The sequence below is a fragment of the Pseudomonas sp. CFSAN084952 genome (assembly GCF_009648855.1).
Classification (GTDB): domain Bacteria; phylum Pseudomonadota; class Gammaproteobacteria; order Pseudomonadales; family Pseudomonadaceae; genus Aquipseudomonas; species Aquipseudomonas paracarnis.
This window is the reverse complement of record NZ_CP045767.1, coordinates 5,560,001-5,617,671: the sequence shown is the minus strand read 5'-3', so window position 1 is coordinate 5,617,671 and position 57,671 is coordinate 5,560,001. Positions and strand designations below refer to the sequence as shown.

At 59.4% G+C, this 57,671-nt stretch carries 31 protein-coding genes, 3 rRNA genes and 1 pseudogene (2 of these 35 running past the window's edge); 10 read left to right on the top strand and 25 right to left on the bottom strand.

The genetic code is table 11. From position 1 onward, the window contains the following. From GH769_RS25570 to GH769_RS25535, 8 genes and pseudogenes are all read right to left on the bottom strand, one after another. Window positions 1–604, bottom strand: partial view of an efflux transporter outer membrane subunit gene (locus GH769_RS25570; protein WP_014716387.1) — the beginning only. Its footprint begins 839 nt before the window's first position; only the first 604 of its 1,443 coding nucleotides appear in the window; its start codon is at window positions 602–604; the stop codon falls past the left edge of the window. Then, entirely contained in the window at window positions 601–1,491 is an 891-nt protein-coding gene (locus GH769_RS25565; protein ID WP_032902118.1) for an HlyD family secretion protein, read from the bottom strand. The genes GH769_RS25570 and GH769_RS25565 overlap by 4 nt, the downstream gene beginning before the upstream one ends. Continuing rightward, complete coding sequence (locus tag GH769_RS25560; protein WP_003187469.1) at window positions 1,488–1,697, bottom strand: DUF1656 domain-containing protein; 210 nt, start codon at window positions 1,695–1,697, stop codon at window positions 1,488–1,490. The genes GH769_RS25565 and GH769_RS25560 overlap by 4 nt, the downstream gene beginning before the upstream one ends. Continuing rightward, window positions 1,694–3,772, bottom strand: coding sequence for an FUSC family protein (locus tag GH769_RS25555; protein WP_032902117.1), 2,079 nt, complete (start codon window positions 3,770–3,772; stop codon window positions 1,694–1,696). The genes GH769_RS25560 and GH769_RS25555 overlap by 4 nt, the downstream gene beginning before the upstream one ends. Further along, a complete protein-coding gene (locus GH769_RS25550) occupies window positions 3,769–4,188 on the bottom strand; it encodes a MarR family winged helix-turn-helix transcriptional regulator (RefSeq protein WP_003187465.1) in 420 nt (139 codons plus the stop codon). Before GH769_RS25550 ends, GH769_RS25555 begins: the two co-directional genes overlap by 4 nt. Before the next feature lie 438 nt (window positions 4,189–4,626). Next, window positions 4,627–5,562: pseudogene (locus tag GH769_RS25545) on the bottom strand (Fic family protein); the annotation flags it as partial. A gap of 157 nt (window positions 5,563–5,719) precedes the next feature. Continuing rightward, window positions 5,720–5,965 (bottom strand): DUF2789 domain-containing protein, encoded by a 246-nt coding sequence (locus tag GH769_RS25540; protein ID WP_014716383.1) that lies wholly within the window; start codon window positions 5,963–5,965, stop codon window positions 5,720–5,722. A gap of 32 nt (window positions 5,966–5,997) precedes the next feature. Further along, window positions 5,998–7,578, bottom strand: coding sequence for a glycosyltransferase family 39 protein (locus GH769_RS25535; RefSeq protein WP_032902128.1), 1,581 nt, complete (start codon window positions 7,576–7,578; stop codon window positions 5,998–6,000). 181 nt (window positions 7,579–7,759) lie between these two features. On the opposite strand from GH769_RS25535, the gene GH769_RS25530 reads away from it, so the two are divergent. From GH769_RS25530 to GH769_RS25515, 4 genes are all read left to right on the top strand, one after another. Next, window positions 7,760–9,922 (top strand): hypothetical protein, encoded by a 2,163-nt coding sequence (locus GH769_RS25530; RefSeq protein ID WP_032902116.1) that lies wholly within the window; start codon window positions 7,760–7,762, stop codon window positions 9,920–9,922. Further along, the gene (locus GH769_RS25525) at window positions 9,919–10,623 is read left to right on the top strand and encodes a DUF3142 domain-containing protein (protein WP_014716380.1); all 705 of its coding nucleotides are present in this window, start codon (window positions 9,919–9,921) and stop codon (window positions 10,621–10,623) included. The genes GH769_RS25530 and GH769_RS25525 overlap by 4 nt, the downstream gene beginning before the upstream one ends. A gap of 105 nt (window positions 10,624–10,728) precedes the next feature. Continuing rightward, window positions 10,729–11,088 (top strand): helix-turn-helix transcriptional regulator, encoded by a 360-nt coding sequence (locus tag GH769_RS25520; protein WP_014716379.1) that lies wholly within the window; start codon window positions 10,729–10,731, stop codon window positions 11,086–11,088. A gap of 68 nt (window positions 11,089–11,156) precedes the next feature. Beyond that, complete coding sequence (locus GH769_RS25515) at window positions 11,157–11,681, top strand: HipA domain-containing protein (RefSeq protein ID WP_239688365.1); 525 nt, start codon at window positions 11,157–11,159, stop codon at window positions 11,679–11,681. A gap of 62 nt (window positions 11,682–11,743) precedes the next feature. Here GH769_RS25515 and GH769_RS25510 read toward each other — a convergent pair whose 3' ends face one another. From GH769_RS25510 to GH769_RS25460, 11 genes are all read right to left on the bottom strand, one after another. Then, window positions 11,744–14,197, bottom strand: coding sequence for a TonB-dependent siderophore receptor (locus GH769_RS25510; RefSeq protein WP_032902115.1), 2,454 nt, complete (start codon window positions 14,195–14,197; stop codon window positions 11,744–11,746). Window positions 14,198–14,289: 92 nt separating this feature from the next. Beyond that, on the bottom strand, window positions 14,290–15,240 hold the full coding sequence (locus tag GH769_RS25505) for a FecR domain-containing protein (RefSeq protein WP_032902114.1): 951 nt from the start codon (window positions 15,238–15,240) through the stop codon (window positions 14,290–14,292). Then, entirely contained in the window at window positions 15,237–15,746 is a 510-nt protein-coding gene (locus tag GH769_RS25500) for a sigma-70 family RNA polymerase sigma factor (RefSeq protein WP_019819531.1), read from the bottom strand. The genes GH769_RS25505 and GH769_RS25500 overlap by 4 nt, the downstream gene beginning before the upstream one ends. A 74-nt stretch (window positions 15,747–15,820) precedes the next feature. Next, a complete protein-coding gene (locus GH769_RS25495; protein WP_032902113.1) occupies window positions 15,821–17,266 on the bottom strand; it encodes an efflux transporter outer membrane subunit in 1,446 nt (481 codons plus the stop codon). Further along, window positions 17,263–18,321 (bottom strand): HlyD family secretion protein, encoded by a 1,059-nt coding sequence (locus GH769_RS25490; RefSeq protein WP_014716373.1) that lies wholly within the window; start codon window positions 18,319–18,321, stop codon window positions 17,263–17,265. Before GH769_RS25490 ends, GH769_RS25495 begins: the two co-directional genes overlap by 4 nt. Window positions 18,322–18,336: 15 nt before the next feature. Further along, entirely contained in the window at window positions 18,337–19,872 is a 1,536-nt protein-coding gene (locus tag GH769_RS25485; protein ID WP_014716372.1) for an MFS transporter, read from the bottom strand. Between the two features lie 226 nt (window positions 19,873–20,098). Beyond that, window positions 20,099–21,019 carry a LysR family transcriptional regulator gene (locus GH769_RS25480; protein ID WP_003187445.1) on the bottom strand — a complete coding sequence of 307 codons (921 nt, stop codon included), beginning with the start codon at window positions 21,017–21,019 and terminating at the stop codon, window positions 20,099–20,101. A 60-nt stretch (window positions 21,020–21,079) separates the two neighbouring features. Continuing rightward, window positions 21,080–21,952: a TauD/TfdA family dioxygenase gene (locus GH769_RS25475; RefSeq protein ID WP_102666627.1), complete on the bottom strand. Its 873-nt coding sequence runs from the start codon at window positions 21,950–21,952 to the stop codon at window positions 21,080–21,082. A 215-nt stretch (window positions 21,953–22,167) separates the two neighbouring features. Further along, a complete protein-coding gene (locus GH769_RS25470) occupies window positions 22,168–23,532 on the bottom strand; it encodes an HlyD family type I secretion periplasmic adaptor subunit (protein ID WP_014716369.1) in 1,365 nt (454 codons plus the stop codon). Beyond that, a complete protein-coding gene (locus GH769_RS25465) occupies window positions 23,522–25,678 on the bottom strand; it encodes a type I secretion system permease/ATPase (RefSeq protein ID WP_019819525.1) in 2,157 nt (718 codons plus the stop codon). Before GH769_RS25465 ends, GH769_RS25470 begins: the two co-directional genes overlap by 11 nt. A 40-nt stretch (window positions 25,679–25,718) precedes the next feature. Further along, the gene (locus GH769_RS25460; RefSeq protein WP_032902111.1) at window positions 25,719–27,074 is read right to left on the bottom strand and encodes a TolC family outer membrane protein; all 1,356 of its coding nucleotides are present in this window, start codon (window positions 27,072–27,074) and stop codon (window positions 25,719–25,721) included. Between the two features lie 336 nt (window positions 27,075–27,410). Between GH769_RS25460 and GH769_RS25455 the strand changes: the two genes are divergently transcribed. Both GH769_RS25455 and GH769_RS25450 read left to right on the top strand, forming a co-directional pair. Continuing rightward, window positions 27,411–44,798 carry a retention module-containing protein gene (locus tag GH769_RS25455; protein ID WP_153649901.1) on the top strand — a complete coding sequence of 5,796 codons (17,388 nt, stop codon included), beginning with the start codon at window positions 27,411–27,413 and terminating at the stop codon, window positions 44,796–44,798. 151 nt (window positions 44,799–44,949) lie between these two features. Next, window positions 44,950–45,288: a hypothetical protein gene (locus tag GH769_RS25450; protein WP_014716366.1), complete on the top strand. Its 339-nt coding sequence runs from the start codon at window positions 44,950–44,952 to the stop codon at window positions 45,286–45,288. Window positions 45,289–45,412: 124 nt separating this feature from the next. On the opposite strand, the gene lapD is transcribed toward GH769_RS25450, so the two are convergent. Continuing rightward, window positions 45,413–47,359, bottom strand: a complete 1,947-nt coding sequence (gene lapD, locus GH769_RS25445; protein ID WP_020302193.1) for a cyclic di-GMP receptor LapD — start codon at window positions 47,357–47,359, stop codon at window positions 45,413–45,415. 14 nt (window positions 47,360–47,373) lie between these two features. After that, complete coding sequence (gene lapG / locus GH769_RS25440) at window positions 47,374–47,997, bottom strand: cysteine protease LapG (protein ID WP_019819857.1); 624 nt, start codon at window positions 47,995–47,997, stop codon at window positions 47,374–47,376. 319 nt (window positions 47,998–48,316) lie between these two features. On the opposite strand from lapG, the gene GH769_RS25435 reads away from it, so the two are divergent. The 4 genes from GH769_RS25435 to GH769_RS25420 all read left to right on the top strand — a co-directional run bounded on the left by GH769_RS25435 (window position 48,317) and on the right by GH769_RS25420 (window position 54,481). Then, window positions 48,317–49,027 (top strand): GntR family transcriptional regulator, encoded by a 711-nt coding sequence (locus GH769_RS25435; RefSeq protein WP_014716363.1) that lies wholly within the window; start codon window positions 48,317–48,319, stop codon window positions 49,025–49,027. Between the two features lie 377 nt (window positions 49,028–49,404). Then, window positions 49,405–50,163: a DUF3050 domain-containing protein gene (locus tag GH769_RS25430; protein WP_020302192.1), complete on the top strand. Its 759-nt coding sequence runs from the start codon at window positions 49,405–49,407 to the stop codon at window positions 50,161–50,163. Beyond that, window positions 50,160–51,107, top strand: coding sequence for a diiron oxygenase (locus tag GH769_RS25425; protein ID WP_032903077.1), 948 nt, complete (start codon window positions 50,160–50,162; stop codon window positions 51,105–51,107). The genes GH769_RS25430 and GH769_RS25425 overlap by 4 nt, the downstream gene beginning before the upstream one ends. After that, the gene (locus tag GH769_RS25420; protein WP_032903076.1) at window positions 51,104–54,481 is read left to right on the top strand and encodes an amino acid adenylation domain-containing protein; all 3,378 of its coding nucleotides are present in this window, start codon (window positions 51,104–51,106) and stop codon (window positions 54,479–54,481) included. The genes GH769_RS25425 and GH769_RS25420 overlap by 4 nt, the downstream gene beginning before the upstream one ends. A gap of 63 nt (window positions 54,482–54,544) precedes the next feature. Here the strand turns inward: GH769_RS25420 and GH769_RS25415 are convergent, their stop codons facing one another. From GH769_RS25415 to GH769_RS25400, 4 genes are all read right to left on the bottom strand, one after another. Further along, entirely contained in the window at window positions 54,545–56,425 is a 1,881-nt protein-coding gene (locus GH769_RS25415; protein WP_014716359.1) for a methyl-accepting chemotaxis protein, read from the bottom strand. Between the two features lie 273 nt (window positions 56,426–56,698). Then, window positions 56,699–56,814, bottom strand: a 5S ribosomal RNA gene (gene rrf, locus GH769_RS25410). 109 nt (window positions 56,815–56,923) lie between these two features. Next, window positions 56,924–57,039, bottom strand: a 5S ribosomal RNA gene (gene rrf / locus GH769_RS25405). Between the two features lie 156 nt (window positions 57,040–57,195). Beyond that, window positions 57,196–57,671, bottom strand: a 23S ribosomal RNA gene (locus tag GH769_RS25400); it runs 2,416 nt beyond the window's last position.

Genomic DNA, 57,671 nt, shown 5'->3' with positions numbered 1-57,671 from the left:
GCAGGTCGAGGGACTCGTTGGCAATCGCCAGCTCTTCGTTGGCCGCGCACACCTGGGTATAGGAGCGCACCACATCGGCCACCAGGGTGATGCGGGCGATATCCGCCGCAGCCTGGGTGGCGTCGGCGCTGGCCTGGGCGCTTTCGATGCCACGCTGCAAGGTGCCGAACAGGTCGAATTGATAGGACGTGGTAATCCCGACGCTACCGATATTGCCCACCGGGACTTTGTCCGGCAGCAAGAAGGCCTCTCCAGACTCCTGCAAACGCTGGGCCTCGGCCTTGACGCCGGCACTCCAGCCGCCAGCGGATTCGGCCTGCTGCACCTGATAACGCGAGCGCTGCAGATTGGCGGCGGCCACGCGCAGGTCGGTGTTGGAGGCCATGGCCTGGCGCACCAGTTCGTCCAGGCGCGGGTCTTTGTACAGCTTCCACCAATCCGCTGGCACTGGCGCCGAGACTACATTTTTGCCTTCGCCCATGATCGGCCCTTGAAGGTCGCCACGGTTGACCGCAGCCTGCTCCGGCAGTTTGTAATCCGGGCCTACTACTTGGCAGGCCGACAGCAACAACCCCAGGGAAGCGGTTGCCAGAAGCCGCTTCATGGTTTGCCCCCGTCTTCAACTTTGTCGTCAATGATCGACACCGTCGCCGTGCGCCCGGCGATCATGCGAAAGTCCGCCGGCACGTCATCGAAGGCAATGCGCACGGGGATCCGCTGGGCCAGGCGCACCCAACTGAACGCCGGGTTAACGTTGGGCAACAGATTGGAGCCGCTGCTGCGGTCGCGGTCTTCGATACCGGCGACGATACTCTGCACGTGGCCATGCAGGCGCGCGTTGTCGCCGATCACACGGATATCCACACCCATGCCTACGTGAATGCCGTCGAGCTTGGTCTCTTCGAAATAGCCGTCGATGTGGAAGGAATTGCTGTCCACCACCGATAGCACCGGGCGCCCGGCGGTGACGAACTCCTGGGTACGCGGTGCGCGGTCGTTGACGTAGCCGTCCACGGGGCTGCGAATCACCGAGCGGTCGAGGTTGAGTTGGGCGGAGTCGACTGTCACTTGGGCTTCGGCCAGGGCCGATTGGGCGCGGGCGACGCGGGACTGGCTCTCTTCCAGTTGCTCGCTGGGCACCAGGTTGCCAAGGCCCCGGTTACGCTTGTACTCGCGCTGGGCCTGGGCCAGGGTTTCCTGGCGGTCGGCCACGGCGGCCTGGGCTTGGCGCAGGGCCAGCTTGAAGCGGTCCTGGTCGACGGCGAAGAGCACCTGGCCCTTGGTCACCAACTGGTTGTCGCGCACGTCCACGCGCTGGATCAGCCCGGACACGTCCGGGGCGATCTGCACGATGTCGGCACGGATGTGGCCGTCACGGGTCCAGGGCGCAAACATGTAGTACATGACCATGCGCCACACAACGACGACCGCGAAACTCACGATCAACAACGTCAGGACGACACGGCCGATAGTCAAAAAAGGTTTTTTCATGTCATCAAATATCGACTGAGTGAGTCCACCGCGCCCAGCAACAGCGCGTAGAGCCCCACATTGAACAATGCCCGGTGCCAGACCAGGCGATAGAAGTGCATGCGCGTCAACAGCCCGTGCACCACCAGAAACAACACATAAGTAATGCCCATCAGCACCAGCAGCGTGGGCAGGAATACCCCGCTGATATCCAGGTCACCGATCATAAAGGCGCTCCATCAGGTAACGGCGCTTCCATTTCTGTACCGCCAATGAACTCCACCCCGGGCAACAGCGCCAGGCGCAGGCCGGCCAAGGCGTGCAGCAGGTGCAGGCGGGTGTCGTCTTCGTCTTGCAGGCCCTGGCCGTTGAGGGCGCGACGCGTGCGGTCCAGGGTCATCAGCAGACCGCTGGGCGCGGGCAAGCGTTCACCCGCCTTCAGGCAGGCCTTGAAGTAACCGCCCACGCCTTCCACCACCTGGTTGAGCAACACCCGTGGCACACCGAGGATGCGCGGCGAGTAGGCCAGCAGATCGAGCAGGTTCAAAGCCACGCGCAAGTCGCGCAGGGCGATGCCAGTGTCCTGGCCGGTGAGCGCCAGGCGCGGCAGGTGTTGCATCAGGCGGTCGAGCATTTGTACGGCCATGTGCCGGTGCTCGGCCAGGGTGGCGGGCTCGGTGAGGCTGACGATGTCGCGCCAGCTGAAACGGGTGAGGCGCTTGGCCGCCAGTTCGGCGCCGAAGGGTCGGGCGATCAAGGTCCAAACGAACGCGAACAGCAGACCCACGGGCCCGGCCAGGTTGACGTTGGCGAAGTTGAGAAAGTCCGCGTCATAAGCGCCCTGGATGCTGATGAACGATGAGGTGTTCACCAGCGTCAGCAACATGCCCAGGTAAAACCGTGGCTGCACCGTGAGGGTACCGATGCAAATAAACGGCACGGCGAAGGCCAGCACCAGCATGGGGAAATCATGCAGGTTGGGCAGCACCAGAAACAGATACAGGCTGGCGAACAGCACCGACATGGCGGTCCAGAAAAAGAACCGATAGATCTGCGGTGCAGGGTCGTCCATCGAGGCGAAAAAGCTGCACGCCACAGCGGCAAGGATCACGGCGCTGCCGCCGTCGGTCCAGCCCAACAGAATCCACAATACCGAGGCGACGATGATTGCGGTGACGGTGGAAAACGCCGAGTAGAACATCAGCCCACGGTCGAGGAACGGCGTGAGCCGGCCCAGGCGCCAGTGCCGGTAAACGGCGCGCCAGGTGTCCTGACTTTCACATTGGATGGCGGCTTGCAGGCTGCGGCAGTCTTGCCACAAATCGACCCATTCGCCCAGGCGGTACAGGGCGTTGGAGAACAGCAAGGTGTGACGGTCATCCAGCGCTTCGCCTTGGGGTTGGGCGGCGTCGATCTTGTCACGCAATACGCGCCAGCGTTCCAGGGGCGCTTGTTCGGTAGTGCTTTGCAGCCAGGCGTTGGCCGCTTCCAATAACGGCGTGAGCTGGTCGAGAAACTCCGGCGCACGGTGCTCGATGGCGTACACCGCATCATCCAGAGCGTCGATCACTGGCAGCAGGTGAATCATGCGCCCGCGCAGTTCCTTGGTGTTGCGTACTGTCTGCGGGCGCGCGCCTTCGTGGGGCAGTTGGCCGATCATCAATTCGAGGGTATTGAAAGTGGCGACCATGCCGCCGCGCAGGTTGCTGACTTCTTCGGGGTCGACCTTGCGGCTGAGAAAGCGCTGGCTGTAGACCTGGGCGTCGCTGAACCACTTGGCCACCGAGCCATCGAACACCGGCATTAGGCGCCGGGGCCAGAACATCGCGCCCACCACCGCCGCGACCGCAATGCCGAGGAAGATTTCTTCGGTACGCGCCTCCGCCACATCCCAGACCGCCAAAGGGTTATCCACCACCGGCAGGGCAATCAGCGGCAAGGTGTAGCCGGCCAGCATCAGGGCATAGTTATTCGCGGTGCGCAGGTGCATGGACAAGAACAGCAAGGTGCCCGTCCACAGCGCAATCACCACCACCAGAATGTAGGGTGACTGCACGAACATCGGCACAAACAGCACCGCCGCCGCCGCACCCATCAGGGTGCCGATGGCGCGGTACAGGGCTTTGGAACTGGTTGGGCCGACAAACGGGCTGGAGACGATATACACCGTGGCCATCGCCCAGTACGGACGCGGCATTTGCATGAGCATGGCGATGTACAGCGCGATCATCGACGCGGCGAAGGTACGCACCCCGTAGAACCAATCGCGGGCAGGCGGGAAGCCGGTAAAAAATCCGTTCAAGACGACACAGCCTCAGCCGCTTCGAAGGCGCGCAGTACGCGCAGTGCGGCTTGCAGATCGTCAGGGGCGATATCTGCCAACACGTCTTTGCGCAGGCGCACCAGTTGCGCTTCCACCGCCTGCACCAACTCACGGCCACGCTCGGTAAGGCTCAGGGCTTTGGCGCGGCGGTCGTGGATGTCTTCGGTGCGGCAGACGTAGCCGTCACCGCACAGCCGGTCGAGCAGGCGCACCAGTGATGGGCTTTCCATACCGGAAGCCTGGGCTACTTTGACCTGGTGTACCCCGTCGCCCAAGCGGCCGATCATCAACAACGGCACGGCGCAGGCTTCGGAGATGCCATAGCTCACCAGCGTGGTCTGGCAGATTTTGCGCCAATTACGGGCGCCCACCACCATGCTGCTGCTGAGGCTCATCTGGAGTTGTTCGAGGGATTGAGGCACTGGATAGTTCGCATACAGTTAGTTTGCTAACTATCAATATGGTGGAGGAAGGGTTTGCCGTCAAGTTTTGAAACAATTTCGCAGATGAGTGGTGGGATGCGCGTTCGCCATGCAACAAACAAAATGTGGGAGCTGGCTTGCCTGCGAAAGCGGTGGTTCAGTTGAATATTCAGTGACTGACACGCCGCCTTCGCGGGCAAGCCCGCTCCCACATTAGGTCAGCGTCGGCTTCATGCTTGCTGCTCAGCCTGCCCGCCCAGACGACGTAGTCTTCCACGCGGAATTAGTCGCACCCACTCATCAATAGGCGATATCCCTTTGATAAGAAAAAACGTCTGCTGCATCTATAGTCCGTTTCACCTAGAGAAATAGGACGTTTCCCATCTTTTCACGAAGTGTCTGGATCACCTCTTACTCGCCCATCAACCTCAAGCTCTCCTCCTCAATAAACCCAAACACCTCATCCGCCACGCTGTATTGAAACTGCTTACGCCGATGCTTGGAAAGCTTCCCACCGTTATCCAGGCACATCATCACCAGCTTCGACAAATCACTGCCACGCACGTCGTAGCGTTGGTTCACTGCTTTGATCACTTGGTCATAACGGTCGAGGAGTTCGGTTTCTTCGCGCAGTTCCACTTCCAGGGCTCGGCGGGCCATTTGCAGGGTGAATTCGACGCAGCGGGTCGCATCCCAGTAGCGATAGATCGAGGGGTGGCCGATGAAGTCGAACGCCATGTGGTCCGCATCCAGCCAGGTGACGTTCCAGAACTCACGGGTTGGCTGGGAAAAGGTTTTCAGCGCTTGCAGGTAGGCTTGTTCTTCATGCTTCATGGCGACAGAAACCGGTAGCAGCAAACCATTTTCCAGTGCGCCGTAGTGGCAAAGCGTCTGGTGAATCAGGAAGCGAGACAGGCGCCCATTACCGTCCATGAACGGGTGCAGGAAGACGAAACCGAAAGCGGTGACCGCGGCCGCAACCAAAGGATCGACGTCTCGCACGGGCTGGTTGGCGAAGGCCATCAGCTCTTCCATCAATTCCTGGCAAAGCGCGGGGGCTGGCGGTACGTAGCTCACACCGGCTGCGCCGCGCAGCCCGTTATGCAGATGGTTCTGTTCGTGGCGAAACGCGACGGCTTTGTCGAAGGGGTTGGAGACTGTGCTGTTTTGCAGCTCGACCAAGTAGTCTTCGGTGAGCAAACGGCCTTCGTGGGCCTGGCGCAGGAGTTGAACGAAGCGACGGGATTTTTCTTCGCTGGGTTGTTCTTTTTCGATGGCAAATGAATCGCGGGTTTCGTGCAGGTAAGCCCACTGGATGGCGCGGTCCATCATTTCGGGAGGGAGGGTGCGATAACCTTTAGATCGAGCGCCTCACACAGATGAGCGTATCCGACTATTGGCAGGGCGAGCTTTTCCAGAAAAAATTCACTTAAGCGATTAAAGCCCAGTTTTTTTTACCGCTCACCATTTTTTTTTACATACTCGCATTTCTTGGGATATTTTTTTACACCCCTCGCCCACCCCGCAACATCAAATTCAACTCATCCACCACCACCGCCCAATCCGCATCCTCCAGAATCTCTTCACGCAAAAATGTCTTCTGGGCGTCGCTCCAAAAAAACGCATCCGCCAGTTTCAACTCCGGCTTGAGCGGCGAATGAGAGGCGACAAATTGCTCAATGCTGACCGGGTCGTCCGGCAGGCCAAGCTGTTTGAACAAAGCCGGCAAGCTGTGCAGTGGCGATTCCATGAAAGGCTCCTCATAGGTAGGTTCAAGTGAGTCTAGCGGCAGCCTTCAGGTTGCGGCGCCGGTGCGTTGCATAGCACGAACAACCGCGCCCTGGCGCCACCGCCGTCCTGGCGACTGAGCTCGCGCCAGCCGTTGGGCAGTGGCGCGAATTCATCTGGGGCTTCGTTGCTGCTGATCAACCATACCCGCCGCGTTTGAGCAGGCAGTGCTGAGAGGCGGTCCAGATAGATGCGGCCACCGTCCTGGTCCACCAGTGTGCCGAAACCATAGGCGTTCGGGCGCGTCGCGGTGCCGTCGGGTTTGGGCGGTGTGAAGAGCTGCAGTTGCGCGTCGGTCTGGTCGTAATACACGTAGCTGAGGTACCACATCATGTCACTCAGGACGATGCGGTCGCCTTCCTGGTAGTTGCGATTGACGAACTCCACCGGCACGTTGAACTGGTCGTGCTCATCCACTTCGAAGTTGTTCTTTAGCCCCAACAGTTCTACGCCAACAAACAGTGCGAACAACGCCACGCCCAGCCAGCACAAACGGGAGGGCAAACGGTCGATGGCAAGCGCCAGGACTATCGGCAGGCCTAACGCATACACCGTGAGGTAGCGCTCGATAAACACGGGCGAGATAAAGGACACGCCATAGACCAGCAGCAGCGGCAGCAGGCAAAACAGTGCCGGCAGGCGCGCCGCGTGGTTGCGCCAGGCCGTCGATACAACCACCCCGGCGAGCAGCAGGGGGAACAGCCAGAACAGCGGCGGCCACAGGCCGAGACCGTCATCCTGCAACAGGAACTGCCAGATGATCGACGGCAGCGACAGTAGATTGACCGGCTCTTCCCAACCAATGTCGCCGCCGACTTTGAGCTGTTCGACGTGCTGCACCAAATCCAGCAGGTTGGGTAGCCAGGGCAGATACAACAACACTATCGCTACGTTGGCGACCCACCAGGCAGGTCGCGTGATCAGGCGTTGAGCTGGCGCCTGCAATCCCAGGTACGCCCAATGCACCAGCACGCACAGCGCGGTGAAGTAGTGGGTATAGAACCCGGCGCTCATTAACAGCACATACACAGCCAAATAACGCACGCGCTCGGGCTGCTTCACCCAGTACACCAGGGCCAGCGTGGCGCCCAGTAGCCACACGCCCAGCAGCGAATACATGCGCACTTCCTGGCTGTAGCGCACTGCGGTCGGCAGCAGCGCCAACAGGATCCCCGCCAGCACGGCTGCGCGTCGGGTGGACAGTTGCCGTGTCAGCCAGATGCCCAGGCCCACGACGGCCACGCCGGGGATTGCACTCAGGCTGCGAATTGAGCCGATGCTGTCGCCGAATACTTCGATCCAACCGCGCAGCAGCAAGAAATACAGCGGTGGGTGCACATCATGGGCCGCGTGAAACCACAGGTCGGCCAGGGCGTATTCGCTCAGTAACAGGCTTGAGCCTTCGTCGCCCCAGATCGCCGCCGAGGTGAGGTGGTAAAACCGCAGGGCCATGGCCAGCGCCAGGATCGGCACCCACCACAGACGGCTGAGCCAGCCGGCACCTTCCCAGGTCGAGCGATGCAAGGCAGGCAATGCCCCAACTGTTTCGTTTTGCTCTACCACAGACCGACGCACCTCAAATTCTCCCGGCATGACCCTGCTTGCCTATGCGCAAACACCGCCACTCTAGGCCAAAAGCCCTGGCCTCGCCGCTGGAATCGGACAAATCAGCAATTTGTGTAGGCCTTCACCGAAGCACTCGTCGGATCAGGCTATTATTGCCCCTTCTCCAAGGACTCAGGATCAAGGAAACGTTATGCGCATCGGTTTGCTGTCACCTCTGGCCCTGGCCCTGTTGGCCGGTTTTTCCCTACCGGCCCAGGCCAGCTCTGACGACTCGTGTTACCCCGATTGGCGGGTATCGCGTGACAGCTACGAGCCGTGCAGCAACCAGCCGTTTCTCAGCCCTGGCAACGACAGCCGGGTGAACCTGCGCCTGTTGCTGGCCGACAAAAAAGCTGCGCCCCTGGCTCCGAATGCCTTGGGCGAAGACGATTTGGCGCAAGGCTTTGGCCCGGTGCCGTTTCCGGTGTACCGCCTGGTGCCGGTTCCGGCCACGAATGAGGAGCCTGACAACAAGGCTGACGATTCACGCACAGCCGAACTCGACACGCTGCTCCAGCCCCTGGGCATCAAGCGCGAGGAGTACAAGACCGCAGGCCAGGCCTTCCTGAATGGCGAAGGCAGCCGTTGCCGCAGCAATGACGATGACAGCGCCACGGCGTTTATCAGCCAGGTGATCAAGGCCCAGATGCCGCCCGCCGAGCGCGATGTGTTGGTAAAAGCACGCCTGCAGCTGCTGACCACCTGTGACTGGAGCCGCCAGGTCGTGGACGCGCAGTTGACCCCCTCGGCCAACGCCCAGTTGTTTCGCACCTATTTGCAGGCCGCCGGCGACTTCTACAGCGGGCGCTTCGATTACGCCGAGCGCGGGTTCGCCGCCGCCGCCACCAGCGATGTGCCGTGGCTGAAGGAAACGGCGCTGTACATGACTGCGCGTACTTCACTGAATCAGGCCCAGGCCGAAGCTTTCGACGAATACGGCATGCCGCAACGCGAGCATGTGGATAAGTCGGCCTTGAGCGATGCCGAAGAAGGTTTTCTCAGTTACCTGAAACATTATCCACAGGGCGATTACGTTGCATCGGCCCGTGGCCTGTTGCGCCGTGTGCACTGGCTGGCGAACGACGACGCCAGGCTTGCCGAAGACTTCACTTGGCAGTTCACCGAGGCCACTGAGGCCCAGCGCAATGTGAGCGTGGACGAACTGGTGGAAGAGGCCGACCTCAAGTTGCTGATGGTCGGCAATAAAGCGGCGAACAGCCCGATGCTGCAAGTGGTCAGCGACCTGATGGCGATGCGCGCCCACACCCCGCCGCTGTTGAGCCGTGAAGACCTGGATAAGCAAAAGAGCACCTTCGCCAGTGAGCCGGCGCTTTTTGACTTCCTGCAAGCCAGCTATGCCCTGTACGTCGAACACCAACCCGACGCGGCCTTGAAGCACCTGCCGGCGGATGTGCCGTCGAGCCTGGATTACTTCGCCTTCAGCCAACAGACCCTGCGCGCCCTGGCTCTGGAAGCCAAGCAGGACTGGAAGGCCGCCGAAGCCCTGTGGCTGCAACTGCTGCCGCTGGCCAAGCAACCGCTGCAACGCGATCAACTGGAACTGGCCCTGGCCATGAATTACGAGCGCAGCGGCCAATTGGCCAAGGTGTTCGCCGCCGACTCGCCGATCAGCGCCAAGCAAGTGCGCTACATCCTGCTGCGCAACGTCGCAGGCCCCGACCTGCTGCGCCAGCAGATCGCCAACGCAAGCGACCCGACCGAGCGTCAGAGCGCGCAATTCGTGCTCCTCTACAAAGACCTGCTGCGCGGCCAGTACGCCACCTTCGCCGATGACCTCAAGCAGGCCTCGTTCTCTGACGACAAACTCGGCACCAGCCTGGGCTACACCTATACCAGCGGCCAGACCTTGAAGCTGTTCCAATGGAACGGCGACAAGGCCGAATCCGGCTACGCCTGCCCAAGCATCGCGCAAACCGCGGCGACCTTGCAGAACGAGGCCAAAAACCCGCATGCGTTGAACTGCTTCGGTGAGTTCATCCTGCGCAACGGCTTGGACGGCATGCCGTTGGAACAACCCCGCGCCGCCGGCAGCCTGGGCAGTACCGCCTCGGACTTCAAGGGTGAAACCTTCTCGCGCCTGGACGGCTACAAACAGGTGATCGCCAACGCCAAGGCGCCGAAAACCGACAAGGCTTATGCGCTGTTCCGCGCCATCAACTGCTACGCGCCGGCCGGTTACAACAGCTGCGGCGGCGAAGACGTGGCGCCGGCGGTGCGCAAAGCCTGGTTCCGCCAACTCAAGAGCGGTTTTGCCGATACCCAGTGGGGCAAATCGCTGCAGTACTACTGGTGAAGCCGCTGTGGCTGGGCTTGCTGTTGCTGGCAAGCCCGGCTTTTGGTGCCGTGGACGCCCGCGCCTATGACGCCTTCTGGCTGTGGAGTGGCGTCGAGCCTCAGCCGGTGATCAAGCAGGCAAAAACCCTGTACATCCTGCAAGGCCAGATCAACTCCACTCGTCGCGCGCCCCAGCGCGGCGTGCAATTGATCGCCCAGGGCATGAGCGTGCCGCGTATTACTCAAGGCCACGTCTGGGTGGTGTACCGCGCCCACACCTTGCGCTGGCCGGAACGGGTCTACACCCAGGTGCTGGGCCAGGTGCAACGCTGGCGTGACGCCGGCAACCCGGTGATCGGCATCCAGATCGACTTCGACGCCCGCACCCAATATCTGCACGAATACGCCGATTTTCTGCGCGACCTGCGCCAGCGCCTGCCTGCCGACCTGCGGTTGAGCATCACCGGCCTGATGGACTGGAGCAGCAACGCCGACCCGGCCGCTATCGCCCAACTCAAGGGCGTGGTGGATGAAGTGGTGGTGCAGACGTATCAAGGGCGTCACAGCATCCCTGACTATGCCGCGTATTTGCCGCGGATGAATCGGCTGGGCGTGCCGTTCAAGATTGGCTTGATTCAGGGCGGGGAGTGGCAAGAGCCGGGGTATCTGGGGGCCGATGAGTGGTTTCGGGGGTATGTGGTGTTTTTGCAAAACCTTTGATTCTTCCAACCCTGCAAAAAGCCGGCCTCGAGCCGGTTTTTTGCAGGTGGCCTTAGAGGCTTGGATGATATAAGTTACCTTTGTTGCTTTAAAGGGTGATATATCATGCAAGAAACAGCGAAACCCTACCCGCACAAAGGGTACATCTCTGAGAGAAGCGCTGAGCTGATGAGAGGTATCGGGAACGGTATCGAAATAGCCCGCATTCGTCGCCGGTTGAAAATTTCCACCATATGCAGCCGCGCGGGCATTACGCGGCAGACGTATCAGCGGCTGAGGCAGGGCGAGGCCGGCGTATCCCTCGGCGTGCTGATGAATGTGCTTAGCGCGATGGACTTGGAAGAAGGTATGGCGAGCATTGCGTCACCAGAACTTGACCAGGTTGGGATTACCATGAGCCTCGCCCGTGAGCCTGAGCGCATTCGCACTGAAGGAGAACACGATGTCCTGGAAGCCGATTGGTAATGCCTTTGTTTTTTCAGCTCACTTAGTCGGTGACCCGGTCCCTGTTGGCGAAGTGGCCATGCATGGGAATGGATTCGTTTTTCGCTACGCCAACAGTTGGCTCGCGCGGCCCGACGCATTTGCGATTGACCCGCGTCGACGCGGTTGAAAGTGCCGTTTCCTATTACAGGATCGCAGACGTTTTGAAGAAGGTCAGCGACGATGCAACGTTTGATATGCGTGAGCTTTACAAGCGCATGGCCTTCAATGTGCTCATCGGCAATAGCGACGACCACCTGAAACAAACCGGGCTGCTGCTGACCAGCGCCTCGGGCTATTCCCTTGCGCCAGTATTTGACGTGTTGCCCCACCCTACCCAACTAGGCTTGCAGGCGCTCATCATCGGCAATGAAGGCCGGGTATCGTCTGTCAGTAATTTGCTGAGTACGCCTGAACGCTTTGGGTTGGGGGCGGATGAAGCAAGGTCCATCGTCACGGATATGTATGCCGTCGTGCGAGAAGCCTCCGGCTTTTTCGAAGCGGCAGGCTGTAGCGGTGCCGAGGTACGCATGCTTTCCAATGTGTGTACACGATTTGCAGCGGACCTGGTGTAGGGCGGCAACAGAGCGCACCCTTGAAGGGTGCGCGCCGCAGCAAATATCACCTAAACGCTAAGTTACCAATCGTACGTCAGGCTCGACACCACCGTGCGTCCTTCCCCGTAGTAGCAATCCAAATCAGTGGTGCACTGCGAGACGTAGGTCTTGTTGCTGAGGTTCTGCACGTTCATCGCCAGTTTCACGCCCTTGAGCTTGAGCGGCGAGGCGCCCAGGTCGTAGCTCAGGCTTGCATCGTAGACGCTGTAGGACGGCACATTAAAAGCGCCTTCGTAGTCGTCGCCCAGGCTTTGACGGGCATAACGCACGCCCAAGCCCGCGCCCAACCCTGCCAAGGGCGTGTCGCCGAGCACGGTGTAGTTGACCCACATCGAGGCGGTGAGTGGGGAGATGCCGGCCGGGTGGCGACCTTGGCGGCCATCGTTGTCCTTGGTGTATTTGACGTCATTGCGCGCAGCCGAGGCGACCACGTCCCAGGCATCGCTCAAGACGGCCTTGGCTTCCAGTTCAACACCTCGCGAGCGCAGGGCGCCGCTTTGGGTGCTGAAGGTGGTATCCACCGGGTTGGTGGTCAGCACGTTTTCCTGGTCCAGTTGGTACACAGAAGCCTGGATGAAGCTCTTCTGGCCCGGTGGCTGGAACTTCACGCCGACTTCGTATTGTTTGCCGGTGGAGGGTTCGAAGGGTTTTCGGTTCGCATCAGTGCCGGCCAGCGGCAGGAAGGATTCCGAATAGCTGACGAAGGGCGACAAGCCGTTATCGAACAGGTACACCAGGCCCGCACGGCCGGTGAACGCCTGGTCTTTGCTGGCAAAGCGGGTGTCCTGTATCGGCTCCTTGTTCACCACATTCGCCCAGTCATAGCGGCCACCGAGTACCAGTACCCATTTATCCAATTTGATCTGGTCCTGCAGATACAGGCCGGTCTGGGTGATGGTGCGATCCCAGCGGTACGGTTGGCCGAAGTTCAAGGGCTGGCCGTACACCGGTTTGAACAGGTCAATGATCGGCGGGTTGCGGTCGTACAGGCCATGGAACTGCGAGTTGGAATGGTAGTAGTCCAGGCCAACGATGAAGGTGTGGGACAGCGCGCCCGTGTCAAATTCGGCCTGGGCGATACTGTCCACGCCGAACACTTTGTTGGTCTGCGACCAGTCCACGCCGAAGCGTTGCAGGTAACGCTGGTCTTGCACGCCGGTGTTTGGGTTGGCGACGAAACGGTAGCCGTGCAAGGGCGCGGTGTAGCGGTCGTCGACCTCGGCGTAACGGGCGTTTTGCTTAAGGGTCCAGATGTCGTTGAGGCGATGGGAAACTTCGTAACCCAGCACGTATTGCTCGCGGTTGTACTGGTTGACGCCCGGCTCGCCGATAAACACATCGCGCTTGATCTTGCCGTTGGGGTTGTCCCACAGCGTGCCGGACGCCGGCAGGCCTTGGGCTTCGGGCACGCCTTTATCTTTCTGGTACTGGGCGAACAGGGTCAGGCTGGTATCGTCGTTGGGGCGCCAGGTGAGGCTGGGGGCGATGAACTGGCGCTTGTTTTCGACGTAGTTGATTTCGTCTTGCGCGTCATTCGCCAGGCCGGTCAGGCGGTAGAGAAACTGCCCCTCCTCGTCCAACGGGCCGCTCAGGTCGATGGCCGCGCTTTTGTGTTCGTAGGTGCCGGCTTCCAGTACCACTTGGTGTCTCGGCGTTTCGCTGGGGCGCTTGCTGACCATATTGACGATACCGCCCGGCTGGTTCTGGCCGTAAAGCACGGACGCCGGGCCCTTGAGCACCTCGATGCGCTCCAGGGAATACGGCTCGATCTGCAACGCGCCACCTGTGCTGCCGCCGCCATAAGGCAGGTGCAGGCCGTCCAGGTACAGCGGCGTGGGCGAGAAGCCGCGTGACGTCGGCTCATCGAACAATTTGACTCGGTCGGCAAAACCTCCAGCGCTCATACCGGGGGTATAGAGCAACGCCTGGGTGACACTCTGGGCACCACGTGCCTTGATCTCGGCGGCGGTGATCACGTTGATGGTCTGGGGGATTTCCACCAGCGCCGAGTCAGTCTTGCTGCCCGAGGCGCTGCGCTTGGCGACAATACCGTCCACGGGACCCCAGGCGCTTTCCTGCGCCTGCCGGCCGCTGATCTGGGTCGCGCCCAACTGCAAGGCTCCGTCGCCGGAAAGGGCCTGCAACGACCAACCGCCCTGGGACTGCACAGCCGCCAAACCGCTGCCCGCCAGCAAGCGCTGCAACCCCGACCCTACGCCATAACGCCCTTTCAAGCCGGCGCTGCGCTTGCCGTCGGTGAGCGAAGCGTCAACCGACAGCAGGATGCCTGAGGCACTGGCGAAACGGTTCAACGCCTGGTCGAGGCTGCCCGCAGGGATGTCATAGCTGCGCAGCGCTTCGGTGCTTTCTTCGGCTTGAACCATGCTCGGCAGTACAGGAGCCGTTGCCAGCAGGCCGGCAAACAGGCCACGACGCAGCGCGCGGGCCAAAGGTTGGATTGGGTGGTGCGACATGGCAGGACTCCCCGTGAGAACGCTTCTTGATTGGCTTTCAAGAGGTATCCCGAACGGGCCGCAAAAACCGACAAGCCCTGTACAAAGTATTTTCAGATCCGCGCCTTGATCATTACCCAATAACGGGTCACCGCCTGCACGTGCACGGGCAACGAACGCTCCAAGGCGGCCAGGATCGCGTCGGTGTCGTTCAGCGGGAACACGCCGGTCAACAGCAGGTTCGACACCGCCTGATCACAGCGCAACAGGCCCGGGCGGTAGCGACTCAGTTGCGCCACGAACTCACCCAACGGCTGACGTTCGGCAACCAGACGATGCTCGGTCCAACTGCTGGCATTGGCGCTCACTGCCGGCAACGCGGTGCTTTGACGCGCGTTGAACCACAGGCTGTCCCCTGCCTGCATATGCACCGGCGCACCCTGCAACGGCGTGACCCGCAGGCAACCTTCATACAAATCCACACGGCTGCCGTCGGGCAATTCACGTACCGCAAAGCGCGTGCCCAACGCCTGTACATCACCGGCAGGCGTTTCGACGATCAGCGGGCGCGAGGCATCGTGGCCGCTGGTCAGCAAGACCTCGCCTCGGATCAGCCGAATACGTCGTTCGGTAGCGCTGAAACGCAGGTCTACGGCGCTGTCACTGTTGAGGTCCAGTTGCGTGCCGTCGCTCAAGGTCATATGGCGAATTTCGCCCGTGGCGGTACGCAGCTCTGCAAAGGCCGCTCGCCAGGGTTCGCTGCGTTGCACCAGGTAGCCGCTGCCACCGGCCACCAACAGCAGGCCGAGCAGTTTGAGCGCGGCCCGACGCTGGGTATCCGGGGTGTCGCGCAATACCGCGCGAGCGCTGTCGGCAGGTACACCGCCCAGGGTGTGTTGCAGCTGCTGCAAGCGCTGCCAGGCGCGGCGGTGTTCCGGGTCAGCGGCCTGCCAGCGGGCAAACGCCTGGCGCTGCTCGCCCTTGAGCTCGCCGCCCCATTGCAGCATCAACCACTCGCTGGCTTGCTCGACAATCGCGGGGGCGATGGGCGCGTCGTGCTTCATTCTTCGTACACCACCTGGTAGCAGGCGACGATGGCGCGGGTCATGTACTTCTGCACCGAGCTGACGGTGACGCCCAGGCGTTCGGCGATTTGCGCATAGCTCAAGCCTTCGAACTGCGAAAGTAAAAACGCACGGCGTACATTGTCGGGCATGCGGTCGAGCATGGCGTCGATCTGCATCAGGGTTTCGAGGATCAGCGCGCGAGTTTCCAGGGAAGGCGACTCGGGCTCGGGCAGGTGCGCGATGCTTTCCAGGTACGCACGTTCGATGCGCAGGCGGCGCCATTGGTCGATCACCAGGTTACGGGCGATCTGCGCCAAATAGCTGCGGCTTTCCTTGTCACCCGGGAAACGCCCGGCCACCAGCAGGCGCAGGAAGGTGTCCTGCGCCACATCGGCGGCCTGCTCACGGTCGCCCAGGCGCTTGCGCAACCAGCCTTGCAGCCAGCCGTGATGGTCGCGGTACAGGATGTGAAGCTGTTGCTGGCCGTCAGTCGCGATGCCCATGAAAAGCTCAGAAGTGTTATTGAGAGCAATTATCATTACATCTTATTTGACGACTGACAAAAACTCTTTCTCACTCAGCGCCCAGCGGCCTGCAACGGATACACCGACTCCCACCCTCCTCCCAACGCTTTGTACAGCCCGACCATGGCCAATGACACGCCGGTGGAGCTCTCCACCCACTGTTCCTGAGTCGCCAACAACGCACTCTGCACGGTGAGTACGTTGACGAAATCCGCCACGCCTTCGACGTACTGGTGTTGGGCGGTGGTCAGCGCAATTTGGTTCTGGCGCACGGCTTCCGCGAGGCTGTCGCGGCGCAGTTGGCTGGCGTTGTAGCGGGTCAGTTGGTCGTCGATTTCATGCCAGGCACGCAGCACGGTTTGCTGGTAGGCCAGGGCCGCTTCCTGTTGCTGGGCTTCGCGTAAATCCAACATGCCTTGCAGGCGCCCGCCGTTGAACAGCGGCAGGCTCAACTGCGGGCCGAAGGCAAAGGCACGGGAACCCCAGGAGCCGAAATCCGAGAGCTGCATGGCTTGGGAGCCGAGGCTGCCAGACAGGGTGATGCGCGGGTAGAAGTCGCCCTTGGCCACGCCGATGCTGGCAGTGGCAGCGTGCAGGCGGGCTTCGGCTTGGCGGATGTCGGGGCGACGCTCGGCGAGTTCCGATGGCAGGCCGATCGCGACCTGGCGTTGGGTTTGCGGCACGGGAGCGTCTTTGGACAACTGCGCGTGCAAGGCCTGAGGCGGCTCGCCCATCAGCAGGCTAAGGGCGTTGATCAATTGGTCCTGGCGCTGTTGTAAATCCGGCAGGCGCGCTTCGATAGCCGCGACCTGGGCGGCGGCTTCGGCCACATCCAGGTCGGTGGCCACGCCGTCGGCCAACCGCAATTGCGAGAGCTTGAGGCTGTGGCGCGCAACATCAAGGTTTTGCTCGGTGACGGCACGGGTGTTTTGGACGCCGCGCAGTTGGATATAGTCCTGGGCAGTCTCGGCCAGCACCGATAACAACACGGCGCGACGGTCGTTTTCGGCAACTTCCAGCGTGGCGTCGGCTGCTTCGGTTTCACGCTTGACCCGGCCCCAGAAATCCAGCTCCCAAGAGGCCGAGAAGCCCATGTCCCATTGGTTGAAGGCTGCGCGGCCATTCTCGCCGGAGGGGTCGTTCAAGCCTTTGCCACTGTTACGTTTGCGCTGGTAGCCGCCGCCCGCATCGACATTCGGGTAGCGCTCGGCGGTGGTTACCTGACGTACCGCGCGGCTCTGTTGCAGGCGGCTGCTGGCCAACTTCAGGTCGAGGTTATCGCTGAGGGCGCGGCGTGTCAGGGCTGAGAGCTGCGCGTCGTGGAACACGTCCCACCAGCGCTCCTGCAAGGGATCGCTGACGGCACGGCTGGCAGCTTGTCGGCCCTGAGGTTCGCTCCATTGATTGATCTGCGGGCTCTCGGGCCGCTGGAAGTCGGGACCGACCGTGCAGGCACTCAGGGTGATCAGGCTCAAGGTGAGCCAGGCAACGTGTTTCATTGCTGGGCCACCTCACGCTGCTGCTCGACGGGCCGGGTATCGACGCTGGCTTCTACCGACATGCCCACGCGCAGGCGCTCAGTCAATGGCTGGTTCGGCTCAAGCACGATCTTCACTGGAATACGCTGCACCACCTTGGTGAAGTTGCCGGTGGCGTTGTCGGGTTTGACCGAGGCGAAGGTCACTCCCGTGGCTGGCGCAAGGCTTTCCAGATGGCCTTTGAGCAGTTCGCCGTCAAGGCTGTCGACGCTGACTTGCACCGCTTGCCCCGCGTGCATATGCGACAGTTGGGTCTCTTGGAAATTGGCCACCACATAGGCTTCAGAAAGCGGCACGACCGCAAGGATCTTGCTGCCCGGTGTCACGTAGGCGCCGACCCGCACCGCACGCTCACCGACCATGCCATCCACCGGTGCGACAATGCGCGTGTAAGACAGCTGATAACTGGCCATTTCCAGCGCGGCCTGGGCGCGTTTGAGTCCACCTTCGGCGGCGTCACGCTGGGCGGTGAGGATTTCCACCTGCTTGCGTTCGGCGGCCAGCACGGCGGTGGATTTAGCCAGGCGCGCAGTAGCCTGGTCGATGCGCGTCTTGGCTTGCTGGGCGTTCTGCACGGTGCCCGCACCGACGCCGGCAAGGTGGTTGTAGCGGTTCAGTTCGTGTTCGGCAAAGGCCACTTCGGCGCGATCTGCTGCCACGGTGGCCTGGGCCTGGGCGATCACCGAGCTTTGGCGCTCCAGGGTCGCGCTGGCGTTTTTCAGCTGGGCCTGGGCGACCAGGGTGTCGGCATCGGCGGCCTGGGCGGCGGCGCGAAAATCGCGGTCGTCGATCAACGCCAGCAGTTGCCCGGCTTTGACACGCTGGTTGTCTTCCACCAGCACTTCCTTGATGAAGCCGGCAACGCGGGGAGCGACCAGGGTGAAATCCGCCGCGACGAAGGCGTCGTTGGTGGTCTGGTGCTTGCTGCCCAGTACGCCCGGCGCAACCAGGTAAACCAGCACACCGACGGCAAATACGGCGATAACGGAGACGGCAATTTTATCTTTGCGTTTCATGGAAAGTCCTTGTGGTCAGGCCGGAGCGCGAGGCGGAAAGATCCGCGTGGGCATCCAGAAAATCAGCAGGATCAACGCCACCGCGACACCGGCCATGACGACGTAAAGATCCGAAGAGGTCAGCACCACGGTCTGCTCGTGCAAGCGGTGGGCGAGGCCCGGCGCGTCAGCGTCGGCAAGGGGCGAATTGCCCAGGCGGTCTACTAACATGGTTGAATGGAAATGCCCGCGCTGGGTGGTCAATGTATCCAGCACCGCAGTGGCGATCACAGCGGCCAGGCCCTTGACGGTGTTGAACCAGGCCGAGGCAAACGGCCCTTCGATGGGTTGGATACTGCCGGTGGACAGCATCAGCAGCGGCAGCACGGCCATGGGCTGACCGAAAATCTGCAGCAGGTACCAGCCATAAAAGTCATCACGAATCCACGCCGAGGTCAGGTGGGAACTGCCGAGGCAGCACAGCACCAACATACTCAGGCCAATGCCCAGCACCCAGCGGCAATCGACCCAGCGCAGGTTGCACAGCGCCGCCACCAGCGGCAGCGCGATCAACTGCGGCAACGCCATCAGCAGCATCACCGGTGCGGTCTGCAGCGGCCGGTAGCCCTGAACCTGAGCGAGGAAACTGGACGGGATGATGATCACCGAGGTCAGCACCATCAGCACGCCGGCCAGCACGATCAAGGCAAACGCCAGGTTGCGCAGGCCGAGCATCTGCAAGTTGAAGAAGGGCAGTGGCTGTGACCATTCGTTGAGCATGAACAGCGCCAGCAACACTGTGCCGCCACACAGCAGGAAGGTAATCAGGCCCGACTCGAACCAGTCCAGGCGATTGCCTTGCAACAGGCCGATCACCAGCATGCAAATCGCCGGGAAGCCCAACAGCAAACCACGCCAGTTGAACTGCTTGAAGCGCTCCAGGCGCAGTGGGTCTTGTGGCAAACCGTAGGCCACGGCCGCCATGGCCAGCAGGCACGGCGCGACGATCTGCCAGAACGCCCACTGCCAGCCGACGTATTCGGTCCACAACGCCGCCAGCGGCGTGCCCAGGCTGGGGCCGAAGGTGGCGGTCAGTGCGTAACCGGCCAAGCCATACAGCTTGACGTTGGCCGGCAGGAAACGCAGTGCCACGGTCATCAGCATCGGCGGCAGCGCGCCACCGGCCAGACCTTGCACGGTACGCAGCAGCAGCAGGCTTTCGTAGTTGGGTGCGAACGGGCAGAGGATGCCCAGCACGGTGAACAAGCCGATGGCGCACAGCGTGAAACGGCGCAGGGAAAACGTCACCGAACACCACGGCGCAAACGCCATGGCTGCCACGGAAGTGGCGGTGTAGGCGGCGACCAGCCAGGTGCCTTCATCAAAGCCGATGTATAGCGCACCACGGATATCGGCGAGGGCGACCTTGGTGACCATTTCGTTGAGACCGGAGACCAGTACCGCCAGCAATACGCCGAGCAAGCCGATGATGATGCGCGGGCCGAATACGGGTGGGCTCAGAGCCGTAGGTTTGGCTGCGGCCTGGAGGACGGGGGCAGCGAGGGACGTCATGAACAGGTAACTCGGAATAAGAAATACCCGAGCAGTTTAATCAGGCACTCTCATGACAAAAAGTTACTTGTTAGCAGGTTATAAGTGCGTCAGACGCAACTTTGAACATCAACACTGAACCCTGTGGGAGCTGGCTTGCCTGCGATTGCGGCCTGACAGATGAAAATGTGTTGTCTGACGCGCCGCTATCGCAGGCAAGCCAGCTCCCACATTGATTGCGTTCGCTTTATACCGGCTGGGCTTCTAGCCAGGTGGCATGACAGCTCTCGCGCATGGTTTCGCGCAGCCACTTATGGGCCGGGTCTTTGTCGAAGCGTGGGTGCCAGGATTGGGCCAGAACCAGGGTTTGCAGTGGAATCGGCAAGGCAAATGCGCGCAGTGGCAGGTTCAGACGCTTGGCGCTCAGGAGGGCTTCCTTGGGTACCGGCAACAGCAGGTCGGAATCGGGCAGCATGAACATCGCACCGTGAAAGCCTGGGGCGATCATGGCCACCCGGCGCTCCAGGCCCTGAGCATTCAACGCAGTATCGATGGGCCCACGGGCGATGCCGCGCCGGGAGATGCTGATGTGGGAGTAGCTGGCAAAGCGTGCCGCCGTGATTTCTTCGTCGAACAACGGGTGGTCTTGCCGCGCCAGACCGACAAAGGTGGTGGAGAACAGGTTCTGCACCTTCACTTCCGGGCTGGCCGGCATGGTGTTGCTCACCCGCAAGTCCAACCGCCCTTCGCGCAGGGCTTCATCGTCAGTGTCGCCTTCGGGCACAAAGCGCAGCTCACACAACGGCGCCACACGCTCCATGGTGTCGAACAGTCGCCCGCCATACACGCCGATGAAAAAGTCATTGGCACGCACGCTGAAACGACGGCGCAAGGTGCTCAAATCGACTTGGTCCGCTGAACGGAACAACAACGCAGCCTGCTCCACCACATTGCGCACCTGGCCTTGCAGCTCAAGCGCCTTGGGCGTCGGCACCAGGCCACGGCCGGCACGTACCAGGATCGGGTCACCGACCGCTTCGCGAATACGCGTGAGGGTGCGGCTCATGGCGGCCGGGCTGAGGTTCATCCGCCGCGCGGCGCCCACCACGCTGCCCTCGTCGAGCAACGCGTCGAGGGCGACCAGCAGGTTCATGTCCGGTAGTTGCATGCCAAGCACTCGTGGTTCGTTGGGAGTGAACTGGGCGCAATCCTAGCAGGCTTTATCGGGTTAGAAAGGCGCATCCCCCTGAATGGTGGTACGGAACAATTTGCGCCGCAGGTGGCTTGGGCAACCAGCGGCCAGGTGGATCAGCGAGCGGTTATCCCAGAACACCAGGTCGTGGGGCTGCCACTGATGGCGGTAGATGTTTTCCGGCAGCACGCTATGGGCGTAGAGCTGGGCCAGCAGGTCACGGCTTTCGTCATCGGGCAGGCCGACGATACGGGTGGTGAAGCCCTCGCTGACGAACAGCGCCTTACGGCCGTTTTCCGGGTGGGTGCGCACAACGGGGTGCACCACTTCGGCAACCTGGGCGAGCTGTTCGGGGGTAAGGGTTGGGCGCCAGTTGCCTTCGAATTTGGTCTCGCTGTAGCGCGCCGTGTAGGAATGCGCGGCGCTGCGGCCTTCGACCGCGTTGCGCAGGTGACCTGGCAAGTGCTCCCAGGCTTTGTGCATATCGGCGAACAGAGTGTCGCCGCCTTCAGATGGCAGTTCCTGGGCATGCAGCATCGAACCCAGGCTGGGCAGTTCTTTGTATGACAGGTCCGAATGCCAGAACTTGCCCGCATCCCCCAGGCCGATGGATTGGCCATTCTCGATGATATTGGAGACGATCAGGATCTCGGGGTGGTTGGCCAACAGGAACTGTTTGAGCACATGGATCTGCAACACGCCGAAACGGCGGCTGAAGGCGATCTGTTGTTCGGGGGTGATGCGTTGGTCGCGGAACACGATGACGTGATGGTCCAAGTGTGCGCGGTGGATGCGGGCGAAGTCCTGCTCGTTGACTGGACGGGATAAGTCCAGGCCGATGATCTCGGCGCCGACACTGCCGGGGAACGGGTGGATGTCGAAGGTTTGGAGGGCGGTGGTGGCAGACATTTGATTCATTCCCGGCGGACAGGGGAGTGAATTTATAGGCATAAGGATGGAAGCTTAAATACCGTTAACGCATATGGATATGGCGTTTGGTTTGAGTTGTAGAGTGATGCTGACGGCCTCATCGGGGGCAAGCCCCCTCCCACATTTTGATTTGTGAACCCATTCAAATGTGGGAGCTGGCTTGCCTGCGATGAGGTCGGTACAGGCGCTGAAGATCAACGCTCGTGCAACGCCTCGGCCCGCGCCTTGATGATCGGCTTGAGCAGGTAGCTGAGGATGCTTTTCTTGCCGGTGATGATATCCACCGAAGCAACCATGCCGGGGATGATCAGTAGCGGCTTCTCATCGGTGCCCAAGTGGCTGCGGTCGGTGCGCAGAGTGATCATGTAGTAGGTGGTCTTCTTGTCTTCATCAGTGATGGTGTCGGCGCCGATGCGTTCGAGCTTGGCCTTCAGGCCACCGTAGACCGTGTAGTCGTAAGCGGTGAACTTGACCACCGCTTCCTGCCCTGGGTGCAGGAAGGCGATGTCTTGCGGGCGGATCTTGGCTTCTACCAGCAGGGTGTCGTCCAGCGGCACGATTTCGACCATGTCGCTGCCCGGCTGGATCACACCGCCAACGGTGTTGACCAGCAACTGCTTGACGATCCCGCGCACGGGCGAGGTGACCAGGGTGCGGCTGACCCGGTCTTCCAGCGCGCGGCCGGTGGACTCGGCCTTGTTCAGTTCTGTACGGGCTTCGTTGAGTTGGGTCAGGGCTTCGCTGCGGAATTTGCCGCGGGTTTCATCGATCTTGCGTTGCACTTCCTTGATCGCCGATTCAGCACGCGGGATCGCCAGGGTGGTAGCGTCCAACTGTCCGCGGGTTTCCATTTCGGCGCGCTTGAGGCGCAGCACTTCTACCGGCGACACCGCGCCCTGGGCCACCAGCGGCTCGGACATGTTGATTTCCTGGCGTTGCAGGGACAACTGGCTGCGGTATTGGCCCTGCTTGGAAGTGAACTCGCGCAGTTCCTGTTGGCGCTGTACCAGTTGTTCCTGCAAACCGCCCACTTCATCCTTCAACTGTTGACGGCGGCTTTCATACAAGGAGCGCTCGTTGGCGGCCTGGCTCGGCGCGGCCTTTAACACCTCGTCAGGGATGTTCAGCGGACGGTCATCCACCTGCGCGCTCAAACGCTCGACGCGCAGTTGCATGGCCAGGCGCAGGGCTTCGGTTTCCCCGGCGTTGGAGACAAACCGCGTGTCGTCGAGACGAATCAACGGCGCGCCGGCCTCTACGATCTGGCCTTCCTTGACGTACAACTCGGCGACGATACCGCCTTCCAGGTTCTGGATTTTCTGCAACTTGGACGACGGAATCGCCTTGCCGTCGCCACGGGTCACTTCGTCTATCTGGGAGAAACCGGCCCACACCACCAGGAATACAAAGAACGCGATGATCGCCCAGATGGTCAGGCGGATGACCCGTGGCGCATCTTCGATCAGCGCCTTGTTGACCTCGGGCAGCGGCTGGCCCTGCAGCGAATCGGAGCCTTTGAAGTAGCGGCCGACCGCACTCTTGATGGAGTTAAGCAACACTGATCTGCCCCTTCTTCAACGCTTCCATGACCACGGCTTTCGGGCCGTCCGCGAGAATCTGCCCACGGTCGACCACCAGCAGGCGGTCGACCAGAGAGAGCAGTGAGGCTCGGTGCGTGACCAGCACTACGGTCTTGTTTTGCACCACGGCTTGCAGGCGTTGCTTCAAGCGTTCTTCACCGGTGTTGTCCATGGCGCTGGTGGGTTCATCCAGCAGCAGCATGGGCGGGTTGAGCAGCAGCGCACGGGCCAGGGCAACGTTCTGGCGCTGCCCACCGGACAGGTTCTGCCCACGCTCGCCGACTTGCAGTTCGTAGCCTTGGGGATGCAGGCGGGCAAATTCGTGCACGCCGGCCAGTTCGGCAGCTTGCAAAACCATTTCATCCTCGACGTAGCGCGCACCGCTGACCAGGTTGTCGCGCAGGGTGCCGGCCAGCAATTGAATATCTTGGGCGACATAGCCGATGTTGTGGCGCAGCTCGCTCACGTCGATCTGGCGCACGTCCACGCCGTCCACCAGCAAGGAGCCGGAGTCGGGTTGGTAAAGGCCGACGATCAACTTGGCCAGGGAGCTTTTGCCCGAGCCGCTGCGGCCGATGATGCCGATTTTCTCCCCTGGCTTGATCACCAGGTTGATGTTCTTCAGCGCCAGGTTCTGCTGGTTCGGGTAAGTGAAGTTCAGGCCCCGGCACTCGATGGCGCCTTGCAGGGTGCGACGGCTCATGGGGCGCTCTTCGAAGTTGCGCTCCTGGGGCAGCTCCATCATCTGGTCCACCGAGGTCATGGTGACCTTGGCTTGCTGGTAGCGCGTCAGCAGGCCCGACAGCGAGGCCAACGGGCTCAAGGCGCGGCCACTGAGCATGTAGCAGGCAATCAGGCCGCCCATGCTGAGGTTGCCGTCGATGATCTGGTACACGCCGAACACGATCATGATCACGCCGGCCAGTTGCTGGATCAGCAGGGTCATGTTCATCGACAGGCCCGACAGCAACTTCACCCGCAGCTCAAGCCGGCTAAGGGTGCCGATGGTCTGCTCCCAGCCATACTGGCGCTCGCTTTCGGCATTGTTGACCTTGACCGCATCGAGCCCGGCGAGGGTTTCGATCAGGCTCGACTGGCGCTCGGCGGCCAGCGCCATCGTGCGTTCCATGGTCGCGACCAGGGGCTTCTGCAAGGCGTAGCCGATGCCCAGGGCGAGCGGGAACGCCAACACTGGAATCCACACCAGGTGCCCGCCGAGAATGGCGATGACCAGGAAGATCAGCAGCGTAAACGGCAGGTCGATCAGGCTGGTGAGGGTCAGCGACGCGAGGAAGTCGCGCAGGCTTTGAAACTCGTGGATGTTCTGCGCGAAGCTGCCGACCCGCGCCGGGCGGTATTTCATGGACATGCCGACGATGCGCTCGAACAGCGTGGCCGAGATGATCAGGTCGGTTTTTTTACCGGCCAGGTCCAGGCACAGGCTGCGCAGGCTCTTGAGGATCAGGTCGAACAGGTAGGCACCACAGATACCCACGGCCAGCACCCACAGGGTGGCGGTGGCCTGGTTCGGCACGACGCGGTCGTACACGTTCATCACGAACAGCGGCGCGGCCATGGCGATGATGTTGATCAGGAAGCTGGCGGCGATGGCGTCGGTGTAGAGCCAGCGTGAACGCATGAGGGTGTCACGGAACCACGAGCGTGCCCGCGGAATCAGGCTGCCGTGGTTGACGTCGAACTTGTGCTGCGGCTGTGCAAAGAAGACTTTGCCGATGTAGTCGTCGGCCAGTGCTTCGCGCTTGATCAGCACTTCACCGCCGTCGCTTTCGCTGAGCAGGATCCGCGCTTGATCTTCGCCCTCCCAGCCCACCAGCACGGTACTGCGACCGTCCTTGAGCAACAGCAGCGCCGGCAGTGCAATGGTCGGGATCTGTTCCAGCTTGCGTTGCAGCAGCCGGCCTTGCAACCCGGCCCGCGCAGCGGCACGCGATAGCAACTCGGCACTCAACCGTTGCGAAGGCAGCGGCAGGCCGGTGGTGAGCATGGCCGCACTGGCCGGTTTTTGATGCAGGGCGCAGAGCGCCAACAACCCGTCGAGTAACGGGTCGTCGTGCAGTGCGCGTGGATCATGACTGAGATGAACTCGACTGACTTCAGGTTCCACGCGGGCACTCTCGACTAACAGATGGGGCTATTGGGGTGGCTCAATTCATCCCAGGCAGTTGGACTTTAGGTTTCACGTCGTTCTGCACGACGGAGGCCATTGGTGCAACCACTCCCTGGCTCTTGAGCAATTCGCCCATGGTCGCCTTGATTCGGTACTGAGTAAATAACTGAATGTTCTTGATTTCTTCCAGGCGGCGGGAAGCGGTGAACAATTCATTTTCGCTGTCGAGCAAATCCAACAGGGTACGTTGACCAAGGCTGAACTGTTGCTGGTAGGACGTACGTACGCGAGTGCTGTGATCCACGTACTGCTGGGCAACCGGCAATTGCGCGTTGGCGTTGTTCAGGGCGTTCCAAGCCAAGCCTAGCTCTTCATTGAGTTGGCGCAAGGCGTTGTTGCGAATGTCCAACGCCTGGTTGGCCTGGTAGGACTTCGATTGCAGGTCGGCCTTGTTGCTGCCACCGGCGAACAGGTTGAAGCGCATGCGCACCATGGCTTCCCAGCCATTGCTGTGGTTGGGGTCACCGGAGACGTTGTTGTCGGCGTTGGTGCCCAGCTCAGCGTCAAAGCGTGGGTAGAAGGTGGATTTGGCGGCGTCGTACTGCTTCTCGGCGGCAGAGATATCCGACTCGGCCGAACGCAGTACCGGGCTGTTGTCGAGCATCTGGCGACGGGCTTCATTCAGGTCTGCCGGCAGCATGGCCATGAACGGGGCCGGACGCTCGAGTTCGTCGGGCATCTGGCCGACGGCGCTGAGGTAGTTGACCTGCGCATCGGCCAGGTTGGTCTGCTCGGTGATCAAGTTGTTACGGGCCTGGGCCAGGCGGGCTTCAGCCTGGTCCTGGTCGGCACCGTTGCCGACGCCGCGCTCGGTGCGCAACTTGATCTGGTCGTAGATGCGCTCGTGGTTGCGCAGGTTGACTTCGGCCAAGCGTACGAACTCACGGCGGGTCAATACTTCCAGGTAAACCTGGGCAACGGTCAGCGCAGTGCGCTCGGAAGTCCCCAGCAAGGAGTAAGCGCGGGAATTAACGTTGGCTTGTTGACGCCCGACTTCGCTGGAGGTAGCAAAACCGTCAAAAATCATTTGCTGCAGGCGCAGGCTGGATTCGCCGCGATTGAGCGTGTCCCAGTGATTGCCGCCAGGGTTGTTGGCGCGGGTGGTGGCGTTGTCGGTTCCTTGGCGGCCGTATCCGGCGTTCAGATCGACACGCGGCAGGTAGCCACCTTGTGCGGCGCGCAATTGGTAATCGGCGGCGATGCGGCTGTTAACACCCGCCTGGATTTCCGGGTGTACATCCAATGCCTGTTGCATGGCTTGGGGCAGTGTCTGGGCTTGTACGAAACTGGCGGCGAGAGCGAACGGTATTGCCTTGAACAGGTGCAGACGCATTTAAAATTTCCCCAAGACTTCTTGTCTTAAATCACAGCGATTAGCACCGCTGCGTCGGATAATGGCTACCGTAATGACCGTACGTCGGAAAGTTCGAAAAGCGGAACTGCTTCACACATGTAGGACGGTTCGCCGCATAAATATCAATGTGACATTACTAGGGCGATTGTTTAGGATGACGCCCATAAGGTCAATAGTTTGGCACAAACTAGATAGCTAAAAAATCCAGCCAAATATTTGACGTCAATGCATTTATAGACTACGCCCCCAGATTGGCAGCGCTAATAGCGCGCTGCGAAATGGATTTGTCGAAACGGATCGCCGGAGAAAATTTTAATGAGCAGTGTTGTTGCCACCGTCAAAAGCATTGTTGGTCAAGTTTTCGTAATTTCTCCGGAAGGTGCCCGTCGCGTCCTTGTAGAAGGTGATCGTCTGTTTGCCGGCGACCAGATCGACACCGGTCTGTCGGGCGCCGTGAGCCTGGAACTGGCCGACGGTCGCATCCTGGACCTGGGCCGGGACACCCAGTGGAGCGCCGATATGCCGGACTCCACCGCCGACCTGGCAGCGGCCAGCGAGCAAGCCGCACCCTCGGTGGCCGAGCTGCAACAAGCCATCGCCGCCGGCGCCGACCCGACCACCGACCTGGAAGCCACTGCCGCCGGCGCAAACGCTGCCGGTAATGGTGCTGCCGGGGGCGGCCACAGCTTCGTGGTGCTGGACGCGACCGCCGGCCGTGTAGACCCGACCATCGGCTTCCCCACCGCACCCATCGGCCAAGGCACTTCGGCACTCAACGCCCTGAGCGGAGCACCAGGCTCGGCAGACTCGGGTAACCAAGTGCTGCAGCCTTCGACTTTAACCCTGAGCGCGACGCCGACCATCACCGAAGCGGGCGGCGTGCTGACCTACACCGCTACCGTGACCCGGCCATCCACCAGTGACCTGACCGTCACCTTGACCAATGGCGCGGTGATTACTATCCCGTCGGGCCAGTTGACCGGCACCGTCAATGTGCCCTTGGCCCCCAATGACAGCCCGTACATCGACCCGGGCCAGATCAGCGTCGGCGTTACCGGTACCACCGGCGGCGGCAACCTGGTATTGACCATCGACCCTAACCCGGCCGTGACGCAGATCACCGACACCATCGACACCACCACGGTCACCCTGACCGCTGGTTCGACCGTGACCGAAGGCGGCCAGATCACCTACACCGCCACCCTGACCAATCCAGCGCAGACCCCGGTGAACGTCACCTTGAGCAATGGCTCGGTGATCACCATCAAGGCTGGTGAGTCGACAGGCACTGTTGTCGTTGATACGCCGGCTAACGATGTCTACAACAACGGTTCGACGATCAGCACCACGATCACGGGCGCAACGGGCGGTAACTTCGAGAATCTGGTACCGAATACCACGCCTGCGGTCACCACCATTACCGATTCGATCGACACCACCACGGTCACTCTGACCGCAGGTTCGACCGTGACCGAAGGCGGCCAGATCACCTACACCGCCACCTTGACCAACCCGGCGCAGACCCCGGTGAACGTCACCTTGAGCAATGGCTCGGTGATCACCATCAAGGCCGGTGAGTCGACGGGTAGCGTTGTGGTTGATACGCCAGCTAACGACGTCTACAACAATGGCTCTACCGTCAGCACCACGATCACCGGTACAACGGGCGGTAACTTCGAGAATCTGGTACCGAATACCACGCCTGCGGTCACGACCATTACCGATTCGATCGATGCCACCACGGTCACCCTGACCGCAGGTTCGACCGTGACTGAAGGCGGCCAGATCACCTATACCGCCACGCTGACCAACCCGGCGCAAACGCCGGTGAACGTCACCTTGAGCAATGGCTCGGTGATCACCATCAAGGCCGGCGAATCGACAGGCAGCGTTGTCGTTGATACGCCGGCTAATGACGTCTACGTCAACGGCAGCACCGTCAGTACGACGATTACGAGTACGACTGGCGGCAATTTCGAGAGCCTGGTGCCGAGCACCACGCCAGCGATTACCACCATTACCGATTCGATCGACACCACCACTGTGACGCTGACAGCGCCAATCGAGGCGAACGAAGGTGGGCAGGTTACGTATACCGCCACGCTTTCCAACAAAGCTGGCACAGATGTCACGCTGAAGTTGGATAACGGTTCGTCGATCACCATCAAGGCTGGCGAGACCGTTGGCACCGTAACTGTCCCTGCGCCTAGCGATGATGTGTTCATCGACAAAAGCACCCAGACCGTCCAGATCACTGAGACCTCTGGCGGCAACTTCGAGAAATTGGAAGTTGCAGGCAATGGCGCAACCACCACGATCAACGACACCCTCGACAAAGTTGATGTGGTGCTGACGGCAACTCCTACCGTTGGTGAAGGCGGCAATATCGTCTACACCGCTAGCCTTGTGGATAAGAACGGCGCGCCGGTGACTAACATCACCAACCCGTTGACCGTCACCTTGGATAACGGCCAGACCATCACTATTGGCGTAAACCAGTCGAGCGGTTCTATCACCACCATCGCGCCAGACGATGTCTACAAAGGCGACCAGACCGTCACTACCGCCATCAAAGGCGTGACCGGCGGCGAGCACTTTGAAAATCTGGTGCCGGGTACTACGGCGGTGAACACCACCGTTACGGATACCCCAGGCACCGATAACACCACCACGGTTACGCTGACTGCGCCAAGTGCCGTTAACGAAGGCGGCCAGATCACCTACACCGCGACCTTGAGCAACAAGGCCGGTACTGACGTCACCTTGAAGCTGGATAACGGCTCGTCGATCACTATCAAAGCTGGCGAGACCGTCGGTACTGTGACCGTGCCCGCCCCTACTGATGACGTGTTCATCGACAAGAGCACGCAGACCGTTCAGATCACCGAGACCACTGGTGGCAACTTCGAAAAACTGGAAGTCGCAGGTAATGGCGCAACCACCACGATCAACGACACCATCGACAAGGTCGATGTAGTCCTGACCGCCACTACCACCGTCGGCGAAGGCGGCAACATCGTTTACACCGCCAGCCTTGTGGACAAGAACGGCGCAGCGGTGACTAACATCACCAATCCGTTGACCGTCACCTTGGATAATGGCCAGACCATCACCATCGGCGTAAACCAGACTAGCGGTAGCGTTTCGGTTCTTGCTCCTGATGATGTGTACAAAGGCGACCAGACCGTCACTACCGCCATCAAAGGCGTGACCGGCGGCGAGCACTTTGAAAATCTGGTTCCAGGTACTACCCCGGTTAATACCACCGTTACGGATACACCAGGCACTGACAACACCACTACGGTGACGCTGACCGCTCCGGCCGAGGCAAACGAAGGTGGGCAGATCACGTACACCGCCACGCTTTCCAACAAAGCGGGCACTGATGTAACGCTGAAGCTGGATAACGGCTCGTCGATCACCATCAAAGCCGGCGAAACCGTCGGCACCGTAACTGTGCCTGCACCTACCGATGATGTGTTCATCGATAAGAGCACCCAGACCGTCCAGATCACCGAAACCGCTGGCGGCAACTTCGAAAAACTGGAAGTTGCAGGCAGCGGCGCAACCACCACCATCAACGACACCATCGACAAAGTCGATGTGGTTCTGACCGCGACCACCACCGTTGGCGAAGGCGGCAACATCGTCTACACCGCCAGCCTTGTGGATAAGAACGGCGCACCGGTGACCAACATCACCAACCCGTTGACCGTGACTTTGGATAACGGCCAGACCATCACCATTGGCGTAAACCAATCGAGCGGCACCATCACTACCATCGCGCCGGATGATGTGTACAAAGGCGACCAGACCGTCACCACCGCCATCAAGGGTGTGACCGGCGGCGACCACTTTGAAAATCTGGTGCCGGGTACTACCGCGGTGAACACCACCGTTACGGACACACCGGGCACCGATAACACCACCACGGTTACGCTGACTGCGCCAAGTGCCGTTAACGAAGGTGGTCAGATCACCTACACCGCAACTTTGAGCAACAAGGCCGGCACCGACGTCACCTTGAAGTTGGATAACGGCTCGTCGATCACCATCAAAGCTGGCGAGACCGTCGGTACTGTGACCGTGCCCGCCCCTACTGATGACGTGTTTATCGATAAGAGCACGCAGACCGTTCAGATCACCGAGACCACTGGTGGCAACTTCGAAAAACTGGAAGTCGCAGGTAATGGCGCAACCACCACGATCAACGACACCATCGACAAGGTCGATGTAGTCCTGACCGCGACCACCACCGTTGGCGAAGGCGGCAACATCGTCTACACCGCCAGCCTTGTGGATAAAAACGGCGCGCCGGTGACTAACATCACCAATCCGCTGACCGTGACTTTGGATAACGGCCAGACCATCACCATTGGCGTAAACCAGGCTAGCGGTAGCGTTTCGGTTCTGGCTCCTGATGATGTGTATAAGGGCGACCAGACCGTCACTACTGCTATCAAAGGCGTAACCGGCGGCGAACACTTTGAAAATCTGGTCCCAGGTACCGATAACGTCACCACAACTGTGACTGATACACCGGGTACCGATAACACCACTACCGTGACGCTGACGGCTCCAACCGAGGCGAGCGAAGGTGGTCAGATTACGTACACCGCGACCTTGAGCAACAAGGCCGGTATTGACGTCACCTTGAAGCTGGATAACGGCTCGTCGATCACGATCAAGGCTGGCGACACTGTTGGCACCGTAACCGTGCCCGCCCCGACCGATGACGTGTTTATCGATAAGAGCACTCAGACCGTCAAGATCACCGAAACCACTGGCGGCAATTTCGAAAAACTCGAAGTTGCGGGCAACGGTGCGACCACCACGATCAACGACACGATCGACAAAGTTGATGTGGTCCTGACCGCCACTACCACCGTTGGCGAAGGCGGCAATATCGTTTACACCGCCAGCCTTGTGGATAAGAACGGCGTACCAGTGACTAACATCACCAATCCGCTGACCGTCACCCTCGATAACGGCAAGACCATCACCATCGGCGTAAACCAATCGAGCGGTTCCATTACCACCGTAGCGCCAGACGATGTGTACAAAGGCGACCAGACCGTCACTACCGCCATCAAAGGCGTGACCGGCGGCGAGCATTTTGAAAATCTGGTTCCAGGTACTACCCCGGTTAACACGACCGTTACCGATACACCCGGTACCGACAACACCACTACCGTGACCTTGACCGCTCCGGCCGAAGCGAATGAGGGTGGACAGATTACGTACACCGCCACGCTTTCCAATAAAGCGGGCACTGACGTCACGCTGAAGTTGGACAACGGCTCGTCGATTACCATCAAGGCTGGCGACACGGTTGGCACTGTGACCGTGCCCGCTCCTAGCGATGACGTGTTCATCGATAAGAGCACTCAGACCGTCAAGATCACCGACGCTTCCGGCGGCAACTTCGAAAAACTCGAAGTAGCAGGCAACGGCGCAACCACCACGATCAACGACACCATCGACAAGGTCGATGTGGTCCTGACGGCCACCACCACCGTTGGTGAAGGCGGCAACATCGTCTACACCGCTAGCCTTGTGGATAAAAACGGTGCGCCGGTGACTAACATCACCAACCCGTTGACCATCACCTTGGATAACGGCCAGACCATCACCATTGGCGTAAACCAGACTAGCGGTAGCGTTTCGGTTCTTGCTCCTGATGATGTCTATAAAGGCGATCAAACCGTCACCACCGCTATCAAAGGCGTAACCGGCGGCGAGCATTTCGAGAACCTGGTGCCGGGCACTACCGCGGTGAACACCATCGTTACGGACACCCCGGGTACCGACAACACCACTACTGTGACGCTGACAGCGCCAAGTGCCGTTAACGAAGGTGGGCAGATTACGTACACCGCCACGCTTTCCAACAAAGCGGGCACTGACGTAACGCTGAAACTCGACAACGGTTCAAGCATCACCATCAAGGCTGGCGACACTGTTGGCACTGTGACCGTGCCCGCCCCTACCGATGACGTGTTCATCGATAAGAGCACCCAGACAGTCAAGATTACTGAGACTTCTGGCGGCAACTTCGAAAAACTCGAAGTGGCAGGCTCCGGCGCAACGACCACGATCAACGACACCATCGACAAGGTCGATGTAGTCCTGACCGCGACCACCACCGTTGGCGAAGGCGGCAATATCGTCTACACCGCCAGCCTTGTGGACAAGAACGGCGCAGCGGTGACTAACATCACCAATCCGTTGACCGTCACCTTGGATAATGGCCAGACCATCACCATCGGCGTAAACCAGACTAGCGGTAGCGTTTCGGTTCTTGCTCCTGATGATGTCTATAAAGGCGATCAAACCGTCACCACCGCTATCAAAGGCGTAACCGGCGGCGAGCATTTCGAGAATCTGGTCCCTGGCACTACCGCGGTGAACACCACCGTTACTGATACACCAGGCACCGATAACACCACTACCGTAACGCTGACAGCTCCGACGGAAGCGAATGAGGGTGGCCAGATCACCTACACCGCGACCTTGAGCAACAAGGCCGGCACCGACGTCACGCTGAAGCTGGATAACGGCTCGTCGATCACCATCAAAGCCGGCGAAACCGTCGGCACCGTAACTGTGCCGGCACCTACCGATGACGTGTTCATCGATAAGAGCACTCAGACCGTCAAGATCACCGACGCTTCCGGCGGCAACTTCGAAAAACTCGAAGTAGCAGGCAACGGCGCAACCACCACGATCAACGACACCATCGACAAGGTCGATGTGGTCCTGACGGCCACCACCACCGTTGGTGAAGGCGGCAACATCGTCTACACCGCTAGCCTTGTGGATAAAAACGGTGCGCCGGTGACTAACATCACCAACCCGTTGACCGTCACCTTGGATAACGGCCAGACCATCACCATCGGCGTAAACCAGACTAGCGGTAGCGTTTCGGTTCTGGCTCCTGATGATGTCTATAAAGGCGATCAAACCGTCACCACCGCTATCAAGGGTGTGACCGGCGGCGAGCATTTCGAGAATCTGGTCCCTGGCACTACCGCGGTGAACACCACCGTTACTGATACACCAGGCACCGATAACACCACTACCGTAACGCTGACAGCTCCGACGGAAGCGAATGAGGGTGGCCAGATCACCTACACCGCGACCTTGAGCAACAAGGCCGGCACCGACGTCACGCTGAAGCTGGATAACGGCTCGTCGATCACCATCAAAGCCGGCGAAACCGTCGGCACCGTAACTGTGCCGGCACCTACCGATGACGTGTTCATCGATAAGAGCACTCAGACCGTCAAGATCACCGACGCTTCCGGCGGCAACTTCGAAAAACTCGAAGTAGCAGGCAACGGCGCAACCACCACGATCAACGACACCATCGACAAGGTCGATGTGGTCCTGACGGCCACCACCACCGTTGGTGAAGGCGGCAACATCGTCTACACCGCTAGCCTTGTGGATAAAAACGGTGCGCCGGTGACTAACATCACCAACCCGTTGACCGTCACCTTGGACAATGGCGAGACCATCACCATTGGTGTGAATCAGTCGAGCGGTAGCGTTTCGGTTCTTGCTCCTGATGACGTGTACAAGGGCGACCAAACTGTCACCACCGCCATCAAAGGCGTAACCGGCGGCGAGCATTTCGAGGACCTGGTGCCGGGCACTACCGCGGTGAACACCATCGTTACGGACACCCCGGGTACCGACAACACCACTACTGTGACGCTGACAGCGCCAAGTGCCGTTAACGAAGGTGGGCAGATCACGTACACCGCCACGCTTTCCAACAAAGCGGGCACTGACGTAACGCTGAAACTCGACAACGGTTCTTCGATCACCATCAAGGCTGGCGACACTGTTGGCACTGTGACCGTGCCCGCCCCGACCGATGACGTGTTTATCGATAAGAGCAGCCAGACCGTTCAGATCACCGAGACCACTGGCGGTAACTTCGAAAAACTGGAAGTTGCAGGCAATGGCGCAACGACCACGATCAACGACACCATCGACAAAGTCGATGTGGTCCTGACCGCCACTACCACCGTTGGCGAAGGCGGCAACATCGTCTACACCGCCAGCCTTGTGGATAAAAACGGCGCACCGGTGACTAACATCACCAACCCGCTGACCGTAACCTTGAACAATGGCGAGACCATCACCATTGGTGTGAATCAGTCGAGCGGTAGCGTTTCGGTTCTTGCTCCAGATGACGTGTACAAGGGCGACCAAACTGTCACCACCGCCATCAAAGGCGTAACCGGCGGCGAGCATTTCGAGAACCTGGTGCCGGGCACTACCGCGGTGAACACCATCGTTACGGACACACCGGGTACCGACAACACCACTACTGTGACGCTGACCGCTCCGGCCGAGGCAAACGAAGGTGGGCAGATCACGTACACCGCCACGCTTTCCAACAAAGCGGGCACTGACGTAACGCTGAAACTCGACAACGGTTCTTCGATCACCATCAAGGCTGGCGACACTGTTGGCACTGTGACCGTGCCCGCCCCGACCGATGACGTGTTTATCGATAAGAGCAGCCAGACCGTTCAGATCACCGAGACCACTGGCGGTAACTTCGAAAAACTGGAAGTTGCAGGCAACGGCGCCACCACCACGATCAACGACACCATCGACAAAGTCGATGTGGTCCTGACCGCCACTACCACCGTCGGCGAAGGCGGCAATATCGTCTACACCGCCAGCCTTGTGGATAAGAACGGCGCACCGGTGACCAACATCACCAATCCGCTGACCGTCACCCTCGATAACGGCAAGACCATCACCATCGGTGTGAATCAGTCGAGTGGTTCTATCACCACTATCGCGCCAGACGATGTGTACAAAGGCGACCAGACTGTCACCACCGCCATCAAAGGCGTCACTGGCGGCGAGCACTTCGAAAACCTGGTCCCTGGCACTACCGCGGTGAACACCACCGTTACGGACACACCAGGTACCGACAACACCACCACTGTGACGCTGACAGCGCCTAACGCTGTTAACGAAGGTGGACAGATTACGTACACCGCCACGCTCTCCAACAAAGCTGGCACTGATGTAACGCTGAAGTTGGATAACGGTTCGTCGATCACCATCAAGGCTGGCGACACTGTTGGCACTGTGACCGTGCCTGCGCCTACCGATGACGTGTTCATCGATAAGAGCACTCAGACCGTCAAGATCACTGACGCTTCCGGCGGCAACTTCGAAAAATTAGAAGTTGCAGGCAACGGCGCAATCACCACGATCAACGACACCATCGACAAGGTTGATGTGGTTCTGACCGCGACCACCACCGTTGGCGAAGGCGGCAACATCGTCTACACCGCCAGCCTTGTGGATAAGAACGGCGCACCGGTGACCAACATCACCAACCCGTTGACCGTGACTTTGGATAACGGCCAGACCATCACCATTGGCGTAAACCAATCGAGCGGCACCATCACTACCATCGCGCCGGATGATGTGTACAAAGGCGACCAGACCGTCACCACCGCCATCAAGGGTGTGACCGGCGGCGACCACTTTGAAAATCTGGTGCCGGGTACTACCGCGGTGAACACCACCGTTACGGACACACCGGGCACCGATAACACCACCACGGTTACGCTGACTGCGCCAAGTGCCGTTAACGAAGGTGGTCAGATCACCTACACCGCAACTTTGAGCAACAAGGCCGGCACCGACGTCACCTTGAAGTTGGATAACGGCTCGTCGATCACCATCAAAGCTGGCGAGACCGTCGGTACTGTGACCGTGCCCGCCCCTACTGATGACGTGTTTATCGATAAGAGCACGCAGACCGTTCAGATCACCGAGACCACTGGCGGCAACTTCGAAAAACTGGAAGTTGCAGGCAGCGGCGCAACGACCACGATCAACGACACCATCGACAAGGTCGATGTAGTCCTGACCGCGACCACCACCGTTGGCGAAGGCGGCAACATCGTTTACACCGCCAGCCTTGTGGATAAGAACGGCGCACCGGTGACCAACATCACCAACCCGTTGACCGTGACTTTGGATAACGGCCAGACCATCACCATTGGCGTAAACCAATCGAGCGGTAGCGTTTCGGTTCTTGCTCCTGATGATGTTTACAAGGGCGATCAGACCGTCACTACTGCTATCAAAGGCGTAACCGGCGGCGAGCACTTTGAAAATCTGGTGCCGGGTACTACGGCGGTGAACACCACCGTTACGGATACCCCAGGCACCGATAACACAACCACGGTTACGCTGACTGCGCCAAGTGCCGTTAACGAAGGCGGCCAGATCACCTACACCGCGACCTTGAGCAACAAAGCCGGTACCGACGTAACGCTGAAACTCGACAACGGTTCAAGCATCACCATCAAGGCTGGCGACACGGTTGGCACCGTAACCGTGCCTGCCCCTACCGATGACGTGTTTATCGATAAGAGCACTCAGACCGTCAAGATCACCGAAACCACTGGCGGCAATTTCGAAAAACTCGAAGTTGCGGGCAACGGTGCGACCACCACGATCAACGACACCATCGACAAAGTTGATGTGGTTCTGACCGCCACCACCACCGTTGGTGAAGGCGGCAACATCGTCTACACCGCCAGCCTTGTGGATAAAAACGGTGCGCCGGTGACTAACATCACCAACCCGCTGACCGTAACCTTGGATAACGGCAAAACCATCACCATTGGTGTGAATCAGTCGAGCGGTAGCGTTTCGGTTATTGCTCCTGATGATGTGTACAAAGGCGATCAGACTGTCACCACCGCGATCAAGGGTGTGACGGGCGGCGAGCATTTTGAAAACCTGATACCGGGCACTGCGGCGGTAAACACCACCGTCACAGATACCCCCGGCACTGATAACACCACGACGGTCACGCTAACCGCGCCTAGCGCAGTGAACGAAGGTGGTCAAATTACGTACACCGCCACACTTTCCAACAAAGCGGGCACTGACGTTACGTTGAAGTTGGACAACGGTTCTTCGATCACTATCAAAGCTGGCGAGACCGTCGGTACTGTGACCGTGCCCGCCCCTACTGATGACGTGTTCATCGACAAGAGCACTCAGACCGTCAAGATCACCGACGCTTCCGGCGGCAACTTCGAAAAACTCGAAGTTGCAGGCAATGGCGCAACGACCACGATCAACGACACTATCGACAAAGTTGATGTGGTCCTGACCGCCACTACCACCGTCGGCGAAGGCGGCAACATCGTTTACACCGCCAGCCTTGTGGATAAAAACGGTGCGCCGGTGACTAACATCACCAACCCGTTGACCGTGACCCTGGATAACGGCAAAACCATCACCATCGGTGTAAATCAATCGAGCGGTAGCGTTTCGGTTCTTGCTCCAGATGACGTGTACAAGGGCGACCAAACTGTCACCACCGCTATCAAAGGCGTAACCGGTGGCGAGCACTTTGAAAATCTAGTGCCGGGTACTACGGCGGTGAATACCACCGTCACGGACACACCAGGTACCGACAACACCACCACTGTGACGCTGACAGCGCCTAACGCTGTTAACGAAGGTGGACAGATTACGTACACCGCCACGCTCTCCAACAAAGCTGGCACTGATGTAACGCTGAAGTTGGATAACGGTTCGTCGATCACCATCAAGGCTGGCGACACTGTTGGCACTGTGACCGTGCCTGCGCCTACCGATGACGTGTTCATCGATAAGAGCACTCAGACCGTCAAGATCACTGACGCTTCCGGCGGCAACTTCGAAAAATTAGAAGTTGCAGGCAACGGCGCAACCACCACGATCAACGACACCATCGACAAGGTTGATGTGGTTCTGACCGCCACCAACACCGTTGGCGAAGGCGGCAACATCGTCTACACCGCCAGCCTTGTGGATAAAAACGGCGCAGCGGTGACCAACATCACCAATCCGCTGACCGTCACCTTGGACAATGGCAAAACCATCACCATCGGTGTGAATCAGTCGAGCGGTTCCATCACCACCGTAGCGCCAAACGACGTCTACAAAGGCGACCAAACCGTCACCACCGCCATCAAAGGCGTGACCGGCGGCGAGCATTTCGAGAATCTGGTCCCTGGCACTACCGCGGTGAACACCACCGTTACGGACACACCGGGTACCGATAACACCACCACCGTGACGCTGACTGCGCCAAGTGCCGTTAACGAAGGTGGTCAGATCACCTACACCGCAACTTTGAGCAACAAGGCCGGCACCGACGTCACCTTGAAGTTGGATAACGGCTCGTCGATCACCATCAAAGCTGGCGAGACCGTCGGTACTGTGACCGTGCCCGCCCCTACCGATGATGTGTTTATCGATAAGAGCACTCAGACCGTCAAGATCACCGAAACCACTGGTGGCAACTTCGAAAAACTCGAAGTTGCAGGCAATGGCGCCACCACCACGATCAACGACACCATCGACAAAGTTGATGTTGTCCTGACCGCCACCACCACCGTCGGCGAAGGCGGCAACATCGTCTACACCGCCAGCCTTGTGGATAAAAACGGCGCGCCGGTGACCAACATCACCAATCCGCTGACCGTCACCTTGGACAATGGCAAAACCATCACCATCGGTGTGAATCAGTCGAGCGGTTCCATCACCGCCGTAGCGCCAAACGACGTCTACAAAGGCGACCAAACCGTCACCACCGCCATCAAAGGCGTGACCGGCGGCGAGCATTTCGAGAATCTGGTCCCTGGCACTACCGCGGTGAACACCACCGTTACGGACACACCGGGTACCGATAACACCACCACCGTGACGCTGACTGCGCCAAGTACCGTTAACGAAGGCGGCCAGATCACGTACACCGCGACCTTGAGCAACAAGGCCGGCACCGACGTCACGCTGAAACTCGACAACGGCTCAAGCATCACCATTAAGGCCGGCGAAACTGTTGGCACCGTCACTGTCCCTGCGCCTACCGATGACGTGTTTATCGATAAGAGCACCCAGACCGTCAAGATCGCCGAGACCACCGGCGGCAACTTCGAAAAACTCGAAGTTGCCGGCAATGGCGCCACCACCACGATCAACGACACCATCGACAAAGTCGATGTGGTCCTGACCGCCACCACCACCGTCGGCGAAGGCGGCAACATCGTCTACACCGCCAGCCTTGTGGATAAAAACGGCGCAGCGGTGACAAACATCACCAATCCGCTGACCGTCACCTTGGACAATGGCAAGACCATCACCATCGGTGTGAATCAGTCGAGCGGTTCCATCACCACCGTAGCGCCAAACGACGTCTACAAAGGCGACCAAACCGTCACCACCGCCATCAAAGGCGTGACTGGCGGCGAGCACTTCGAGAACCTGGTGCCGGGCACGACGGCGGTGAACACCACCGTCACCGACACACCGGGCACCACCGACCTGACCACCGTCACCCTGACCGCCCCAACCGCGGTCAACGAAGGCGGCCAGATCACCTACACCGCCACCTTGAGCAACAAGGCCGGCAGTGACATGGTGGTGCAGCTCGACAACGGTTCGAGCATCACCATCAAGCAAGGTGAGACCGTGGGCACGGTGACCGTCCCGGCGCCTACCGATGACGTGTTCATCGACAAGAGCACCCAGACCGTCAAGATCACCGGCACCACCGGCGGCAATTTCGAGGGGGTGACCATCACTCCTGCAGGCGCCACGACCACCGTCAACGACACCATCGATGACGTGACAGTGGTGCTCAAGGCCACTGGCTCGGTCAGCGAGGGCGGGCAGATCGTCTACACCGCGTCCCTGGTCGACAAAAACGGCGCGGCCGTGAACAACGTGGGCTCCGACCTGGTGGTAAGGCTGGATAACGGCTCGACCATCACCATTGGCAGCGGCAAGTCCACCAGCTTCACGACGGCTACCGCACCGAACGATGCCTATGTCGGCGCCAATGATGTCAGCGCCAAGATCACCGGCGTGGTCAGCGGTGGCGACAAGTACGAGCATCTGATTGTTGATGGCAGCCCCGCAGTCACCAAGGTCACGGATGTAGTGACTGATACCAAAATCAGCATTACGGGCGACGGTTCGGTCACTGAAGGTGGCACCGCCCACTACACCCTGACCTTGACCAACCCGCCGCAAACGGATGTGACCGTGACGCTCAAATACAGCGGCACCGCCACTGACGGTTCGGACTTCACTGGCGTGTATACCGTGAAGATCCCGGCAGGCTCCAGCAGTGTGCCGTTTGATATCCGCACGCTCGACGACAAGATTACCGAGCCTACGGAACAGATCGTCATCACCATCGACAAGGTCACCGGAGGCAACTTCGAGAACCTGGTGATCGACAAAGGCACTGTCACCACCAACATCCTCGACAACGATGCTCCGCCGGTGATCGACCTGGATGCCAACAACTCCAGCGGCGCCACGGGTGCCGATTACAAGACGACGTTTACCGAGGGTACCGCCGGGCCGGGCGTGTCGATCGCCGACACGGACATCAAGATCACTGACCCAGACAGCACACTGCTGACGGGCGCGACGGTCACGCTGACCAACGCACAGGCTGGTGATGCCCTCAATCTGGGCAATAGCGTGAATGGCATCAGCGTCAGCACCAACAACCAGACGGGCACTATTACCCTGACGTTGTCCGGCAGTGCGACGCTGGCTGACTACATGCAGCGTATCCAGAACATCACGTTCACCAACAACAGCCACGACCCGAGCACCACGCCCCGCACCATCACCGTGACGGTGACCGATGGCGGCAACTACTCCAACGTGGCCACCACCACCGTCAACGTGGTAGCGGTCAACGATGCACCAGTGGCCACTGGCGGTGCCGTGACCGGTACGGAAGACACCGCGCTGGCCCTGACCTGGGCCAACTTCGGCGTGAGCGATGTGGACTCGCCACAAGCCAGCCTCGGGGTGAAAATCACCGAGCTGCCGGTAGCCGGCAAGCTGCAATACCTGGCGGCGGATGGCACCACCTGGACCAACGTGAGCAGCGGCCAGACCTTTACCAAGGCTCAGATCGATGGCGGCCAACTGCGCTTTACGCCGAATGCCAACGAGTCCGGCGCCGACGGTTACGGCGGCACTGGCGTGGGTAACAAGCAGGCGGATTACGCGCAGTTCAAGTTCCAGCCAACCGATGGCAAGGACCTGGGCACCAGCGCCACGGTGAAAGTGGATATCACCCCAGTGGCCGACGCACCGACCCTCAGCGTGGCGGACAACAACGTTGCCTCGACCGGGCTGGTCAAACAGGGCTGGAACAACATCGCCGGCCTTGGAAACAACGGCAATGGCGCTGCGCCAGACGTACTGAAAAAAGCCATCGACAACGCGGGCACCCCCAACAACACCTCCGTGGTGACCAACGTCGAGTCCGTCGACAACGTCACCGCCGGTTCTGGTTCCAAGATCTCCGGTCTGATCTACATGGAAGCGGGCAAGAGCTACACCTTCAGCGGTATCGCCGATGACAGCGTGGTGGTCAACGTTGGCGGTAAAGATGTTGCCAGCGGTTTGTGGGGCACCAACAGCGGCAAGTTCAGCGGCTCGTTCACGCCAACCACCACCGGTTACTACAGCCTTGAGATCTACCAGGCCAACCAGGCGGGCCCAGGCAGCTTCGACGTTAACCTGTCGATCAACGGCGGGGCGGTGCAGAACCTGAGCACCAGCACCGTGCCGTTGTACACCGGCCTTACCGACCTGACCAACGCCGGCGTCACCGTATCCGACCTGCATGGCAGCAACGGCGACGGTTACTACGTGGGCTACAAGCTCAACGAAGGCCAGGAGAACGGGACGGTCAAACTGTCCAAGGTCACCACCGCGCTGACCGACACCGACGGCTCCGAAACCCTGAGCGTGAAGATCAGCGGCATTCCGGCAGGCTCGGTGCTTACCGACGCATCGGGGCACACCTTTACTGCGGGTAAAACCGTGGGCGAAGTGAATGTCACCGGCTGGGACCTGAACACGCTGAGCATCAAGCCGCCGACCTACTACAGCGGCCAGTTCAACCTGACAGTCACCTCGACTTCCACCGAGAGCATCGGCGGTTCAGCGACCACCACCGCGCAATTGCCAGTCACGGTGCATCCGGCGACCTACAATTCGGTCACCGGCACCTCGGGCAGCGACACCATCAATGGCAGCGATGGCAACGACATCGTCGTGGCCGACATCGCCGGCCTGAACGTGGTGCAGGGCAAGAACTACAACATCGCGTTCATGATCGATACATCGGGCAGTATGGGTGCGGACTCGATAGCAGCGGCAAAAACCTCGCTGACTACCACGTTCAACTCGCTGAAAAACAGTATCGGCGCCAGCACCTCCGGCACTGTGAATATCTTCCTGGCGGATTTCAGCGACCAGGTCAATCGCACGGTGACAGTCAACCTGAAAGACCCAGGTGCATTGGACTCGCTGCAGAAAGTCCTGGACTCCATGGTGTCTACCGGCGGGACCAACTACGAAGACGTGTTCAAGGCCGCGTCCAACTTCTTCAAAAGTGCCCAGGCGACTGGCAACACTGGCGCTATTAATACAACGTACTTCATCACCGATGGTCAGCCGACGTTTTACCAAGCGTCCGAGCAGACCAACCCGTACTTGTACGGCAACGTCAGGCTCGATGATGTCGTCACCATGAACAACTACACCATAGGTACCGCCACCCGGATCAACATCGATTCGAATAACTACCTTGATATCAACTCTGCCGGCAAGGTGACCCTCTGGTCTTACGGCTGGGGATACAACAAGGGAATCATCCACGCCCAAGGGGATGGCACCTATGAAATATCGGTGCAAGGCGGCCTCGGATACGATACCGACTACTCCACCACCCTCAACTCCAACAGCGCGTTCGCACTGCTTAAAGGTCTGTCCACAGGTGGCGTAGAAGCCATCGGCCTCAATAGTGGGGTCAGCTTGAATCAGCTGGCACCGTACGACAGCGATGGCAAGCCACAGGCCAACATCGATCCGAAGGACCTCGCCAACGCTATCCTCGGCCACACCGAGGCGACGTTGCCGGGCGCGGACACCGTCAGCGGTGGCGACGGCAACGACATCCTGTTCGGCGACCTGGTGAGTTTCAGCGGGATCAACGGCGAGGGTTACAACGCGCTGCAGGCCTTTGTCGCACAGAAGACCGGCGTGGCTGTCTCGGCAGTGACTGCCTCTAACGTTCACCAGTACGTCACCGAGCACTATGTGGACTTCGACGTCTCCGGCGCCAAGGATGCCAACGACACGCTGTTGGGCGGCGCTGGCGACGACATCTTGTTCGGCCAAGGCGGCAACGACACACTCGATGGCGGCAAAGGCAATGACATCCTGCTGGGTGGCACCGGCAACGACACGCTGATCGGCGGCCAGGGCAACGACATCCTGATCGGTGGCTCGGGTGCCGACACCTTTGTGTGGAAGTCTGGCGACATCGGCAACGATGTGATCAAGGACTTCAAGGCCTCGGAAGGCGACCGCATTGATCTGCGTGATTTGTTGAAAGGTGAAACCGACAGTACCATCGACAACTACCTCAAGATCACCACGGTAGACGGCGTGTCGACCCTGCAAGTGAGCAGTGAAGGCAAGCTCAACGCCGCTGGTGGCCTGGCCAATGCCGATGTGACGATCAAGCTGGAAGGCAACGACTGGTCCCACACCAGCATTAACTCGCTGATCAGTGGTGCCGACCCGACCATCAAGATCGACCACACTTAAGACACGATTAATCGGCCGCCCTTTCAGGCGGCCGTTTTTTTTGACCTGCGGGTGGCTGGCCCTGGCGGACGGTGCATCGCATACTCACGCCCATACACGCAGCGTTGACCTATGCTGTTGAACGCCTGTGGCGCATTTTCGAGGGGTTGTTATGTTTTACGTGCAACGTGATGCACAGGGCGCACTGGTTCGCGTAGAGGCTATCGCCTTTACCGAATCCACTGAAACCCTGCCGGCCGATCACCATGAGATCCAGGCCTGGTACGCCAACGAAGTGGTGGAAACCAGCCTGGCCCAGCTCAAACAGAGCGACTTGGAGATGATCCGGGTGCTGGATGACTTGATCCAGGTGCTGACCCGCAAAGGCGTAATCAGCGTGACCGACCTGCCGCCGGCAGCCCAGGCCAAGTTGATGGACCGTAACCAGGCGCGGGAAGCGTTGGGTGGGTTGAGCCAGTTGATCGATGATGACGAGAAAGGATTGATTTAATCTAACCGCTCCTACCCCTGTAGGAGCGAGCTTGCTCGCGAAAAAACTAAAATCGCCACGGGGTGTCAGGCTTTGCGCATTATCGTTGGCGATCTTCGCGAGCAAGCTCGCTCCTACAGGTAAATTATTTCCAGGGCGCGGGCTCGCCAAACAGTTGGCCCTGCACGCCGAAAATCCCCATCTCACGAATCACCTTCAGTTCGCCCTCGGTCTCTACACGCTCGGCAATCAGCGGCAGGTCAATGCTATGGGCCGCTCGCTGAATAGCTTCGATAAACAGGCGCTTGTCACTTTCCTGGTCGATGGCGCGAATGTAGCTGCCGTCGATCTTCAGGTACGCCAGGCCCAGGCGCGCCAGGTTACCGATCATGCTGAACCGCCCACCGAAACGTTGCAGGCTGAGGGAGAAACCCAGCTCGCGCAGGCGCTGGGTCATCTGTTCCAGCACGGGCTGCTCAGGCAGTTGCTCTTCACCGATCTCCAGGGTAAGGCGCGGGCCCAGGTTGCTGTGCTGACGTAGCAGGTCATAGATGCGGTTCAGAGCCTGGGGGTCCTGCAGGGTCGCGGCCGAGAGGTTCAGCGCCAGGTTCTCGGTGTGGCTGCTCATCTGCTTGAGCACCTGCTCCAGCATCAGGCGGTCCAGGCGGGCCGACCAACCGAAGCGCTCAAGCCACGGCAGGAAGCGCCCGGCCGGTATGGTGTGGCCGTCTTCGTCTTGCAAGCGCGACAGCACTTTGTAGTGCAAGACCAACTGCGGGTCCTGGCTGGCCACCACCGGCTGGAAATACAGCTGGAAGCGCTGCTGGGTCAGGGCCTGGTCCAACAAGGTGTGCCAGGCATGGTGATCGTCACCGACGCTGGCGGCGGCGCTGCGGTCCAGGCACACCCAACTGGTGTCGCCCTGCGCTTGGGCCTGGGCCAGGGCCTGGTCGGCCAGGGTCAACAGGGCTTGGGGCGCGTCGCCATGGCTGAACGGTGCCAGGCCGATATAGGCGACCGGTGTAACGTCGCTGGCACCGGTCGCTTGCAGGCTGAGCAAGGTGCTTTCGAGGTTTTGCGCCAGTTGCACCGCTTCTTCACGCATCAACCCTGGCGCCAGCACGGCGAACTCACCGCCACGAATACGGGTGACCAGGTTATGGGTTTCCGGGTAAGGCGCGCACTGGCGCAGCAGCTGTTGGCCAACCGCTTGCAGCAACTGGTCAGTACGCTGGCCGCCCAGGCGCTGGTTGAGGCCGGCCAGGTCCTTGACCCGCAGCAACAGCAGGTAGCCGGAGTTGGTCTCTTCCGGGTTACTGACGCGGGCGTTGAGCTGCATCTCGAAATAACGGCGGTTGGCGAGGCCGGTGAGGTTGTCCTGATAGGATTCGGTGCGCAGTTTTTCGCTACGCTCGGCCTGTTCCTGGAACAGCGCCTTGAGCTTTTCCACCATCTGGTTCATGGCCTGTACCACGCGACGCAGTTCTGGCGTGCGGGGCAAGTCAGGCAGGCTGAGGAACTCGCGGCGGGCAATGGCGTGGGACTGTTTGACCATATAGTCCAACGGCTTCAATTGCCGGCGCAGCAACAGCCCACCGAGCACCACGCTGACCGCGCCGCACAGCAGCAACCAGCCCAGGCTACCCAGGGCGCTTTGCCAGAGCTTGGCCAGGGCGAACATCGGATGGCTGACCACTTCGACCCGCGCGGCCTGTTCCCAGCCACGGCTGACCAGCGCATCACCACCGGCCGGCTCCAGGCCGATCAGCTTGACGAACCAGTTGGGCACGCCGTTGTTGTCAGGAATACCGCTGCGCTCGACGATGGTTTTGTCGGTGGCCAGGTCCACGACGCGGATGCTGGCGTAGTAACCGCTGTCGAAGATCGAGCTGACCAGCAGCTCCACCATGGCTGGGTCATCGATATTCGGGGTCAGCGACAGCGCCAACGCCGTTGCGGCATCCTGGGCGTGGGAGCGCAGTTGGTTGACGTATTGGGTGCGCGAGCTTTCCAGGCTGACCATGAAGCTGCCGCTGAAGGCGACCACCAGGAACAGACAGATTGCAATCAATAGCTGTTTGAACAGAGACATCCGATCAGTTACTCCTAGTTGGCAGGCTCGGCTGGGAAGCCTTCCGCACGCATTTTTCTCAACACATCCTGCCAGCGCGACAAGCGTTTGGTATCACCGACTTTCTTGTTGCCCTTGGCACCGGGCAAGTACAGCCCCTCGGCGTTGAATGAGTACACCGGGACCAGATCGGTGCGACGAGTGGCCGGCAGAATCTCATCCATCAGGCTGTCGAGCACCAGTGGGACAGCGTCTGGGGTCGAATAATAGGTCAGGACCATGTGCGCCCGATTCTGCCGCAAGGCCTTGACGTAGGTAATGCGCAATTTGTCGCTGGACACCCCCAGGTGACGCAAACTGAAATACTTTGCGATGGCGTAGTCTTCGCAGTCACCGGCGCCTTTCCAGAGTGCTTCGACGGGTGTCTCCCAATAATCGACAACGTGCCAGAGATCGATGTCTTCCACGTAGGTCATTTGCTTGTTGAAGAACAAATTGACGACCTTGAGCTGGTCCTGCTCGCTGACCTGTTTTTCGCTCGCCAATAGCCGCTGCCAGGCGTCGATACGTTGCTGGCCTTGCCCCAACGGGCCGTAGACGGCGGTGGCCTTGCGGCTGATCTGCGAGAAATCCCAATCGGCACGCAGCCCGCCGAGCATCAGGCCAGCCAGTAAAATTGCTGATAAAAGCCAGCAAAGCAGTCGATAGGGAATAAAACTTACCGCCAAAGTGTTCAGTCCATGAAAGAGACGGAATTTCAAGGAATGGTGAAGCCTGGCCCTACAAAAAACAATGGCACAGTGCAATCATCACAGTAGGCGGTGATTTTATAACCGCCTCCTGTGAGAGACACAAAGTATGCTGTGTAAGCCCTTACAAACGGAAACTCTGGCTGTTTGACAAGCGCCTGGCCCATCTTTAGTGTTCTTTGGATCCAATTAGCCAACCTATTATTCAAGAAAGGAGGATAGCGCAACCGTGACGCAGAAGCCGAACCCATTAAGCAGCATCAAAATCAGCGGGCCTATTCCCGCCCATCTTGCGCGCTCCGTTATTGAAGAAACCTTGCGTAATGCCATCCTCGATGGGCGATTGCCCTGTGGCACCGCCATGCGCCAGCAAGAACTGGCCAGCCTGTTCGGCGTCAGCCGCATGCCCGTGCGTGAAGCTTTGCGCCAGCTGGAGGCGCAATCCTTGCTGCATGTGGTGACTCACAAGGGTGCCGTCGTTGCCCCCTTGATCGAGGACAATTCGGCAGAGACCTATGCCTTGCGCATGTTGCTGGAGTCCGAAGCCTTGCGCCTGTCGATTCCGCTGCTCACCGACGCGGACCTTGCTCAAGCCGAGGCTTGTATCAATTCGCTGGAAAGCGAAAAAGACTACACCGAGATTGGTCGCCTCAATCGCCTGTTTCACATGGTGCTATATGGCAAGGCGCCCAACCAGCGACTGCTCACCCTGGTCGAGCACGGGTTGAATGAGGAGGAACGCTTCCTGCGCTTCAACCTTGAGGCGATGGGGCTGGGCGAGACCTCCCAGGAAGATCACCGCGAACTGCTGAGCCTGGTGGCGCAGAAGAAGGTCGAGGAGAGCATCCTGACGTTGCGTAACCACTTGATGCGAGGCATGGAGGTGATCGCCACCTACCTCAGCAGCCTTGAGAGCGCCGACAAAAAAGCCGTGCAGTAAGTTTTTTTGCTTTTGCCCTTAATCCTCAGGTGATGGAGCAGCTTCCCTATCAGGGTTGTTGCTCCATCAGAAATATTTAAAAAATAACTAAAGAACGATTAACGCCGACTTAGTGCACGGAAAAATCCCACCTATAGCCGGGCAATTTACCGCACATATAAACATCGGCAAAGTCCTTTAATACATTTGCATACCGGTTCAAACATTCAATCAGCTTATTATCTTCGCTCAGCAAGCCACGCCTTCCCATACCGCTGCGGCCGCCTATTTAAATGGTAGCGCCGTGCGCGTGAACGCGATCAAGTTACTCTTGCACTCACAACTATAACAGTCCAACACTGCTTTTAAAGCACTCGCAACAACTATAGGCGTCAACCATGCATCACTATTTACTTGAGCAAAAAAAACAAAAACTGTTCGACCACCCGTTATTTATAGAAATAACCACCGTTGGCAAGTTACAACACTTTATGGAACACCATGTATTTGCGGTCTGGGACTTCATGAGCCTGACCAAACGCCTGCAACAGGACCTCACGTGCACACAGTTACCCTGGCTCCCCTGCGCTGCCCCCCGCGATGCCCGCCTGATCAATGAAATCGTGCTGGCTGAAGAGACGGACGAACACCCGACACGGGGCTATTGCAGCCACTTCGAGCTGTACCTTGACGCGATGACGGAAGTGGGCGCCAGCACCGTCGCAATCACTCGCTTCATCGACCTGCAAAGCCAGGGAGTGGAGGTAAGCGCGGCCTTGCAAATGAGCGATGCTCCCCTGGGCGTGGCCCGCTTCGTCGACAGCACCTTACAAATCGCCTTGAGCGCCCCGACCCACTGTGTGGCGGCGGCGTTCCTGCATGGCCGCGAGAGTGTGATTCCGTCAATGTTCAAGGGGCTTTTGCATAGCCATGCTTTCATAGGTCGGCAGGCCCCTACGTTATGTTACTACCTCAACCGCCATATCGAATTGGACGGCGATGACCACGGCCCTGCGGCGCAACAGTTGCTAACGCACCTGATCGACGCCGACCCCAGTCGTCAGCAACAAGCCGATAGCGCCGCCCTGGGCGCCGTGGAAAGTCGTATTACCCTCTGGGACGACGTGCTGGCCTCGATGCAAGAGGTACGTCCGTGAACGCCGTCAGCTACCAATCCTTTGCCGATGACTGGGAACGTCGCGCAACCATCCGCACACGCCCCCGGCGGATGTTGGAAGACGACGACAAACTCATCTTCCCCCTGTGCCGCCAGCCTCTGGTGCTGAGTGCAACCTTTCTCAAGCACTGCCCGCAATGGCGCAACTTCGTGCTGGTGCAAAGCTTCTACAAATTCATCAATGACGTGGTGATTTTCGAAACCGAGATCGTCGACAAAACCGCGCGCAGCATTGCTAAAAATCGCTTCTCCCTGCCCTTCCCGCTCGCCTGCCGTTACGACGCGATGACGGTCGTTGTCGACGAGGATTACCACGCGCTGGTAGCCCTGGATTTCCTTCAGCAAGCCGTGGCAATGACCGGGATTCAACCGCTCGATCTACCCGGGCAAATTGAACTGAGCCGCGCGCTTCCGGCAGCCCAGGCGCAGGTACCGACATATTTGCACGATGCCGTTGAGCTGATCGGCGTCGCCATCGCCGAGAACACCGTCACCCATGACGTCGCAGCGTTTTCCAAAGACGCCAGCGTCAAATCCTCTGTCCGCGGCCTGATGGCCGATCATCTGTTTGATGAAGGGCGGCATGCGCGGTTCTGGACACAGTTGGTGCGCCTCTACTGGCAGTCGGCAAGCTCGCAAGATCGCGACCACATTGCTCAAGCCCTGCCCGTATTCCTGACGCACTACCTGACCAACGAGCTACAAAAAGACTTCGATCTGCAACTGATCGAACACTTGACGATCAGTGCCCACACTCGCGTGGCACTGTGCGACGAAATCCGGGCGCTGGATTTTCCCATCACCCACCAACATCCGCTGGTGGCCAATATCATGGGCTTTCTGCACCACAGCGGCGTACTGCAAACCCCCAGCGTGGCACGAGCCCTGCGCGACTATCTGCCCGTATCGATGAGGTTGGCATGAGGCGCTTGCAGATCGAGTGGCGTGGTACCACTAACGCTCTGGCGGCGCTCAAGCAGGAGCTGGAGCAGTATGGGCATGTGGCAGGAACGGTGTCTGTGGATCTGGTTATTGAAGACGGGAGTCAGCCGCTGCCGCCCTCGCCCGCCAGTGCGCCATGGTTAAGCTTGCGCGTGGGTATCGGCCCGCTCTGCGAACACGGGCTGCCCTCATTGCAGTTGCGCTGCTATGACCGGGAGCGGCGCCTGCTGACGGTGCACGACGTTGCCCAGGAACCCAGCGGCAATGGGCAGCGGTTGCGTCAGCAGGCAACGAATGCAGTGGTGGAGTGGGCTGCTTTGTTGGTCTGCGGTTTTTCAAGAGACCCCGCCTACTTCTCGGCAACGGCCGCTGCTAACGCCTGGCCTGAACAGGGCCTGCAGGAGTTGGATGCCTTGGCTTTCATGCACCGGTTCAACCACACGGCGGACCCTGCCTTGTTGCAAGCGGCCCGAACGCCCATGATCGAACGGCTGCAGGCCAGCCTCAATACCTTCGCACATCGAACAGTGCTGAACATCGCCGGTCATGCGCTGACTTATCGGCAGCTCCAGCAACAAGCCATGGCTATTCAACAACGCCTGCTTCCCTTGCTGGAGGATGCCGAGGCTCCACAAGTGGTCGGCGTATGCCTGGAGAAATCTGCCGAGTTGTACGCCAGCATTCTCGCGGTGCTTGGCTGTGGCGCCGTGTATTTGCCGCTGGTGCCTGACCACCCGGAGCAACGCCAGCACTGCATGCTGACCAGCCTCAAGGCCTGTGTGCTGCTGGAGAATGGCCAGCACCCATTGCGAGAGCGTTTCGTTTCACTTGATGTGAGCCAGGTTGCCGCGCACAGCGCCGACATGACGCAACCGCTGATGCACCGTCATCCCCGTGCCGACGAGCCGTGCGTGGCACTGTTCACCTCGGGTACGACGGGCCAGCCCAAGGGGGTACTGCTGAGCCAATACAACCTGGCGCATTTCACGGCCTGGCTCGTCAGTTGCGTGGCGTTGGATCAACACAGTCGCGTCCTGCAGTTTTCGCCACTGGGCTTCGATTCTTCACTGATCGATATTTTCCCTGCATTGATCGTTGGCGCCGCGTTGATTGTCCCCAGCCCAGACCAACGTCACGACCCTCAGCAACTGGTAGAGCTGATTCGCAAGCAACGCGTCACTCATGGGTTTGTGCCACCGGCACTGCTCAGCATCCTGCCGCTGGATCAGCCATTGGGCATGACTCATTTACTGACCGGAGGTGATTTCTGCGAGCCCTGCGTGATCGAACAACTGGCCGGTCAATGCCAGCTGCATAACCTCTATGGGCCGACCGAGGCCACTGTGTTGGCGACCCATCGGGTATTCCAACGAGGTGACAGCCATCGCAATATCGGCCTCCCCATCGCTAACAGCCAGGTGCTGATTCTCGACGAGAACCTGCAGCCCGTGGATGAACAGGTAATGGGCGACTTGTACATTGTCGGTCCCGGAGTAAGCCTGGGTTATTCAAATACACCATCGCGGCCCGACAATCCGTTCGTGGCGCTGACACTGCCAAATGGCCAAGTGCTACAGGCTTATCGCAGCGGCGACTTGGCAAAATGGACGCAAGAGGGCATCGAGCTGGGCGGCCGCAGGGATGAGCAAGTCAAGATCCGCGGGTTTCGAGTTCAGCCTCAGGATATTGAACAGTGCTTGCGCGATAGTCGCTTGTTTCGCCAAGTGGCAGTGGTGATCGATACGGCACACAGAGTCATCGGCTTTGCCGCCCAGCCGGAATCTGGCGCCACGCTGGCAAGCCTGAAGGAACATGCTCGGCAGTGGTTGCCCGTGCATATGCAGCCCAGCGCTTGGAGCGAACTGGCATGCATGCCCCGTTCGAATAACGGCAAGATCGATCGCAAGGCCTTGTTGGCCATGCCTATACCCATACCCATCGGGAGGGATCGCTGTCGCATACAAGACCCTTTGCAGGCACAACTGTCTGACGTGTGGGGTGAGCTGCTGGGATTACCCGCAGGCGAACTCTCGATTGATGAGAGTTTTTTCAACCTCGGTGGCCACTCCATCCTGTTGTCGACTCTGTTGCTACGCCTGCGCGAGCAGTTTGGCCGCAGCTTCTGCCTGAGCCCCTTTTTTGAGACGCCGACCATTCGCACATTGGCCGCACTCATGGATGGCGGCACGCTGCCGGATAAACCGTCCAACCAGATGGAGCAAGATGCGACGCGCGCACTGAAGGTCGGGGTTCTGCCCGACACCCTTGCGGGAGATTCGCGCAAAGCCATCGTTACTGGCGCAAACAGCTTTGTCGGGGTGCATATCGTCCAGGCACTGCTGGCTGGCGGGGCGCAGGACGTGGCGTGCCTGGTGCGTGAGTTGCCCGGCCATTCGGCGGCGGCAAGGTTCGCCCAGGCATTACGTGAATACCGCTTGGAACATCTGGACCTGAGCCGAGTACAGGTATACGCCGCCGATATTCGTAAACCTCGCCTGGGCTTGGCCGACGACGTGTACGAGCACCTCGCCCGTCATTACGGCGTGTTGGTGCATAACGCCGCGCAGGTCAATCATGTGATGGATTACGCCTCACTCGCAAAGGACAACGTCGAGCCGGTGCTGGAATGCCTGCGTCTTTGCGAGACCCATTGCAAGAAGGTCCTCAATTTCATCTCGACGCTCTCAGCCTGCAGCAGCGTAGACGTCGACGGGTACGTGCTTGAAGCGCCTGCCCGACGCGCACTGCCGCTCTATGTGAAAAATGGCTACAACCTCTCCAAGTGGGTAGCCGAGCGGCTATTAGGACGGGCAGTTGAGCAAGGGGCCTGGGTCAATATTCATCGGCCGGGAAATATCAGCTTCAACAGCCAGAACGGCGTTTGCCAGCCACAGAAAAACCGCTTGATGTTGATGCTCAAGGGGTCTCTGCAATTAGGGATGGTCCCGCGACTGGACGCCAATTTCGACCTGATGCCGGTGGACTTCCTGGCGCGTTTCATCGCCTTCCACAGCGCTCACTTTGACCCTGGGCGACATGTGTTCAACCTGCACAACCCGCTGCCCTTGAGTTGGGACCAGTACCTCGACGCCTTCAGCGAGGCTGGGCACGTTTTTGACCGAGTCAGCGTTGAACACTGGCAACGGGCGTTGCGCAACGTAAGTCGCGATAACGCACTGTTCGGGGTGCTGGGCTTTTACCTGGACGGACTGGGCGAAGACATCGGTGATACATCGATGATCCGTTACGACAATGCCCGGTGGGGCTTGGAAAAAATGGGGATGTGCTATCCACCCAAGAGCCAGGCGCTGTTACGCAAAGGCTGCGACTACCTGAGCGCTATCAACTTCCTCTGAATAGCACCCTGGACGTGAGGCCAAGCGATCGGAGCGAGAGGCCTCGCTCCGATGCGGTCAGGATCAGATCTTGAAGCTATCGACCAATTGCTTCAGTCGGCTGGCCTGCTGGGACAGCGCATCGCAGTCCTTGAGCGTCTCGTTGAGGTTGGCCACACCCTGCTGGTTTAGCAAGTTGATCTGGTTGATATCGACGTTGAGGGTTTCAACCACTGCGGTCTGCTCTTCGGTGGCGGCCGCGACGGATTGGTTCATGCCGTCGATCTCAACGATACGTTGCGTCACGCTGACCAGACGCTCACCTGCCTGGTTGGCGACTTCGACGCTTTCTTCGCTGGAAGCCTGGCTGGCGTTCATGGTGGTCACAGCTTCACGCGAGCCCACTTGCAGCGAAGTGATCATCTTGTGGATTTCTTCTGCCGACTCCTGGGTGCGGTGCGCCAAATTACGCACTTCATCCGCCACCACGGCAAAGCCACGCCCGGCTTCACCAGCACGGGCCGCTTCGATCGCCGCGTTGAGGGCGAGCAAGTTGGTTTGTTGGGAAATACCTTTGATCACATCCAGGATGTGCCCGATGTTGTCGGTACTGGCATTAAGGGTTTCAATCTGAGTGCAGGACAGGCTGATCTTCTGCGACAACTCAGACATCGCCTGGATGGTTTGCTCCACCACTTTACGACCATCGTCAGCTTGTTCGCTGGCACCACTGGCGTGCTGGGACGCATCCGCGGCGTTGCGCGCGATTTCCTGGGTGGCAGCCCCTAGTTCGTTGATGGCTGCGGCTACGCTGTTGGTACGCGCGCTCTGTTCGTCAGAACCGATGATCGACGCATTAGATGAAGCCATCACACGCTGGGACAAATCGTGCACCTGGCGCGTTGCCGAAGACACTTCGGAAATCGACGCGTGGATTCGCTCGACGAACTGATTGAATGCGCTGCCGACCTCGCCGAACTCGTCTTTGCTGGTCACGTCCAGACGTCGGGTCAAATCACCTTCGCCTTGGGCAATGTCCTGCATGGCCACGCCCATGGTGGTCAGCGGGCGCAACAGGACTTGAATCAACAGGCTCAGGAGTACCGCAATGGCGACAACGGCAATCAACATCGCAATCAAGGCCGAAGTACGGAACTTGCCCAGCGGGGCATAGGCTTTTTCTTTGTCGATCGAAAGGCCGATGTACCAGTCAGCGCCAGGCAAGCCGCTGATAGGCGTGAAGGAAAGGATGCGATCCTGACCGTTGAGGACAACGTCCTGATTGAGCTTCTCAATGCGCACATGGGTGCCAGGGTAGATGTCCTTGAGGTTCTTCATCACCTGGTCCTGGTCTGGACTGACGATGACCTGGCCATCACCGCTGACCAGGAACGCATGGCCGATACCACCGAAGTCTACCGAGTTGATGATCTTCACCAGTGTCTGCAGGCTCAGGTCACCACCGACAACACCCAATAACTCGCCGTTCTTTTTCACCGGCATGGCAATTGTCACGATCTGACCGCCCACAGCCGCCATATAAGGCGGAGTAAGCATGGTTTTGTCCGCCACTACTGCTTGCTTGTACCAAGGCCGCTGACGAGGGTCATAGTCGTCAGGCATCTTCGCGTCAGGGCGCTGGGTGAATACCCCGTTGGTTTGACCTACATAGGTGAACTGGAAATTGGTGGTGAATGCTGGCTGATCGACCAAACCAGGAAGGTCGGCCGCACTGCCTTGGTGGGCAACGTTCTGCGCCAGGTTCTCGAGGACCAGGATGCGACCACTGAGCCAGTTCTGCACACTGCTGGCGGTCAGCTCGCCGGATTGCTGGATGGACGATGTCAGGTTTTGCCTGATGGTACTGCGCTGCAGGTAGTCGTTGTAGAGCGTAAATAGCGCGAAGGCTAAAACCACGACGCCTGACGCGGCCAACAGAATTTTATGACTGAACTTGAGATTCATTTCATCGACTTCTTTTGCCAAAGGGGGGTGAGCGTGCCGAGTGGAACATTCCATGTAACGGGATAGGCGGACTCTGCGGTCGCTCTATTTCGGTGCACGCATGGCTCGTCAGGCTTTCGGCCAAACTTCGACAAATCTTAGAAATTTGTGAGAAGCATCTTCTTTTAGCGTAGGAAACCGACAGGCGGTAGGGATAAGGCAGATTCGCTGTGATGGCTGCCCTAAACGACAAAACCCCTGTCTGCGTTAGCAGACAGGGGTTTTGGAATTCAATCTTGACGATGACCTACTCTCACATGGGGAAACCCCACACTACCATCGGCGATGCATCGTTTCACTGCTGAGTTCGGGATGGGATCAGGTGGTTCCAATGCTCTATGGTCGTCAAGAAATTCTGTGTACCAGACCGTTGTGTTGGCAACGTGCCGGTGAAATTCATGAGCTTCTACATAAACAAAACCCCTGTTTGTGTTAGCAAACAGGGGTTTCGGAATTTAATCTTGACGATGACCTACTCTCACATGGGGAAACCCCACACTACCATCGGCGATGCATCGTTTCACTGCTGAGTTCGGGATGGGATCAGGTGGTTCCAATGCTCTATGGTCGTCAAGAAATTCGGGTACTGAGTCGTGGCCAGCTGGCCTCGCTTCAGCAAATTGGGTATGTGATAGATCGTGGTGTTTTGTGAGCGTCGAACTTTCGGTTCATTGCGTCTTCACACACCGCAATCTGGTCTCTCTCGAGTTCGCAAATTGCTTGGGTGTTATATGGTCAAGCCTCACGGGCAATTAGTATTGGTTAGCTCAACGCCTCACAGCGCTTACACACCCAACCTATCAACGTCGTAGTCTTCGACGGCCCTTCAGGGAACTCAAGGTTCCAGTGAGATCTCATCTTGAGGCTAGTTTCCCGCTTAGATGCTTTCAGCGGTTATCTATTCCGAACATAGCTACCCGGCAATGCCACTGGCGTGACAACCGGAACACCAGAGGTTCGTCCACTCCGGTCCTCTCGTACTAGGAGCAGCCCCTCTCAAATCTCAAACGTCCACGGCAGATAGGGACCGAACTGTCTCACGACGTTCTAAACCCAGCTCGCGTACCACTTTAAATGGCGAACAGCCATACCCTTGGGACCGGCTTCAGCCCCAGGATGTGATGAGCCGACATCGAGGTGCCAAACACCGCCGTCGATATGAACTCTTGGGCGGTATCAGCCTGTTATCCCCGGAGTACCTTTTATC

Bases quoted from the DNA above. Each gene is read 5' to 3' on its own strand.
- GH769_RS25450 (WP_014716366.1), top strand. From the start codon at position 44,950: ATGTTTTACGTGCAACGTGATGCACAGGGCGCACTGGTTCGCGTAGAG.
- GH769_RS25500 (WP_019819531.1), bottom strand. From the start codon at position 15,746: ATGGGCATCGCGACTGACGGCCAGCAACAGCTTCACATCCTGTACCGC.
- GH769_RS25430 (WP_020302192.1), top strand. From the start codon at position 49,405: ATGCATCACTATTTACTTGAGCAAAAAAAACAAAAACTGTTCGACCAC.
- GH769_RS25510 (WP_032902115.1), bottom strand. From the start codon at position 14,197: ATGTCGCACCACCCAATCCAACCTTTGGCCCGCGCGCTGCGTCGTGGC.
- GH769_RS25475 (WP_102666627.1), bottom strand. From the start codon at position 21,952: ATGTCTGCCACCACCGCCCTCCAAACCTTCGACATCCACCCGTTCCCC.
- GH769_RS25415 (WP_014716359.1), bottom strand. From the start codon at position 56,425: ATGAATCTCAAGTTCAGTCATAAAATTCTGTTGGCCGCGTCAGGCGTC.
- lapG (WP_019819857.1), bottom strand. From the start codon at position 47,997: ATGCTCGGCGGGCTGCGTGCCGATTGGGATTTCTCGCAGATCAGCCGC.
- GH769_RS25505 (WP_032902114.1), bottom strand. From the start codon at position 15,240: ATGAAGCACGACGCGCCCATCGCCCCCGCGATTGTCGAGCAAGCCAGC.
- GH769_RS25520 (WP_014716379.1), top strand. From the start codon at position 10,729: ATGCAAGAAACAGCGAAACCCTACCCGCACAAAGGGTACATCTCTGAG.
- GH769_RS25420 (WP_032903076.1), top strand. From the start codon at position 51,104: ATGAGGCGCTTGCAGATCGAGTGGCGTGGTACCACTAACGCTCTGGCG.
- GH769_RS25565 (WP_032902118.1), bottom strand. From the start codon at position 1,491: ATGAAAAAACCTTTTTTGACTATCGGCCGTGTCGTCCTGACGTTGTTG.
- GH769_RS25495 (WP_032902113.1), bottom strand. From the start codon at position 17,266: ATGAAACACGTTGCCTGGCTCACCTTGAGCCTGATCACCCTGAGTGCC.
- GH769_RS25540 (WP_014716383.1), bottom strand. From the start codon at position 5,965: ATGGAATCGCCACTGCACAGCTTGCCGGCTTTGTTCAAACAGCTTGGC.
- GH769_RS25530 (WP_032902116.1), top strand. From the start codon at position 7,760: ATGCGCATCGGTTTGCTGTCACCTCTGGCCCTGGCCCTGTTGGCCGGT.
- GH769_RS25490 (WP_014716373.1), bottom strand. From the start codon at position 18,321: ATGAAACGCAAAGATAAAATTGCCGTCTCCGTTATCGCCGTATTTGCC.
- GH769_RS25560 (WP_003187469.1), bottom strand. From the start codon at position 1,697: ATGATCGGTGACCTGGATATCAGCGGGGTATTCCTGCCCACGCTGCTG.
- GH769_RS25515 (WP_239688365.1), top strand. From the start codon at position 11,157: ATGGATTCGTTTTTCGCTACGCCAACAGTTGGCTCGCGCGGCCCGACG.
- GH769_RS25455 (WP_153649901.1), top strand. From the start codon at position 27,411: ATGAGCAGTGTTGTTGCCACCGTCAAAAGCATTGTTGGTCAAGTTTTC.
- GH769_RS25485 (WP_014716372.1), bottom strand. From the start codon at position 19,872: ATGACGTCCCTCGCTGCCCCCGTCCTCCAGGCCGCAGCCAAACCTACG.
- GH769_RS25550 (WP_003187465.1), bottom strand. From the start codon at position 4,188: ATGAGCCTCAGCAGCAGCATGGTGGTGGGCGCCCGTAATTGGCGCAAA.
- lapD (WP_020302193.1), bottom strand. From the start codon at position 47,359: ATGTCTCTGTTCAAACAGCTATTGATTGCAATCTGTCTGTTCCTGGTG.
- GH769_RS25480 (WP_003187445.1), bottom strand. From the start codon at position 21,019: ATGCAACTACCGGACATGAACCTGCTGGTCGCCCTCGACGCGTTGCTC.
- GH769_RS25460 (WP_032902111.1), bottom strand. From the start codon at position 27,074: ATGCGTCTGCACCTGTTCAAGGCAATACCGTTCGCTCTCGCCGCCAGT.